The organism is Aquibacillus sediminis (assembly GCF_005870085.1).
GTDB lineage: Bacteria > Bacillota > Bacilli > Bacillales > Amphibacillaceae > Aquibacillus_E > Aquibacillus_E sediminis.
In genome coordinates this window covers 1-41779 of the sequence record NZ_SZNM01000030.1, presented here as the reverse complement: position 1 = coordinate 41779, position 41779 = coordinate 1, and the positions used below count along the sequence as shown (strand labels likewise).

Annotated in this window: 30 protein-coding genes and 3 rRNA genes; 21 read left to right on the top strand and 12 right to left on the bottom strand. The window is 38.4% G+C overall.

What is annotated here, in order from left to right; genetic code table 11:
* A 23S ribosomal RNA gene (locus FCI53_RS18810) occupies positions 1 to 123 on the top strand; the annotation flags it as partial.
* A 100-nt stretch (positions 124 to 223) separates the two neighbouring features.
* Positions 224 to 339: ribosomal RNA gene (gene rrf / locus FCI53_RS18805) — 5S ribosomal RNA — on the top strand.
* A 259-nt stretch (positions 340 to 598) separates the two neighbouring features.
* Here rrf and FCI53_RS18800 read toward each other — a convergent pair.
* On the bottom strand, positions 599 to 1354 hold the full coding sequence (locus FCI53_RS18800) for a helix-turn-helix transcriptional regulator (protein ID WP_138420541.1): 756 nt from the start codon (positions 1352 to 1354) through the stop codon (positions 599 to 601).
* Positions 1355 to 1476: 122 nt separating this feature from the next.
* Between FCI53_RS18800 and FCI53_RS18795 the strand changes: the two genes are divergently transcribed.
* Entirely contained in the window at positions 1477 to 3432 is a 1956-nt protein-coding gene (locus FCI53_RS18795) for a right-handed parallel beta-helix repeat-containing protein (RefSeq protein ID WP_138420540.1), read from the top strand.
* 371 nt (positions 3433 to 3803) lie between these two features.
* On the top strand, positions 3804 to 4055 hold the full coding sequence (locus FCI53_RS18790) for a hypothetical protein (protein ID WP_210238507.1): 252 nt from the start codon (positions 3804 to 3806) through the stop codon (positions 4053 to 4055).
* 243 nt (positions 4056 to 4298) lie between these two features.
* Here the strand turns inward: FCI53_RS18790 and FCI53_RS18785 are convergent, their stop codons facing one another.
* A complete protein-coding gene (locus FCI53_RS18785; protein ID WP_138420539.1) occupies positions 4299 to 5561 on the bottom strand; it encodes a cytosine deaminase in 1263 nt (420 codons plus the stop codon).
* Positions 5551 to 6834 carry a cytosine permease gene (gene codB / locus FCI53_RS18780; protein ID WP_138420538.1) on the bottom strand — a complete coding sequence of 428 codons (1284 nt, stop codon included), beginning with the start codon at positions 6832 to 6834 and terminating at the stop codon, positions 5551 to 5553. The genes FCI53_RS18785 and codB overlap by 11 nt, the downstream gene beginning before the upstream one ends.
* 336 nt (positions 6835 to 7170) lie before the next feature.
* Between codB and FCI53_RS18775 the strand changes: the two genes are divergently transcribed.
* A complete protein-coding gene (locus FCI53_RS18775; RefSeq protein ID WP_138420537.1) occupies positions 7171 to 7893 on the top strand; it encodes a 3-ketoacyl-ACP reductase in 723 nt (240 codons plus the stop codon).
* A gap of 144 nt (positions 7894 to 8037) precedes the next feature.
* On the opposite strand, the gene FCI53_RS21595 is transcribed toward FCI53_RS18775, so the two are convergent.
* The 7 genes from FCI53_RS21595 to FCI53_RS18745 all read right to left on the bottom strand — a co-directional run bounded on the left by FCI53_RS21595 (position 8038) and on the right by FCI53_RS18745 (position 18731).
* A complete protein-coding gene (locus FCI53_RS21595) occupies positions 8038 to 8175 on the bottom strand; it encodes a hypothetical protein (RefSeq protein WP_171038241.1) in 138 nt (45 codons plus the stop codon).
* Between the two features lie 175 nt (positions 8176 to 8350).
* Entirely contained in the window at positions 8351 to 10660 is a 2310-nt protein-coding gene (locus FCI53_RS18770) for an arylsulfatase (protein WP_171038240.1), read from the bottom strand.
* A gap of 199 nt (positions 10661 to 10859) precedes the next feature.
* Positions 10860 to 11837, bottom strand: coding sequence for a formylglycine-generating enzyme family protein (locus tag FCI53_RS18765; RefSeq protein WP_138420535.1), 978 nt, complete (start codon positions 11835 to 11837; stop codon positions 10860 to 10862).
* A 575-nt stretch (positions 11838 to 12412) separates the two neighbouring features.
* Positions 12413 to 13258, bottom strand: coding sequence for an alpha/beta fold hydrolase (locus FCI53_RS18760; protein WP_138420534.1), 846 nt, complete (start codon positions 13256 to 13258; stop codon positions 12413 to 12415).
* Between the two features lie 351 nt (positions 13259 to 13609).
* Complete coding sequence (locus FCI53_RS18755; RefSeq protein ID WP_138420533.1) at positions 13610 to 14590, bottom strand: catechol 2,3-dioxygenase; 981 nt, start codon at positions 14588 to 14590, stop codon at positions 13610 to 13612.
* Positions 14591 to 14640: 50 nt separating this feature from the next.
* A complete protein-coding gene (locus tag FCI53_RS18750) occupies positions 14641 to 15852 on the bottom strand; it encodes an acyl-CoA dehydrogenase family protein (protein WP_138420532.1) in 1212 nt (403 codons plus the stop codon).
* A gap of 1043 nt (positions 15853 to 16895) precedes the next feature.
* The gene (locus tag FCI53_RS18745) at positions 16896 to 18731 is read right to left on the bottom strand and encodes a XylR N-terminal domain-containing protein (protein ID WP_138420531.1); all 1836 of its coding nucleotides are present in this window, start codon (positions 18729 to 18731) and stop codon (positions 16896 to 16898) included.
* Positions 18732 to 19186: 455 nt separating this feature from the next.
* Between FCI53_RS18745 and FCI53_RS18740 the strand changes: the two genes are divergently transcribed.
* The 12 genes from FCI53_RS18740 (at position 19187) to FCI53_RS18685 (ending at position 34842) form a co-directional block, all read left to right on the top strand.
* Positions 19187 to 19672: a flavin reductase family protein gene (locus FCI53_RS18740; RefSeq protein ID WP_138420530.1), complete on the top strand. Its 486-nt coding sequence runs from the start codon at positions 19187 to 19189 to the stop codon at positions 19670 to 19672.
* A gap of 27 nt (positions 19673 to 19699) precedes the next feature.
* Positions 19700 to 20566, top strand: coding sequence for an FAD synthetase family protein (locus FCI53_RS18735; RefSeq protein WP_138420529.1), 867 nt, complete (start codon positions 19700 to 19702; stop codon positions 20564 to 20566).
* 3 nt (positions 20567 to 20569) lie between these two features.
* A complete protein-coding gene (locus tag FCI53_RS18730) occupies positions 20570 to 21340 on the top strand; it encodes a 2-keto-4-pentenoate hydratase (RefSeq protein ID WP_138420528.1) in 771 nt (256 codons plus the stop codon).
* Between the two features lie 15 nt (positions 21341 to 21355).
* A complete protein-coding gene (locus FCI53_RS18725) occupies positions 21356 to 22237 on the top strand; it encodes an acetaldehyde dehydrogenase (acetylating) (protein WP_138420527.1) in 882 nt (293 codons plus the stop codon).
* Position 22238: 1 nt separating this feature from the next.
* Positions 22239 to 23243, top strand: a complete 1005-nt coding sequence (gene dmpG / locus FCI53_RS18720; RefSeq protein WP_138420526.1) for a 4-hydroxy-2-oxovalerate aldolase — start codon at positions 22239 to 22241, stop codon at positions 23241 to 23243.
* Positions 23244 to 23278: 35 nt separating this feature from the next.
* The gene (locus FCI53_RS18715; protein WP_138420525.1) at positions 23279 to 24154 is read left to right on the top strand and encodes a fumarylacetoacetate hydrolase family protein; all 876 of its coding nucleotides are present in this window, start codon (positions 23279 to 23281) and stop codon (positions 24152 to 24154) included.
* A gap of 411 nt (positions 24155 to 24565) precedes the next feature.
* On the top strand, positions 24566 to 25228 hold the full coding sequence (locus FCI53_RS18710) for an alpha/beta hydrolase (RefSeq protein WP_138420524.1): 663 nt from the start codon (positions 24566 to 24568) through the stop codon (positions 25226 to 25228).
* A gap of 774 nt (positions 25229 to 26002) precedes the next feature.
* Positions 26003 to 27019 (top strand): Wadjet anti-phage system protein JetD domain-containing protein, encoded by a 1017-nt coding sequence (locus tag FCI53_RS18705; protein WP_138420543.1) that lies wholly within the window; start codon positions 26003 to 26005, stop codon positions 27017 to 27019.
* The gene (locus FCI53_RS18700) at positions 27001 to 28515 is read left to right on the top strand and encodes a replicative DNA helicase (RefSeq protein WP_138420523.1); all 1515 of its coding nucleotides are present in this window, start codon (positions 27001 to 27003) and stop codon (positions 28513 to 28515) included. Before FCI53_RS18705 ends, FCI53_RS18700 begins: the two co-directional genes overlap by 19 nt.
* Entirely contained in the window at positions 28502 to 29245 is a 744-nt protein-coding gene (locus FCI53_RS18695; RefSeq protein ID WP_138420522.1) for a DUF6063 family protein, read from the top strand. Before FCI53_RS18700 ends, FCI53_RS18695 begins: the two co-directional genes overlap by 14 nt.
* Entirely contained in the window at positions 29229 to 33647 is a 4419-nt protein-coding gene (locus FCI53_RS18690) for a coiled-coil domain-containing protein (protein ID WP_138420521.1), read from the top strand. The genes FCI53_RS18695 and FCI53_RS18690 overlap by 17 nt, the downstream gene beginning before the upstream one ends.
* A gap of 643 nt (positions 33648 to 34290) precedes the next feature.
* Positions 34291 to 34842 (top strand): CueP family metal-binding protein, encoded by a 552-nt coding sequence (locus FCI53_RS18685; RefSeq protein WP_138420520.1) that lies wholly within the window; start codon positions 34291 to 34293, stop codon positions 34840 to 34842.
* A 91-nt stretch (positions 34843 to 34933) separates the two neighbouring features.
* On the opposite strand, the gene FCI53_RS18680 is transcribed toward FCI53_RS18685, so the two are convergent.
* Positions 34934 to 35962 carry an NAD-dependent epimerase gene (locus FCI53_RS18680; RefSeq protein WP_138420519.1) on the bottom strand — a complete coding sequence of 343 codons (1029 nt, stop codon included), beginning with the start codon at positions 35960 to 35962 and terminating at the stop codon, positions 34934 to 34936.
* Positions 35963 to 36198: 236 nt separating this feature from the next.
* Between FCI53_RS18680 and FCI53_RS18675 the strand changes: the two genes are divergently transcribed.
* From FCI53_RS18675 to hemG, 3 genes are all read left to right on the top strand, one after another.
* Positions 36199 to 37266 (top strand): glycosyltransferase, encoded by a 1068-nt coding sequence (locus FCI53_RS18675; protein WP_138420518.1) that lies wholly within the window; start codon positions 36199 to 36201, stop codon positions 37264 to 37266.
* Positions 37263 to 38576, top strand: coding sequence for a hypothetical protein (locus FCI53_RS18670; RefSeq protein WP_246050155.1), 1314 nt, complete (start codon positions 37263 to 37265; stop codon positions 38574 to 38576). The genes FCI53_RS18675 and FCI53_RS18670 overlap by 4 nt, the downstream gene beginning before the upstream one ends.
* 134 nt (positions 38577 to 38710) lie before the next feature.
* Positions 38711 to 40096 carry a protoporphyrinogen oxidase gene (gene hemG, locus FCI53_RS18665; protein WP_138420517.1) on the top strand — a complete coding sequence of 462 codons (1386 nt, stop codon included), beginning with the start codon at positions 38711 to 38713 and terminating at the stop codon, positions 40094 to 40096.
* Positions 40097 to 40155: 59 nt separating this feature from the next.
* Here the strand turns inward: hemG and FCI53_RS18660 are convergent, their stop codons facing one another.
* Entirely contained in the window at positions 40156 to 40890 is a 735-nt protein-coding gene (locus FCI53_RS18660) for a phosphatase PAP2 family protein (RefSeq protein WP_138420516.1), read from the bottom strand.
* Between the two features lie 506 nt (positions 40891 to 41396).
* Between FCI53_RS18660 and FCI53_RS18655 the strand changes: the two genes are divergently transcribed.
* Positions 41397 to 41779: ribosomal RNA gene (locus FCI53_RS18655) — 16S ribosomal RNA — on the top strand; the annotation flags it as partial.

Sequence of the window (41779 nt, the reverse complement as noted above, 5' to 3'; positions counted from 1 at the left end):
ATGAGACTTCCCATCATTTTAAATGAGTAAGATCCCTCAGAGACGATGAGGTTGATAGGTCCGAGGTGGAAGCGTGGTGACACGTGCAGCTGACGGATACTAATAGATCGAGGACTTAACTATATTGTTTAGGAGTCGGACCTAGACTGTTTTTAAATGTTTGTTTGTCTTGAGACTTTCTTATCTAGTTTTGAAGGTACATATCTAACTAAATACACCATTGTTTAGTGGCAATAGCGAAGAGGTCACACCTGTTCCCATGCCGAACACAGAAGTTAAGCTCTTCAGCGCCGATGGTAGTTGGGGCTTTGCCCCTGCGAGAGTAGGACGCCGCTAAGCAAAAAAAACCTTAAAGATAATGATATCTTTAAGGTTTTTTTAATTGTGACAAATATTGTAGAACCAAAATTATTTATTTCTATAAGTTCCTAATAAAGCTATAAAATAACGGAATGAGAAACCGGCTTGCTTGTTAAAATATGACAAATTCAGTAATAATGTAAGTGAATCAGAACCTCATTCCACTAGGAGATCCAAAAGAAGTTTTCTGACGAATATTTTAAACGTAACCTCTCCAACATCTAGCCTCACCTAACCCTCAACCTCCCCCCCTATAAGCCTGAGGCGAGTACTTGGTAATCTTTTTAAAATTACGATGAAATGATCTAAGGTTATTATACCCACAGTTGATGGCGATCTCACCAATCGATTGCTGACTATTTTTCAGAAAATAACATGCCTGGGAAATGCGATAATGATTCAGATAGGCAGTGAAAGTCATGTTCGTCATTTGCACAAATAACTTTGATAAATAGGCGTAATCATATTGTAGCTGGTTCGCGATCGCTTTTAAGGTGCAGTCATACATATAATGTTTATCAACAAAAAGTAACATTTGATGCAATACCTTCGTCTTAGTGGAGTATGTAACCGGAGTGAATTTGCTATGATCCACTAACATACTACAACAATCATATAAAAAACTTTTTTGCTTAAAAATGGAATCAAGCTTACTTAAGTTGGGTACATCACTTAATGGAAAAACATTATTGTCGGGGATGTATCCTTTATAATGCATAAAAAAGTCTCCGATTAATTCAGGTGAAAAAATTATGATCGTAATCGTGGAGTGATCGATCGTCTTGAATTCATGCAATTGGTTATGAAAAATGAAAACGGCATCATTCTTATGTAAAATATACTCTTTTTGATCAATCGTTACCGATAAATTCCCTTCATTCACAAAGATAATTTCATAGGCGCGGTGAAAATGGAGCGGAAAATTAAAATTTGTAAGGGTAGAATAATGAAAGGACTCTTTTTCTTCCACGCCATGATGTTCAAAAAAGACCATAAGCTTTTCCCTCCCGCAAAGAACACGAATATTGTCTCTCATTATACTATATTTCGAATAGAAGTATAGTATTTTTTATTACTATAATAGAAGTAGATTTTGTTCTAAAAGGAGGAAGCGAGATGGCTTTTACTTATCACGTAGCGAAAACTGGTTCGGATCATGGGGCGGGAACAGAACAGCACCCATTTTTAACGATTAATCAAGCAGCAACTGTTGCAGAAGCAGGGGATACGATTATTGTCCATGAAGGAGAGTATCGTGAGTGGGTCAAACCTAAAAATCCTGGGTTGAGTCATAAAAGGCGTATTACATACCAAGCTGCACCAGGAGAGCATGTCGTCATTAAAGGTTCTGAACGGGTGCAAAATTGGGAGCAAGTTAATGGAACGGTATGGAAAACAGTCGTACCGAATGAAACATTTGGTAATTATAATCCATATCAAGAAGAAGTTTTCGGTGATTGGCTGTTTGCGACAGATCCTCCCAAACACTTAGGGGACGTTTATTTAAACGGCATGTCGTTCTATGAGGTTGGAAACTACGAGGCATTGTTTGACCCAGTTGTTCAAACGGAAGTACTAGACAACTGGACCAAAGAGGTAGTGCCTGTCCATAATCCAGACCAAACAAAGTATGTATGGTTTGCCGATGTGGATGAGGACAATACAACAATCTATGCTAATTTTCATGAATCAAATCCAAATAAAGAATTAGTTGAAATCAACGTGCGAAAGGCTTGCTTCTATCCGGAAGTAACTGGTGTAGACTATATCACGGTCAAAGGTTTTGAAATGGCGCAAGCGGCAACCCCATGGACGCCACCGACGGCCGATCAACCAGGGTTACTTGGTGCGAATTGGAGTAAAGGCTGGATCATGGAAGATAATGTGATCCATGATGCCAAATGTAGTGCGATCAGTATTGGAAAAGAAGCATCAACCGGAAATAATTATCGCTCGATCCGAAAAGATAAACCAGGCTATCAATATCAACTAGAATCCGTGTTTCTTGCTAGACAAATAGGTTGGAGTAAAGAAAAAATTGGTTCCCATATCATTCGGAACAATACGATTTATGATTGTGGCCAAAATGGTATCGTAGGGCATTTAGGTTGTGTTTTCAGTGAAATCTATGATAATCACATTTATAAAATTGCATTAAAACGTGAATTTTTTGGCCATGAGATTGCTGGAATCAAATTGCATGCAGCGATCGATGTACAAATTCATAACAACCGGATTCATGATTGTTCACTGGGAACTTGGTTAGATTGGCAGACACAAGGCACAAGAGTTAGTCAAAATTTGTATTATCACAATAACCGGGACTTGTTTGTCGAAGTGAGTCATGGTCCATATATCGTCGACAACAATATTTTAGCTTCAGATTATGCGTTCGATAACTATGCGCAAGGTGGAGCCTATCTTAACAATTTAATTTGCGGGAAAATGGTACATCGAAAAATTTTGAATCGATCGACACCCTATCATTTCCCGCATAGTACAGAGGTAGCAGGATTTGCTGTCGTGCACGGTGGAGATGATCGTTTTTATCATAATATTTTCGTTGGTACGGATACGACAGAAGGTGTTGTTTCTGGTAAAAATGATTCGACACATGCGGTTGGTACGGCTCATTTCAAAGGTTATACCACCTCACTTGAGGAATACATCGAGACTGTTCATCAAAAACCAGGCGACGTCGAACTATTTTTAGATGTCGACCAGCCTGTCTATATTCACAAGAATGCCTACTTGAATGGGGCGGTGGCCTTTGAGAGAGAAGAAGATAACGTCATTGATCAGGCTAATCCGAATGTACGGATTATAGAAGAAGGAGAGGGCGTGTATCTTTCTTGTGAGCTTCCAGAAGCTTTCGCGAACATGGCTGGAGAAATTCCTTCGACAAGCACACTACCAAGAGTGCGAATGGTTGATGCAGAATTTGAAAATCCAGATGGAAGCGACGTTATTATCGATGCGGATTATTTTGGTGAAAAAAGACAACAAACAAGCGTACTAGGTCCAATCGCAAAGTTGCAACCAGGCAAAAATCACATAAAAATTTGGGGCTAAAATGGGACAGGGGGACAGGTTTGTTGTCCCCCTGTTTGTTGTTTCGCATAAACTTTTTAGCGCAGAAGAATTATCGGCATAATAAAAATATTTAAAAAGACAACCTACTACTTCCAAAGTATTGTCCAATTATCACCGTCACTTCTTGAACATAATGTCCAGTTAATGACAAAATCAACACTCTTGTAAGATTAACCGATATACTTTGAACTTAAAAATTTATCCTCTATTTTCGATACGAAAAAACCTTAATGAAACGCTCTCCGCGGTTACTTTCACAATCGGTAAATGCAAAAAGTTAATAAGACAACTATAGCCTATACACATTCACCTGTTTTGCATAGTCTACTATAAAAAGGAGGTTAATACCTATGCCAAAATATAGAAAAAAACCGGTTGTTGTAGAAGCGGTGAAGTTAACAAGATCTATTACAATTGAAACATCCGATAGTACAATGAAGGGGGTACCTGGGGATTATCTCATCACAAATAAGGACGGAGAACAGTACGTTTGTGATAGAGATCAATTCGAGGCTGAGTACGAGCTTGTAAAAGGACAAATCGATTTAAAAGAAATGGTTCAAAAATCCTTTCGATTAATAAAAACAAAATTAAAAACATAACGATTAATAAAAGCATTATGGACGTTTTTCCGTATTGCTTTTTTTGATAGGAAACAACTACTATCATAAGAGGACTCCCCCATGAAAATTGGCACCATAGCTATCTTCCAACTTACGGCGATATATCTAATGCCATAATAAGCCAATCCTCTAGCTTCACCACAGATCCAACCCATCTTTTTCCGTAATAAAAGGGGAGGCTGTTCATACCTCCCCAATTTTACTCTGTATAACAGAAAAGCTTTATTTAGTAAATGTCACTCGTTCTTTTTCGCTACCAATCAAGACATGCGTTTCTGCTGGTTTCGTCTCGGCGATTATTTTTCCATTGCGAATCGAATAAAGGACTGGTGCTTGTTTGCGAATGGCTTCATATTCGTTTTCTGCATCTAAAATAATCAAGTTTGCGGGTTTGCCTTGTTCAACCCCATACTTTTCCTCGATGTTTAACGTTTTGGCACTGTTTTTTGTAATAAAGTCGATCGAATTGACAATTTGCTGGTAGCCCATTAATTGTGTGGCATGGATGCCCATGTGAAGCACTTGCAACATATTTCCTGTACCCAGTGGATACCATGGATCAAAAATATCATCGTGCCCGAAGCTAACATTGATGCCAGCCTCTTGCATTTCTTTGACTCTCGTAATGCCGCGACGTTTTGGATAGGAGTCAAATCGACCTTGTAAGTGAATATTAACTAGTGGATTGGCGATAAAGTTAATATCTGATAGTTTTAATAATCGAAATAGTTTTGACGTATAGGCATCATTATAAGAATGCATCGCTGTTGTATGGCTAGCAGTGACACGGCTTCCCATTTCATATCGGTGTGCCTCAGCGGCAACTACTTCAACGAAACGTGATTGTTCATCATCAATTTCGTCACAGTGGATGTCGATCAAGCGGTCATATTTTTCAGCGAGTTGAAAGGCGATCGCCATCGATTCGACACCATATTCTCGTGTGAATTCATAATGCGGAATTCCACCAACCACATCAGCCCCCATACGCAGTGCTTCTTCGAGTAGGTCCTGTCCGTTCGGATAGGACAGGATTCCTTCTTGTGGAAAAGCAACCAATTGCAAATCAACCAGGCCAGCCATTTCTTGTTTTACTTCTAATAGGGCTTTTAATGCCGTTAATTCAGGGTCTGTCACATCGACGTGGGTGCGGACATGTTGGATCCCTTGCGCAATTTGCCATGTTAATGCTTTCGTTGCTCTCGTTTTCACATCTTGAACGGTTAATGATTTTTTTCGTTCCGACCATGTTTCAATGCCTTCAAATAATGTACCACTTTCATTCCATTTTGGTTCCCCAGCAGTTAAGGTTGTGTCTAAATGGATATGTGGTTCGATGAAAGGAGGGAGGACCAAGCGCCCACCCGCATCGATCGCTTCATCCGTTGATACCCCTTGTTCACTAATCTGTTTAATTTTTCCATCTTCTATTTCAATCTGCCAAAGGCCTTCCGTACCTCGTAGTTTTGCGTTTTTAATAATCAATTTTGATAGCTCCTTTTTCAACTTCCAGAGAAGTGTTTGTATTGGTTAGCTTTTGCGTAACGATCGATACACTTAGGTAAACAATCACAGATCCAATTATTCCGTTCAATGGTGGGATCCCTGGTAAAAATTGTGCCGCAGCAAAACCTAATCCCCAAGCAATAATGGCTGGCCAGTTCACAACTTTAAATTTCATCGTTTCAAATGCTTGATAGCTTCCACGGTTCAAAATAAAGAAATCCGCCAGTAAAATCGCTCCAATTGGTGGAAGTGCCGCACCTAGTAAGGTTAACCAACCGACAAAATTGTTGTAAAGCCACATCGCAAAAATCGTTCCGACAATCCCGTTGAAGATGACAACTTTTTTCTTTTTCACTTTTGTAATATTTGAAAAGCCTAATCCTGACGCGTACAAGGCACTATCATTGGTCGTCCAGATGTTCAGACCTAAGACAATCACGGCTGCAACAATTAATCCTTGAGTGAACATGACTTCAGAAATATCTGCAAAACCTGTTGCAATCGCACCAATCGCACCGAAGGCAAACATTAACGAGTTACCGATTAAGAAAGCAATCAGTGTGGTTACAACTGCGGAACGCTTTGTTTTAGCAAATCGTGCAAAGTCTGGTGTCAGTGTTCCGGCACTTGCAAATGACCCAACACAGATCGTAAGTGCTGCTGCAAGACTAATCGATTGTGTTGGTTCATACGCCATTAATTCGCTCATACCACCAATTGTATCTACTGCTTTAAACATGGAGAAATTTCCTAAAATCGCAATCGCTGGGACTGAAATGAAACTGATCATTGCTAGTGACTTCATCCCGAAGAAAGCAGATGCAGTCATCAATACGCCGGCGATTAAAATGATCAGGGACATATCAAGTCCAATTACTTTTTGAACAGGTACGGCGAACATCGCGAGTCCAACACCGAACCATCCTACTTGTGTACCACCTAATAATAGTGACGCGAGGTAAGAACCTTTTTCACCAAAAGCGTAACGAGCAAGTAGGTGGGTGGATAATCCTGTTTTTGCAGCAATATAGGCAAGTGCCGCTGTGTAAAGTCCTAAAATTAAATTACCTGCTAACACGACCCAAATAAATTCTTGCATGGATAATCCTAACCCTAATTCACCACCAGATAACATGCTTGCTGAAAAAAATGTCAACCCAAGCATCACGACTAACATTTTCCAAAAACCATTTCGCTTTGTTACAGGTACTGCTTGTAAAGAAAAATCCTGATCTGTTTGTTGCTTGTTCATAACCAATTCCTCCTAAATAGTTTAGTAGAATTGGTACCATGTTGTAACGGATAGGGGATGGGGACTTGCTTGCTACAAAAAAAGCTTCTCGCCATTTCTGACAAGAAGCTTTTTTGCATGTAAAGAGATAAACGTATCCTAAGTGTATACGTCACCCTATTCTTTTCCGCTGTCCTTGTCAGCCTCACTGGACTGAATTAAAGGTACCAATATTTAATTAGTGTTATTATCACAGGAATAATCTGTTATGTCAAGTTGAAAAAAGCTTGCATTATGCTGGACTCTCTCTAGATCCAAACGTAAAATGGTTCCTAAGGAATTAGAAAGGATGATACGATGGGACAAGCTATAAAAGGAAAAGTTGCTTATATTACAGGTGCAAGTAGTGGGATCGGTCGAGCAACTGCATTGCAATTGGCTGAAGAAGGGGTTCACGTTGGATTGATCGCTCGTAGGGAAGAAAAACTAGTAAAAGTAGCGGAACAAGCAAGGGAATTTGGAGTGAATGCAGCAATCACTGTAGCTGATATTGCAAATATGGACCAAGTTGACCAAGCGGTTTCTATTCTGGAAAAAGAGATCGGTTCTGCGGATATTTTGATCAATAATGCGGGAATGGGGATGCATGGCACATTTTTAGAAACAGACCCGGCTGTTTGGAAACGTACGTTTGAAGTGAATGTATTTGGTACCTACCATGTGACACGTGCTGTGTTGCCGCAAATGATCGAAAACAACCAAGGAGATATTATAACTATCTCTTCAAGTAATGGTCTAAAAGGTACCGCGGGCTCAACAGCCTATAGCGGTTCAAAATTTGCGATTCAAGGGATGACCGAGGCATTGATGCAAGAAGTTCGCCGAAACAATATTCGTGTGTTCACATTAAATCCAAGCTTAGTGGCAACGGAATTAGTGTTCGGTGATAAAGTAGAGGACCAAGATAAACAGAAGTTCATGCAACCAGAGGACTTAGCTGAGTATATGGTGGCACAGTTAAAATTACATCCACGGATTTTCATTAAACAATCACTACAGTGGGCGACTAATCCGTTTTAAATATGGAGTACCTTACTAATATAGGAGTGGAGATCAATTTTAGGGGTAGACGACAAATTCATCAAAGTTGCGGATTCTCTCTCAATAAAAACCTTTGACACCTTTCGTGTCAAAGGTTTTTATCCGTGATTTATGTTCAAAAATTTAATTGTTCCTTCTTTTACCTTCATGTTTTTTTGTTTCTTTTACGTTAAAAACACGGTCAATATCTAATGAAGGCTTACCCCGAATTGCATCATTCGATCCAACCGTGACATTGTCATTATTAAATCTTTTAGACATATACATTCCTCCTAAATCCTCGTTTGTAATAAGATACCCTGTTTTGAAGGAATGTAGTACATTTTGTTAAATGAACAAACGATAATGTCATTAATCATCCAAATTTAACACATATTTGACGGATATATTGTATTAATAGAAAGAAGAGTGGTTTCGAAACCACTCCTCCTCGTACTTATTTAGTTAAAATATATTCTGATTCTTCAAAATCGTATTGAACTTTTTCAATTTCACCGGTGAAAAGGAAGTGTCCCTCACCCGCATATTCAGGGCTTACAGGATATAGTAAATCTTTTCCAATATCCAACCCTTCAAAAGAGTTTTTAAGTGGTAGTGTTTGTACTTCTGTTTCTCCAACAGGTTCCTCATTAATGAATAATGTACCTGTACCTTGGTTCTCACCAGTGTTTTCAAATGAAAATGTGATCGTATTCTCACCTTCAGCTAAATCCATTTCTGGGGTGATAGTAAACCTTTCTGTACCATTATGAAATTCATAATGGAGAGTATTTTCTTTTATATAAAAGGTATATCCACTCTCATCATTACCCAATGCTAGCAAGACACCTTCGTCCCCTTTATTGAAATCGATAGGAATGGTAATTTCATGGTTGCGAGCTAATGTCAACGGTGCAGCTGATTCACTTAAATGTGACATGCCTGGATAAAACGTAAACGAACTTCTTGCTCTTACATTATCCTCTGGCAAATTTCCTAGACCTTCTAAGAAATTTTCTGTTAATGGGAAAACATTATTCTTTTCTGCTTGTTCATTCCAAAGATCAATCAATTCTTCTAGTAATTCTGGATGTTCAGATGCCACATTATTTAACTCGGAAAAGTCTACAGTTACATTGTAAAGCTCCCATTCATCATCCTCAAAATCTGTACCTGGCTCATGATTGGAAATTGCTTTCCACCCATCATGATAGATGGTACGTTTTCCACTAAGTTCAAAGTATTGAGTATCCTTACCTGTATCTGCATCTGGGTTGTCAAAAGTCTCGGCAAAGCTCGTTCCTGTTACTTCCATTTGCTCGACATCATTTAATTGTTCAGGGACATCAATTCCAAGGACATCACATACCGTTGCTGTGATGTCGCTAACATGGGTGAATTGTGTTCGTATTTCTCCTTTTGCGTCCATACCATTTGGCCAGTGAACAATCATAGGGGTGCGTATGCCACCAGCATGTGTACTCCCTTTAAAGTCCGCAAACGGTGTATTACTAACTTGGGACCAACCGGAAGGATAATCACTATTCGTTTGTTCTCCACCAATTTGATCATATTTTTCCTTCATGGATTCAAATTCTTCAGGAATCTTATTGTAAGCAAGAGTCTGATTTGTTGCACCATTTTCTCCGCCTGAGAAGCTAGCGCCATTATCGGATATAAATACAATTAGCGTATTATCCAATTCACCAATTTCCTCCAAGTGATCCATTAATTTACCAACTTGTTCATCGGTATGCGTTAAAAATCCTGCATATGTCTCCATAAACCTAGCATAAAGTTTCTTTTGATCTTCATTTAGGCTATCCCATGCTGGAACGCCAGTCTCACGTGGGGCTAGTTCAGCATCTTCTGGAATAATTCCCATTTCCTTTTGTTTTTCAAATCGCTGCTCCCTAATGACATCCCAACCTTCATCGTATTTGCCTTCATACATGTCAATATATTCCTCAGGCACTTGATGTGGCATATGCTGTGCACCAAAACCAAGATACATAAACAAAGGATCGTCCGGTCGAATAGATACATGATCCGTGACATATTGTCTAGCATTTTCAACGATATCTTCTGAATAGTGATAGTTTTCTTCATCAGGGAGCGGTACCGTGCTATTATCCCGAAATAATTCTGGACGGAACTGATCAGAAGAATCTTCTAAATTACCATAGTAGCGATCGAATCCTCTTCCAAGTGGCCATCTGTCATAGGGCCCAGCTGGAGAAAGTTCTGCTGTCGGTGTAATATGCCATTTACCAAGACCAAAGTTCGTATAATTATTTTCCGCAAGTACTTCTGTTACGAACCCAGCTTCTTTGGTTATTTTCCCTCTGCGACTTGGATCTTCCTCTCCAAAATCAAAGTTCGCAACATTACCCATCCCAACCGCATGACTATTTCTTCCTGTTAATAAAGAGGCTCGTGTTGGCGAACAAACTGGTGTTGTATGAAAGTTATTATATTTTAAACCATTTTCTGCCAGTTCATCTATATTTGGGGTGCTTATTTCGGAACCAAAGCTCCCCAAATCAGAAAAGCCAGCATCATCTAGTACGATATATGCCACGTTCGTTTTCTCTTCTACCTTTGGTTGATTTTCGACGTTTTCTTTAGGAACTTCATCAGCATTCGTGTCTTGCATCTGGGTTTGACATCCCCCTAAGAAAGCAGCTGTCAAAGCCATTGTGCCAATCATCGAAAATTTATTAACATACTTTCTCCAAGGCTTTTCTTCTTTCCTGTTAAATACCAAGCTCATTCCTCCTCATAAAAATGGTAGTTTTTAAAGGTTGTCGTGTAAACGCAATACTACATTGCCTTTACTTACGTGGTTTGAAACATAAATCTCATTACGAAGTTTCCTTGCTTGTTAGGATTACATTTGACTAATTATTCGCAACTATAGTAAAGGGCAATAATTACGAAAAAGAGAATAATATTAATTAAGCTTTTTAAACATCTGACACGCAACGAAAACCTATGTTCCCTGATGCGCTATCAGGAGTATTTTTGGATCTTGCTGCTACTCGGTAGCGATTACAATAAGAATGATGACAAAGGTATGAGCCACCACGCATGACACGGAATCTCCCTGATTTTGGTCCTTTAGGATTTATCCTTCCACCACGATCTCGTACGCGCTTTGCAAACCAATCTGAACACCACTCCCATACATTCCCAACAACGTTGTATAAACCGTATTGATTCGGTGGAAATGACTCTGCTGGTGCAGTACCTTTGTAACCATCTTCTTTCGTGTTTGTTTTGGGAAACTCTCCTTGCCAAACATTACAATGATGTTCTCCGTTTGGTGTTAATTCATCTCCCCATGGAAATTTCTTATGTTCCAATCCACCACGTGCCGCAAGTTCCCACTCCGCCTCTGTTGGTAGTCTTTTGCCAGCCCATTCACAATAAGCCCTAGCATCATTCCATGACACATGTACAACAGGATGCTCCATTTTATTTGCTATGCTAGAGTCGGGTCCTTCTGGATGCTTCCATGATGCTCCATGTACGACAAGCCACCAAGGAGTCTGCCGAACGACTTGCTTTACTTTCCGTTTTGTTTGATTACTAACAAATTGATAGAAAACAAATGACCATCCAAATCGTTCAGATTCCGTTATATAATCAGTAGCCTTTACGAAATCTTGAAATTCTGCATTTGTAACAGTATGGGCATCCATATAAAAGGGGTCTACCGTAACTTTTCTAACTGGACCTTCTCCATCTTCCGGGTAACCTTCCTTATCCTTTGTCCCCATAAAGAAACTACCACCTGGAATGTAGATTTGCTCATTAGTTGTTTCTACTTTTTCAGATAGAACGATTTCCTCAAATTTTTGCTCTTGTGGAGCATGATCATCTATTAGTTCGACGTCATTTCTACTCATACTGCAGCAATGCGATGGTTTATTATGTTCCATTGAATCACTCCTTTTAACCTCTGGTATTTCTATGAAGTTTCCTTACCGAATAAAATGCAGAAGTAGACTTCGATCCATATAAAAGTGAATATTATTAATATTCAGAAAATTTAACGCGTATTTGTTCGAGTTCAAAAGGACGTTCAGCAGCTTCGACCAAATCACAAAACAAGTAAGTGATTAAGGGAAGAGCGATACAAGTGCCACGGAAAAAGCTAGAAACAGTCCTGTGTTTCATTGGTTAATGAATGAATTTTAAAACAACGGATGTTTGATGGAAACGGTCAAAGAAAACTTCATTGGATGACTAGGATCATGAAGCGGCCAAATCATTACCATCTAAAGAAACAGGGGAGAAGCACTTTCAAAATTGCTAATGTCTCCATTTATTTAGTCTTTGGAAGTCAGTTAGAAGTAAGTGTATTAAACACACAATAATCTTTAAGCATTTGGCAAACTTTTCACCTGAAGAAACCTCGCACCTGAAGACATGAATGTTCATACAGGGCGAGGAGAACTACATGTAATTTTTAATAGATACTTTAAGGTTTAAAACAATAAGTTGCAGATTATTATTATGAGTAACTATACGTCCCAGCATTATCCTTAACAAACGCCAACGTATGATCGATAAATGGTTCTGTTTTTTCAATTTGTGTCCAGTGACCACACTTATTAAATAAATGTAGCTCGGCGTTTGGTAGTAGTTGAACCATTTTATAACTTGTGTCTTCGAATGGAATCACTTGGTCATTTACACCATGGAATAATAAAGTTTCTGTGTTAATTTTTTCAATTTCTTCGTCAGGTAAAGCGAGTTCATCCAATCTTTCTTGTCGAGAATCAAAGAACATAGCTGCAAATGCATCTCTTGTTTCAGGTTGAATGCTAGCTTCATAACGCAAACGAACGAGTTCTTCATTTTTAGCTGCCTTTTGATCATAGGAGAACAGCTCAATTAATTCACGCATTGTTTCAAGGCTAGGTTCGTATCCCCAAACGCGGTCTAACCCATAGGATACTTGATGCTTGGTGCCAACACTGCCCATTAAAATTAATTTCTTTACTAAATCTGGTCTTCTATGTGCTACATGAAGGGACAGTGCACCGCCGAATGAATTTCCAATTAAATAAACAGGCTCATCGGATACTGCTTCAATGAAACCAATCAAATGATCCACCCACAGATCAAGTGTGTATTGGTCTTTCGGAAGTTTATCAGTTTTACCAAACCCAACGATGTCTGGTGCGAATACATGCAGTGACTCACTTAACCGTGGAATAACAAGTCTCCAGTTTGCAAATGCGGACACCCCGGGACCGGATCCGTGGATTAAGATCATTTTTTCTTTTCCTGAACCTTCTTCATGGTAATGGGTATTAATGCCATTGACTTTCATATAATTTGAACTGATTTCCAACTAAAACCCTCCCAATAACTTTTTAAATAAAATGGATAGATCAATTGAATAACTGAATCAATCCTAGTAAAATGTTAGGTGTGTGTGTGTGGCAAGAAAGAAGAAACCCACAATTTTTTCTTCTTTCTTGCTGTATAGGAAATTATAGACTTGAATATCTGTGGATAACCGTGTACACATATTGAGCCACGTCCGGCTCCAGTGCCCAACGACTAGCGCAACTTCCCTCACCTCCGTACGATAAGTCAACATCGATTCACTCCATTCATCGTGTTTCCTTTATCTCCTACGGCTCAGTCCAGTTCGTACGTCGCTAACCGGGCGCTTGCACCTTTGTCTCGGTATAAAAAATTATGAATTTTTTACAGGTTTTTTGCTTCTTACTGGGGTTCCATATTCGAAAAAGTTATCTGGTAAATTAGATCCGCCATGCCATAGAATCGATTTAGCTGTATCTTCCCCTTTCCATTCAATTGTTTTCCAATCTGGGTCAAAGATTAGATAACCAGCATCACCGAATAGCTCGACACGGTTGCCACCTGGTTCGTAGACATACATACATGTCGCTTGAGAAATACCATGTTTAATTGGGCTTACTTCGATTTCGTAATCCGCTTCAACAAGTAATTCAGCAACATCTGTTAAATGTTGAGGATAGCCATACCAGTAACAAATGTGGTGAAGACGACCTTCTTCTTCTAATGCATCGCCCATGATTGCGATGTCGTGAACTAAGTTCGTTACACTTAACCAAGCTGCAATGTCATTATTGTCATCATCTAAGATACGTTCCCGAACATTAAAGCCTAATGCATTCTCTAAGAACTCCACATTTTTATTTGTATCTTTTGCTAGTAAGTTAATATGGTCGATCCGACGTACAGGAACACCACGATTAGGACGTCTTTGCGGACGGTTTAACAATGCTGTTTTCTGATCTTCTGGCGCTTGATAATACTCCACATCCCAGAAAATTTCCATCTTATGACCATCTGGTGTCTTGAACTGATAGGCACGGCCATGACCAACATCTCCATCAATCCAACCAATGCCATAGCCCATCTTCTCAATTTCAGCTGCACGACGTTCTAGTGCTTGCGGAGAAGTCGTTCTTAACGCCATGTGACCTAAGCCAGCCTCCGTGTTTTCGGTAATGATTAATGTATTATGATAATGATCTTCATAAGCGCGCAAATAAACGGAGTTTCCTTGCCGTTCAACTTCATCCATCCCAAGCATCTCTTTGAAAAATGTTACCGATTGTTCTAATTTTGGACTATAAATTTCAATATGTGCTAAGTGAGAAATATCAAGGATTGGTTCTTGTTTCATTTTAAATTCCTCCCATAAAATATAGTTATATCATTAGTAAAATGATTGATTTACCACATTGGATGACCGTCATAACCAAGAATTGTTTTTCCATAGCCAACCATCGCGTCATCGTATAGATGGGTTGGGTGGGCGGCAACAGCGATTAGGTCACGAACAAAACGTTCGGAATGACCTTCCTTATTTAATGCATTACCACCAAGTGTTACTAAGATTCTAGTTGCCAATTCGGAAGAAGTTTTAGAAATATGTCCACGCATCGCAAAGAGCTGTTCACGCTCTTCTTCTTCTATAACTCGAATCCCATTTTCCTGATAATAGGTTAATTTATCCATGTATTCTTTCCCTACAGCTTGTAAGGTTTTCAACTGCATTTTAAATTCACCTAGTGTATGCTGAGCGCTACTACCGTCTTTTTCGTTCGCATTCTTGTTATAAATACGAACTCGATTTTTTGTCTTTTCTTCAAAATCATTAACCAGGCGTTCTAAACCACCAATACAGATCTGTGGAAAACCTGATAAGAAGTAGACTAAGTAAGGAACGTTGAAAAGTAGATAGTCCTCTTCGTAGTTACCATCAGGCGCTATAGCACCTCCAACAACTTGTTTTAATCGGAATACATATTTTTCTGGGACATAGACATTATCTACTTTAACCGGGTTACTACCAGTCCCACGTAGACCGATTGGGTTCCAATTATCGATAACTTCTACATCATTCTTATGGACAATAAACATATTTAGTTCTGGCTCGGAGGCATCTCTCATTTTATGAATTGCACCTAAAGCAATCCAATCAGACCATAATACGCCACTACAGAAATTCCATTGTCCACTAAGTCGGTACCCTTTGCCATCAGGGTCGTCGGTCACTTTTCCAACTGGTGCAAACACATCAGCAAGTAAAGCATCGGTATTGTATAATGCTTCGCGACCTTGTTCTGGTAGAAATGCTGGCCAAGTTTCGTGGATAATAGCGAAATACGTGATCCATGCTGCTGAAATATTGTAATTGGCAACGGTTCGAATAATATCTCCAAACGTATAAAAATCTAAATCCTGACCGCCATATGCTTTTGGTCGATGAAGCTTATGAAATTCAGCCTCTTTAATTTTATCAACGACAATATCGGGTAATTTCGCATCGATGTCTGCTTGTAAAGCATGTTTTTCAGCTAATTCCCCAATTTCTTGTGCTTTTTGAAGTAATTGTTCTCTGTTAGGTGACTTTTTAGGGATTACGACAGAATTGGTTGACAAATAAATTCCTCCTTTATCTTTGTAAACGTTATCAAAATAATCAGAGGGTTTGATCTGATTGGTTATTATTATATTTTTGTTTGAAGAATTAAGATAGCTATTAAAAATGTTAAAAATTAATAATTTTTAGATTATTCATGCGAAAAATGGATGGAAAGGACTCATAAAGACTGAGTGGACAGGATTTTAACAATGGAAAAAATTCATTTGTTTTTACTTTTTCAGCAATTGTAACGAAGGGAAGGGGGGAGTAAATTAAACGATTTATCCATTGACAGTTCAATTGTCGGTAAAACTGCTACTTCACTTTTAAAATAAAGGCACTTTTAGTAAAGTTTGTTGCTTTTTGTTTCGTAGTTGATCGAAACTCCGACGAACTGATTTTGTGAAATAACATTTTCCTGATTTAAATTGAGTGCTAAACAATCGCTTCGGTAGAATGCTCCGCTTTCCATGGGCACGGCTTCAGCTAACTTGGTAAAGAAAACCACTTTACCAAGTGGATCTTCAGCTCGCGCTGTTCCCATAGGACAAGGAACATTTCGGCAGCGTTACATCGCACGAAGAAAATGGCTTTGTATTTTCGAGGAGTCTACGTATTCTACCTACGCTGTTATAGGTGTTCTGATTTATAATGGTAATAATTCTTAAAATGTCATTCATGTGATTTTTCCCAAAAAAATACGAAGCACACGAACAGCGGAGGAAATACACGGAGACTCCTATGGGACTAGTGGCATCGGTGAGACCCCACAGTGCGATAGCACGAGGAGGCTCACCAGCCCCCCATGGAAAGCGTAGTGTATTTCCGCAGCGATCATTTAGCACTCATTTTCATAAGGAAAGTTGGAAGCAGTTACTTCGGATTCTATAGTTATTGTGACAAAACAACAATCTTTTAGAAAATAGCCAAAATAAAAAAACAGGAAAGCTTAAGTGGGAGTATTTTCACTTTCCTAGAAAAAGAACAACCTCAGAAGAAATAGTCCGATTAGAACTAGTTTCAACTGAGGTCGTGTAGAAAACTTGTGAATGATGGAAGGTTAGATGGTAATATGTCCTTTTGCTTTTAAAACATTTAATGCCATATATACAGAAAAAAGACTTTTGGTATCATCCAACTCGATATTTAAAATTTCACTAATCTTATATAATCGATAGCGTAATCCGCTGATCGACATCGAAATAGCTTTAGCTGTTTTATTAATGTTAATACCATTTTCAACAAAAGCATATAACGTTTTCGTCAAGTCAAAATTTTTGTCTATTTCGAGCAGTTTTCCTACTTGTTTATTAACAAACCGGTCAATTAATGTCTCATCAGGTATTTGAAACAAAACACTTTCAATCCCTAAATCCTCAAAATATTGTACTTTTTCATTCGGATCCAACGCTTTTAAAGCTGCCAATGTTTCATTATATAAAATCGATAACTGGTCAATACTTTGTACCAAGGAGCTCACACCCGCAATAAACGTATAATTGTTGAAGCGGCGTGAGCAGTGTTTTAATAACTGACTAATTAATGTTGATTGCTTTATATTTAGCTTATGGAATGAGCCATACTCAATCAACATGATAATTTTACCCGATTTTTGTGACACAATCGTATTTATCTTTCTGTCCCTAAAGAACATGTTAACGTAACGAACGATTTCTTCATTGACTTCTACCTCATGACTCATCTCGGATTGATTGATTGACCTTTCCATCGTAAGCATCCAATAGGAATCATTTGGATTAAAATTAAGGTAATGAGCAATTTGATAAAGTTTCTCTTTATCAAATTTTCCCTCTAAAACCTCACTTAAAAAATCACGTCTAATGTTTTGCTCTGTTTGAATCTTAATATTTTTATTTAGCAATATAATCGATGCGGTGAGGGAAGCTTGATCGATAATCATATATTCTAAATCGGTGGGGGTGTGATCTTTTGGGAAAAGAAACGAACAATACCCTTTAATTTGTTGTTCAAAATAAATCGGTGTTCGAAGCATTCCGACATCGGGAGATACTCGGATAAAATGAGTCGTACGTGTATTGATTTTATTCAATTCAAAATCTAAGTCAACTCCATCAGATTTCACCATAATCTGATTTTCTGCATTTTCAATAAAGGTTGGCAGGCCTGTTGACTTATATAACACGTCAACAATTCGTTGCACCCCTTGTTTTGAAAGTAATTCGTCCATTAACTTTCGGTGAAGTCCATATGCTTTATGTAAGTTATCACGTTCAATTTTTAATTTTGCTGTTATTTCATCTAACTCCTTAATCATACTAGTAGATTGATAATACTTATATTCATTCTCTAGTTCTTGTCCAAATTTTTCCATCGGCATACAAATGACTTCACAGTGATCATGCCCCATTGCTTTGCATTTGGTTTCCGTTACGAGAATAGGCCTTTTTAGGACGGTAGATAAATAGCCACTAGCATAACCACACATCGTATGACAAACTGGTTGCTCACTGTGTGTTCCGTTTTTTAAAGATTCATCTACTTCAAATGAATTATACCAAGAGACATAGATTGCCTCTAGGTCTTCTTCTTTTTCATAGTTAAGAGCATCAATTTTTACATGATCGACGTATCCGTGTAACATATGCAATTCGGGTCCAGCTTGAATTAAATCAATTTCCGTTTTCCACTCGAACGTCATCGCTTTTTGTCCATCACTAACCCCATTATGCCAACCATATCGAATAAAAATCCCCTTCGATCGATCTTTCCCAACCGTTGTTTCCAACTCTTTTTTTAAAGATGCAATTGATGTAATGGGAATGGTAATCATACGATCATAAAAAGTATTCAGGGCCTGTTCTTTAGGTAAATCAAATACATCAATCAAATTTGAACTGTTTACATTTGTTTCCATATGGATCCATCCCTCCAAATGAGTTGATAAAATATAGTATAAATTTTAAATATTCACACTTTTTGCGTTAAAAAAATAAAAATTTGCTATTTTTCATAGGATTCAATTTAACGACGGCAATGATACGATGTAGTTAGTCAACTCAAAGGCAACATGTAAATGTTAGGGAGGGGATTGTCTGCAGATAACCTTAACCATTTTAACAAACTTTTTGGGAACGGTTACATTTTTTAGGTGTGTAAATTTCTTTTCCTAACTTTCTAAACATTTAAGTTGAATTAATTATAACACATAACAGATCAAAAAGAGAAGTGAAGAAGATCGGTCTTAGGGCTTGGACAGCTTAAGAAAAAGGGTGTGTTATGTTACAGCAACTGTAATGATCTTAACAGCATGAACATCGAGCCAATCTCATTTTTTGAAAGAGACTTACCGTACTAAGGAGGAATTTAAAAATGGATGATCGTTTATTTCGAAATGCGATGGGAAGTTTTGCAACGGGGGTTACGATTATTGCAACCGAATCGAAAAATGGACAGACGCATGGCATGACAGCAAATGCCTTCATGTCACAATCACTTGACCCAAAACTGGTTATTATTTCGGTAAAAGAGGATGCGCAAATGTTACCGAAAATTCAGGAGAGTGGGCAGTTTTCCGTTAACATTTTGTCAGAAGACCAACAGGAGTTATCGATGATTTTCGCTGGTCAGGTAAAGAGTGAGGAAAAAGTAATATTTGATTACCTAGATGATAAACCAGTCATTCCTGGTGCACTTGCACAAGTTGCTTGTAATGTGAAATCAGAGTATGTAGAAGGTGATCATACCATTTTTATTGGTCAAGTAACGGACATTCATTTACAAGATGGTGAACCACTAATCTTTTCTAAAGGAAAATATCGTACATTGGAAAAAACAATCACTGCTCATTCGAACTAATGATGTAAGGAGGAGGGGGAAATCCATATGGAGACAATTCACTTAAACGCTAGTAATCTTGCGTACTGGAAAAAGCAATCTACACCAAATGTCATGGCATTGGGATTCTTTGATGGAGTGCATAGCGGTCATGAACAAGTGGTTAAAACTGCCTGTGATGTCGCGAAAGAAAAGCAGCTTTCGGTTGCAGTCATGAGCTTTTTTCCGCATCCAAAGACGATTCTAGCAAAAGACAACACAGCATTTGACTATATTATGCCACTCTCGAAGAAGGCCTCGATTTTAGAATCTCTAGGTGTCGATACGTTTTATGTGGTGAACTGTGATAAAGATTTTCTCTTCCTTCCACCAGAGCAATTTGTATCGAACTACCTGCTTGGTCTAGGTGTGAACCATGCAGTAGCAGGATTTGATTTTTCCTATGGCCATCGAGGAGCCGGCAATATTGATCGCTTGAAAGCAGATTCTTCGGATCAAATAGAGGTTACCAAAGTGGATAAAGTAGATTTTAATGGAAAAAAGATTAGTTCCACCTGGATTCGTGAACTCATCTTGAAGGGGAAAGTGGAACAACTAGCGAATGTACTTGGTAGATGTTATGAAACAGAAGTTTTCTGGGACGGCGAGTGTTTTAAACGATTACCCTATTATATGCTACCGGCCCCTGGGAATTATAGGGTAGCGATTGCTAAAAATGAGGAGCAACATGAAACAGAAGTATATGTATCTAAAAGTCAAACAGGAGTCTACTTGGCAAAAAATCAACGATTAAACATGTTTCCAGATCAAAAGGTAGAAATGGTGTGGTTACAACAACTACCGGTAGATCAAGAATTACCTATAAAACGTTCGTTCATGAGCATGCATCCATTCTATCGATTAAAGGAGAGTTGATCAATGGACATAAATAAAGCAGTTCAAGCACTAATTGAAGTAGAAAAAACAAAACAAACGATTGAACCGTTTACATCTCGAGAAGAAATAACAAAAGACAAAGCTTACCAAATCCAGTTAGGGATTATCGATGACAAGATAAAAAATGGTGCCAACGTGGTCGGTAAGAAAATTGGCTTAACGAGTAAAGCGATGCAAGACATGTTAGGCGTATCGATTCCAGATTATGGCCATCTGCTTGATACGATGATGTATAAAGAAGATACGGCGATCTCTATCGGAGAATTTATTCAACCAAAAGTAGAATTTGAAATTGGCTTTGTTTTAAAAGAAAAACTGAAAGGTCCAGGAGTAACCACTGAAGATGTTGCCAGAGCAACGGATTATGTGGTACCAGCTGTTGAAATTATTGACAGCCGGATTCGAGATTGGAAAATTAATTTTGAAGACACGGTTGCTGATAACGGCTCATCAGCTGGTGCCATTATTGGAAAGGACGCCAAAGCATTAACTGAACTAGAGCTGCCAGAAGTGAAAATGACGTTGTATAAAAACGATGAATGGTTTGATTCTGCCTATGGATCGGCTGTTATGGGAAATCCAATTGAAGCAGTTGCGTGGCTAGCAAATGAGGTTGGTTCTTACGATATTTCCCTTGACCCAGGCGAAGTGATTTTAGCAGGAGCGTTAGCAAAGGCCGTACCAATCGAAGCAGGTGACCATTTTATTGCTGAATTTGAAAAGCTTGGAACGGTGTCAGCCACATTTAAATGATAAGGAGGATTATTTATGTCAAGATGTAAAGTTGCAATTCTTGGTTCGGGAAACATTGGAACCGATTTAATGTATAAAATTGAACGATCCGATCAGCTTGAATTAACGATGATGGCGGGGATAGATCCTGATTCAGAAGGGTTACATCGGGCAAAGGAACGCGGGTACCTCACCACAACCAAGAGTGTGGATGGCCTGTTAGAACATCCAGATCAATTTGACATCGTTTTTGACGCAACATCCGCGAAAATTCATCAAAAACATAATGATTTACTGACTGCAATTGGAAAACAAGTACTTGATTTAACACCAGCTGCGATTGGACCTTTCGTTGTACCACCAGCAAATTTGGATCAATTAAAAAATGAACCAAATGTGAACTTAGTTACGTGTGGTGGGCAAGCAACGATCCCAATGATTCATGCGATCAATCGTGTTTCCTCTGTTTCCTATGCAGAGATCGTTGCCACCATTTCCAGCAGGAGTGCTGGTCCTGGAACACGAGCAAATATTGATGAATTTACCCAAACAACAGCCAATGCGATTGAACAAGTCGGTGGAGCCAACAAAGGGAAAGCAATTATTATCCTAAACCCTGCTGAGCCACCAGTGATTATGCGTGATACAATCCATGTAACAGTAGAAGAAACAGGAAAAGAAGAAGAAATCGTTCAATCTATCCATGACATGGTGAAAGAAGTACAAACCTATGTACCAGGTTACAGAATGAATACAGAACCGCAATTTTCTGGAAAAGATATTTCCATTTTTATTGAGGTAGAAGGTGCTGGTGACTTTTTCCCGACTTATTCCGGTAATCTAGATATCATGACAGCCGCGGCAACAAGGGTAGCGAATGAATTAGCAAAACAACGTGCGCAAGAAGGAGTGAAATAAGATGACAAACCGTAGTTTTGAAATCGTAGACGTTACACTTCGAGATGGAAGTCATTCGATGAGACATGCATTTACAAAAGAACAAGTAAGAGAAACAGCTAGAGGACTGGACCAGGCTGGTGTGAACTATTTTGAAGTATCACATGGAGATGGGTTAGGTGGCTCTTCTCTTCAATATGGGCTATCCAAAGTAAATGAACTGGAATTAATTGAAACGGCAGCAGCGGAATGCAGTAGGGCAAACATTTCTGTTTTGCTGCTGCCTGGAATCGGCACAAAGAAGGATTTAAATGAAGCTGTCAAAGCAGGTGCAAACATGGTACGGGTCGCAACCCATGTGACAGAAGCCGATGTAGCGAAGCAGCATATTGAGATGGGCCGTGAACTGGGATTAAAAACAGTTGGCTTCTTAATGATGGCCCATATGGTACCAATTGAAAAGCTTGTCGAACAAGCAAAATTATTTGAAAGCTATGGAGCAGAAGTGGTGTATGTAACCGACTCAGCTGGTGCGCTTCTACCACATGAAGTGACCGAAAGAATTACCGCACTAAAAAATGAACTTGATTGTGAAGTAGGATTTCATGGACATAATAACTTGTCGATGGCGATGGCGAACACGCTAGCTGCAGTTGAAGCAGGTGCAACGTATATTGATGGTAGTTTACGTGCATTAGGAGCAGGAAGTGGAAATACGCAAACAGAAGTAATGGCTGCTGTTCTTGAAAAATTGGGTTATAATACAGGCATCGACCTTTATAAAATTTTAGATGTTGCCAATGATGTGGTTGCCAAATTTATGCCACGTCCACAGGAAGTGACTGGCACAAGTTTAATCATGGGTTATTCTGGCGTATATTCCAGCTTCCTACTTCACACAGAAAAAGCAGCAAATAAATTTGGCATTGATGAAAGAGATATTTTAGTAGAACTTGGGAAAATGCAAGCTGTCGGTGGGCAGGAAGACCTAATCTATGAAGTGGCAGCCCAGTTAGAGAAAGCGTAACGAAAGCAATCGAGGAAAAGAAGGGGTAGAAATCATTGAAACTATTACAGTTTATTTTAAATGATGAGGTTCGGTTAGGGGTAAAGACGGATCGGGGTGTTCTTGACGTTAAAGAAGCATCTTCTCGGTTGAATGTAGCCGCACCAACTGCTATTCAGGATGTAATCTTAGCTGGTGACGAAGGAACGAAAGCACTTGGTAAATTAATAGAAGCTGCACAGGATTTGTCATCGCTCTTTTTACAAGAAAAAGAATTGGAGTATCAACCTGTTGTCAGCAATCCTGAGAAAATCGTTTGTGTTGGCTTAAACTATCAATCTCATGTTGAAGAATCGAAAATGGAGCTTCCTAGTTCACCTGTTTTATTTAGCAAATTTAATAATACACTAGCTAGTCACAATCAAGAAATTTCATTACCTAATGTTGCGGAGAAATTTGATTATGAAGCAGAGTTAGTCATTGTGATTGGGGAGGAAGCAAAAGATGTAACGGAAGAAGAGGCATTGTCCTATGTATTTGGTTACAGTGTTGGAAACGACCTGTCAGCCCGGGACCTTCAGTTAAAGTCTGGCCAATGGTTGATAGGAAAAACGCTCGATCATTTCGCACCGATTGGGCCTTACTTGGTAACAGCAGATGAGGTTGATCCATCTGGTTTGGCTATTGAATGTAAGGTAAATGGAGAAAAACGCCAATCAAGTAATACTAAATATATGATATTTAATTGTTCGTCATTGATTAGCTATATTTCTCAATATATGACGTTGAAACCTGGTGATGTCATTTTTACTGGTACACCAGAAGGAGTCATACTAGGCTATTCGGAAGAAGAACAAGTGTGGCTACAATCCGGTGATGAGGTTGAAGTTTTTATCGAGAATGTCGGAACATTAAAAAACACGTTAATCTAAAGGACGAAAAAGTTATCAGGATGAAAGGTTTATTCTGATAGCTTTTTTGTTTACTACATTATTTGGGGAGGAAAGGCTCTTTAAGCTGAAGCAGCAAATTATTGATTAAAGTACAGTGATTTTCAAAATACACGGAATCAAGGGAAAGAGTGTTGAATAACGTAAGAAAAAACCGTAAATGCGCAAGATCTAGAGAAAAAGCGCAGGGTGATGTAAGAAAAAGCTGTAAATAAGCAAGGTCTAGGGAAAAGTATTCAATAATGTAAAAAAGCTTTAAATACGTGCTATCGAGAAAAAAGCTCTAAATACACGTTATCATGACAAAACAATATTGCACATAAGACAGCTTATGCGTACTAAAAACTTCATGATTGCACATAGGTATAACAATAAACGAAAGGATGGTTTAGTTTGCAGACTGTTTTTTATTATCAAGTAAAGTTACCTAGTCGGATCAAAGAGGATAAAAAATATCCGCTTTTAATTGCGATGCATGGAATAGGGTATAGTGAGAAGCACATGATGGATGTGTTTGATGGCGTGACGGATGAATACATATTAGTTGCACCTAGAGGTAACCTTTCATACAATAAAGGATTTGCTTATTATTATTTGGAGGATTATGGCAAGCCGGATATGGACCAGTTTAAGGAAAGTATGAAAGATCTGCAACGTTTTATTGAAGATGTACTCGAAGAATATCCAGTTGATCAGGATCATGTTTATTTAGCGGGATTTAGTCAAGGGGCAATTCTTTCCAATTCTTTAGCATTTGTGCTAGGGGAACGCATCCGCGGCATTGTCTCGATGAATGGCTATGTACCAACATTTCTTAAAGATACCTATCAGGTTCAATCGGTCGAACATTTAAACGTTTTTCTTATAGATGGAAGGGAGGATACCATTTTTCCACCAAAAGTTGGGCGTGAGAACGAATCTATCTTTCGTCAAGCAGGAGCAACTGTTTCCTACCAAACTTATCCAACAGGACATGAAATTGGAGAAGTGAATAAACAAGATGCTATCCAATGGCTACTAGACTTGAATCGAAACATGCAGACAAAAAATGGATAAACATCTTCAAAAAATTTGTGGACTATGTGCACATAGCTGAAGAGAAAACAGAATGAAACAAAAATGTATATGCGTGATCACAAATTTGCGAGTGTATCACGCTTTTTGTTTTTACTTTATCTCCTAGCGTCAACCACATCTAACTACTCGGCTTAACGCCATTGTCTTTAAATAGTCACAAAAAAACAATAACGAACACTTGTTCTTTTGGTTGGTGATGTTATAATAATAGTAGAAAATCTACTAGGTTACAATACCCATTCTATTTGATAAGGATGTGGTCAATATGTTTGTTCATCGCTCGATCGAGAAGACTCAAGTGACTATGTCCCACATGATTAATAATGAAAGAATTTTTACGAATGCTTATTTGGATGGAAAGTTAATCCAGCCAAGATGAAATGAATCAACGTTTTTTCAAAGTAAGATATTATAAACCTTTGGGAGGAAGAGGAAATTCATTAATTGAGGAAATTGATGGCAGACTGAATTAGTTAGGAATTTATGTGAAGACTTTTACAAGTGGTGGGTTTGCCTCTTAAATCTATTCTTTTTCCTAATCAACTGCCAATGTCATAGCTATCAACAGCTAATATGGGAAGACCACCTTCTATAAAAGCCCTTCCTACGTAATTCTTCCCTATTCGAAAGCCACTTGTATTTTACACATCACCACAAATTCACATTCCTTATTTTTCTACTGTTTTCGACCTGACAAAATCTAGTATAATAGAATGAAAGTTGAAATGTTTAGGAGTGTGTCAGTTGGAAACAATGAAGAAACAGCTAGCTACATTTCGTAGAAAAACAATTGCTTTATCTGAACTAGAACAATTAATAGAACCACCTTTACATACATACGAAGATTTTGCACAACGAATAATACAATTAGAAGAAGATAAGGTTCTATCAATGGTAAAGGCTAAAGGACGAAATAATCGGACCCCATCACTAGCCTTTCAGTATCGAATTAATAAAAGTTTACTAATGGAAGATTACCATAAACAATTGCAATCCTATCGTACGACGTTACATCCTTTGATAGATTTGGATGATTACTATAGCAAGGATCCCGCCGTTTTTCAGAACGATCTCGTATTTTTATCGATGATCGATAACTATCTAAGGACAGAAGGACTTCCGATTGAGCCGGTTCCTGCACCAGAAAGAAGCTATCAACTTGCAGGCGATGAAAAGTGGATAGTAGAAAAAGGTGGCAAGGAGGTATTAGAAAGGATAAAGTTATTTGATGCGCTAAAGATTATACCAGTTTCTGAACCGTTAATGTTCGCGGTTAATCCTTACAAGATGCAGGTAGCAGACCAATACCACTTAGTAGTTGAGAATAAGACAACCTACCAAGGATTACTTCCAGCATTACCTGATACTATGTTTTCGACCTTAATTTACGGCAGTGGAAAAGCGGTTATTAAAAGTATCGAACAATTTTCGATGCAGTATCCAGTCAAGGCAAGTCATCATTTCTTTTATTTTGGTGATTTAGATAAAGAAGGAATAGCGATTTGGCATCACTTTCATCATAAGCAGTCTGCTCTCCCGGCGTTACCATTTTATCTTGCCTGTTTGCAAAAGACACCTGCCAAAGGAAAAGTCTACCAACAAGAGAACCTACAAGCGTTGCAGAACTTTCTATCCTATTTCTCCAAAGCAGAAGAGCAACAGACTATTCAAGCACTAATAGATGACGGGATGTATCATCCGCAAGAAACATTAAAAACGAAGGAACTGCAACAGATTTGGAGGGAGTCGGATTGGACAAGTTTGATCTAACAGACATAACAAATGGGTATCGAGAACGAATAAGACGACTTGCCTTGTTTGATCCATTGTTTGATTTAGACCGTAAACGTGAAGTAGATCGAAACAAATCCAAAGTGGACATGAAAGGGTTAGGACTATTAACGTTGCTGTTTTTCTTTGAACAAAAATTAATGCGTCAGTACCGGACAGGGATACAGGAATTAGCAGCCTTTTTGCAACAATTAACGGCTGAACAGTATCAATTGGACCGTTCTGATTATCAGCGACTTGCGAGGACGATTATCGAAGTATTTCGTCCGACAACAGGGAAGAAAAGAAGTTACCCGTTCTACAATTGGGAAACAAGTATGGAAGAGGTACTCGATTACTCAATTTTACGAGCAAATGATTTTGATCTCGAGACGAATACACAGTATTACACCTTGGATGAGGATGGATTGGAACTTGTTTTTGCTACCAAAGAGTTTTATAGCGAGTTTCAATTATCGATTAATCAATTGATGCTTCGTAAACAATTGGATAAAGGCGAATTCAATGGAGCATTACGACAAATTAATGAAATGCACATTGATGTGGAAAGCTTGCAGGAACGAATGAACAAATTGAAACATGAAATTCAACGAAGCATTGTGTCAGAGGAAACTTTTGAGCGTTATAAACAGTTACTCGAAGATATTTACGGACGTTTGACAAGAGAAGACGAAGAGTTTAAGGAACTCCGGCAATTCGTCAAGGAAACTAGGGAACGACTCTATTCAAAGGATATACATAAAAAAGAAGCGAGAACTTACCAACTAATCCTACAAATAACAAGTGAACTAGAGTCTGTTCATTACGAACATTCGAGATTGCTAGAGCAAACGATCGCCTTGAAGAATACTACGTTAATTACAGCACAGGAATCGCTTTATTATACAGGCATTCAATCATTTAATTTTGACCAAGATATCGTGTCACAAGTTGTTTCCAATCCATTGCCAATCGAAGCGATGAAAGGTGTACTTCACCCCTTTTTAAAAGTAGAACAAAATCAAGTATGGTCGCCATTAACCCTTTTTGCAGAACAAAATATTACCGAGGAACGTCCGCAGGCAGAACAGCAAAATTTTTATGAAGTAGATACTGAGGGACAAGAGGATCCTTATCGTAAAGCGTTAATGGAAATGTACACAGTCTACATGAAGCAATTTTTGCGTGCAGTGGAAGCAAATCAAGGGGAAACATTATCCACTTTTATGGACTATTTACAAGAATCTGGACAAGCTGACTTGTATCAACAACGGTCTTTTTATGATTTTTGGTTGATTTTGCATCAACGATCACCAATTATTCAAGGGCAAGTGGAAGAGGACGGAGCGCAAACATTGTTAGGAGAAGCACTTACATTATTAGAAGGTCAAACCTTAATTGTTACTGAAACAACTGGTGTCATCCAGCGCACAGACCGGTTTACCATTCAAGACATGACGATCCAATTGGAGGGAGAAGCAAATGAATTATCCTGAACAAACGATCATGAAAGCATTTCAAATCTATACGACACTTGCACGAGACGGGGTAGCGGATGTGGAAACGGTACAACAATATCGTGCAGATGATGCGATTCGTGGACTTTTAGAAATGTTTGCTAGTGAAGTAGATGGGGTGATTGTGACAACGAGTGAGCAAATGTTTTTAGTTCCAAAGACGAGACTCTCTCCGTTCCATGTGAGTAACGATTGGATCAAACGACATTACTTGCGCTCAAGTGCAACGAATGGGGATATCTATTTATTATATTTTGCTAGTATTATTTTATTCGGCACATTCTATGATACCTATCAGAGCCAAGAACCAACAAGACAGTTTCTGCGGTTAGATGAATGGATAACTTTTATTCAAGAACGTATCGACCAATTAAAAACACATGATTTAGAAACATTAAAGGAACTAGAAAAAGAGTTTTCCTATAATTGGCGACTTATCATAGATAAGTGGGAGGACATGAACGATGTAAAAGAAACGGCTAAAAAACAAACAGGTAATACGATTAGTCGCTTGAGTTTTATTGATACGGTCAAAAAGTTTTTACAGGATCAAGGACTCGTACAAGAGATAGGGAACAATGAGGTAACGATTACGGAAAAAGCAAAAACGATTGTCCAGCGTTTCTTTATGGAAGTGGAATACAATAAAGGGATATTTGAATTCATTTACGGATTTGATAAGGGGGATGAACATGCCATCGATCAGTAAAATTCGTTTAACAAATGTTGTGTATGAAGAAGGCAACAAAAGGTATAATGATGAACTGTTTTTATTTGAAGGGCATAATGGCGCGATTTTGCTTGAAAATGGTGGCGGGAAGACAGTGTTAATCCAAACAGCCTTGCAAGCAGTCATTCCTCATGCAGAATTAGCCGATCGCAAAATCAAGAACACGTTACAATTGGAAAATGCGCCAGCCCATATTGCGATCGAATGGATCATTCACGACAACCCGCGCCGGTATGTCGTAACGTCGGTTACCCTTTATGTGACGAAACAAGGGATTGAGTCCTTGCGTTATGTGTATGAATATGATGCAGGGGATGCAGATGGTATGGAGGGAATTCCATTTGTCCGTGAAGGAAAGGATGGCAAACGTCCAGCAGAGCGCGGAGAAATGCAAGATTACTATAGCGCGATGCGTGAGAAATCATCGATCTTTGCCCATCAATTTAATACGATTAAAGCCTATCGGGCTTTTCTTGAACAACAGTACCATATTATTGCTGGTGAATGGGATAGTATTGTCAAGATTAATAGTACAGAAGGTGGCGTGGAAGCGTTCTTTGATGACTGTAAAAGCACGAACCAATTATTTGATCGTTTATTAATTCCGACAGTAGAAGATGCGATCGTAGGTCATGATGCAACGATGTTTGTCGATATGTTTGAAAAGCAGCATACAAGTTTTAAAAACTATAAGAAATTGAAAGCAACGATCGAAGAAAATAAAAGGATACAACAACAATTAGATGCCTATGTCGCAACATATCAAGAACTTCATAACAAGGAGTTAAACTATCTAGACACCAAACAACGAGCAAAAGGTGTTTGGGAAGAAATACGTAAGCAAAAAAAACAAACGACAGATCAACTACAAGAAATCGAACAAAAGGTAGTGACATGGGAAACAGATCATGAAAACTACGCGATCCAATCCAGTGCTTATGATATTTATGTGGAAAAGACAACACTTCAGCAAATGGAGGAAGATTATAAACAAGTCTTAGCTATGTATACGGAAACGGAAGACATACTTGAGCAACAGCAAACGGATTATTATTCGTTAAAACTAGCACAATTAAAACGCGATGAACTGGAACAACAAGCGCAATTACAATGGGTTGAAAATGAATTAGCAAAGCTTGAACAAACAGAAGAACTGACAAACCTTGAAGATGATTTGCAAGAGACAAACCAAAAATTACTCGGTTATTATCATCAACAAATGGAACAAATCGAAAAAGATAAGCAAGCAGCCATCTATCAACGAAACCCGATTGTGGATCAGATGGAAAAAGTACATGCTACGAAACAACAGTTGCTCGAACGTGCACGACAATTAGGTGAACAACTTTCAGGAATCGAAGCAATGATTGGGGCAAGATCGAATGATATGCAGAGGTTAGCGCAACAAATATTAGCTAATCCAGATCAAGAGCATGTTAGAGAAGTATTAGCAAAGTGGCAAACGCGTAGTCAGTATTTAGATCAAGAAATCATTAACGTAAACCAACAGATTAAGCAGTTCGAGCAGGAAGTAGAAGCGGCAGAAACACGAATGGAAGACTTAACAACACAGCAAACGAATGTAGAAATGAAAATCGATCGCACTTCTTATCAACTAGCAGAAATCGATCAAGTCCAACATAGGTTAATAGAACAACTCGTCGATTTACGGCCACAATGGCAAACACTAGAAGGCATTTACACATCACAGCAATCGATTGAAACACGGATAATCGAACAAATTGACAAGCTCAAAAAAGAGCGGAATACGCTATTGTATCGTGAACGACTTTCCTATCGTTTTGTCGATGATTATGGAACGCAGGATTTGTTTTTCGGAGATACGTTTATCGAACAACAGGTTGCGAAATGGAAAAATCAATTGGACTATCTCGTAACAGGATCAGAATATTTACAATCGTTGGATCGGGAAACGCGTGAGGAGAAAAAACAGTTTTTGTTATGGCCTTTAACGTTAGTGACAACAACGAAGTCAAAACCTCAACTGCTATCAAAGCTTGAACATGTTTCTGATCGTTTGCAATATCCAATTACAATAGTAACAACAGAAGAAGCCTTAACACTAGACGAAAGACAGCAAGAAACTTGGATTGCGCCAGATCACTGGGCAGATAATTTACATGTCGATGTGTTTCGAGAGTGGCAGCAGTCGATTAAGGTTGACGCAGCTGAAACAACAACAAAACGGGAACAAAAGGAACAAGAAATCACACGTTGTGAGGATGGTTGGAAACAGTTTAATCAATTTATTCAGAACTATCCTTATGACAAATATACGGCATTACAGCAAGAACTATCCGATTTAAGGAATCAAAAAGAGGACCTATCCTATAAACATAGCAAAGAAAAAACATTTATCCGTGAAACCCGTACGACGGTAGGATCATTGCGAACAACGGTAAGTAACTATGAAAATGAGCTCCAAGGGTTACACGTACAAATGGATAAAGCTCAACAATATCTTTCTTACGAGAAAGAAGTTACAGCAGAGAAGGAAAAGAAACAATCCCTTTCCTCGACATTGCGACAAGTAAATCGTGATATCTCTAAAGTAGACAAAGACTTAGCTTTCTTTACAGATGAAAAAACAGCACTGGATGATCGGGTAAATACACTGGAAAATAATATTCAAGTTATTTATTTTCAGGATGATTACCAACAGGTCCAATCACTTACGCCGATTTTTTCCGATGAAAGCAAACAAGTTATCAAAGCTAAAATCCATGATCTTGAGCGAAAGATGGACCGTATTACCGTCACCCGGGGGGAGTGGCTAGCAAAACGTGATGCTGCCGATGAACAGATCGAAAATTTTAACAACCAAATGGCCGATCTACGTCAACAATTTCCTAGCTATTTAGATGAGCATCGTACGTTTCCGTCTGACGGTTTCCGGTTTATGAATCAGTTATGGGATAAGATTAAGCAAGGAAAAGAAGAGCTTGAATCGTTAGATAAACACGTACAACAACAATCGGTGCTTAAGGAACAACAACGTGGGAAATGGCAAGCAAAAGTAGACCATTTTCATGATCGTTTTCCTGGAAAAGAGATAGTGGAATTTGATGAGTCGCCAAAACAAATAGCGGATCAGTTACAAAAACAACAGGAAAAACTATCTGAACGAAAAGTTTTTCTTGATCAACAACTTTCTACTACAAAAAAAGAACTGACAAGCATTGAAGCAGCTGAACGTGAGTTGGAATTATTTATTGAAGGACATCATTTTAATGCACCAGATATTCAACAACTGACGTTAACAGAAGAACAGGTAATGGATTTTTCGTATAATCGAAAACATTTCGTTCAATCGATTACAGAGCAGATGAAAAGCAATAAACAAGCGGTTGTGCAAGAGCGCAAGCAAGTTGAACGCGCACAAAGCCTATTTCGCGACTTTTGTCGTAACGAAATATCCGATATTAAACTACAACAAATGGCTGTAAATGGTGTGGAAAGTAAACATACTTACCACGATGTGATCGAATTTAAGCAAAATATGTTTAAGCGAATTGAGCAAATCTCAAATTATGCAAATGAACATATTCGTAAAAGTGATGAGGACTTGCAGTTGTTTATTAATCAAATTCATTCTCATTTACAAACACTTGTGGAAGAATTAAAACAAATTCCAACGAAAACGAAAGTGAAAGTAGCAGATGATTGGAAGCAAATCTTTACGTTTTCTATTCCAGAATGGGAAGAGGAAGAAGGAAAGACGAGAATCAGGAATTATGTGGAATGGATTTTGCAACAATTAGAATCCGATCAATTTTTAGATGACCAAGGAGCACAAGATGATGGGAAAGTGAGAAAGAAAATCGAAATGTGGCTTCAATCCAAACAGTTGTTGCAAAATGTGATGAATAATGAAGTAATGAAGGTAAACTGTCGTAAAGTAACCAATGATAATAAAGTGACATCCCGCTCCTATTCTTGGGAACAAAGCAATGTTTGGTCTGGAGGAGAAAAATGGAGTAAGAACATGACACTGTTCTTAGGTATACTGAATTATGTAGCGGAGAAAAAGCAACATATCCATGCAACTATGAAGCGTCACCGTTCTGTTATACTGGATAACCCATTTGGAAAAGCATCAAGTGACCATGTGTTAAGTCCTGTATTTTTTGTTGCAGAACAACTAGGGTTCCAAATTATTGCCCTAACGGCACATGCAGAAGGGAAGTTCTTACAAGATTATTTTCCTATTATCTACAGTTGTCGCCTAAGATCATCTCATGATACAAGCAAAAAAGTGATGACAAAAGAAAAGTGGCTCCATCATGCTTATTTCCAAGATCATGAACCAGCAACAATTGACCGATTAGGAGAGACAGAACAGATGCAGTTGTTTGAGTAAGAGTCGTGTTCGTCGCTATCTAGCTATAAAGATAACAGGTACAGCGTAGGAGAAAAGCTTCCAAGTTGTACCTGGTTGTTTTGTTATAAGGGAGTATTTATCGGTAGGAATTAGTAAGTGTCATAGGAAGTAATTAATTTTGTTATTGTTTCGTTAGTTGTCTAATTTTAATTGAATTGGTTCCTACTTCCTCGTATAAAAAATCTGTATTTTTTTCTACTGTTTCTAAACGTTTGTCAATTTTGCTCAATCGATTCTCTATGCGATCGAACCGCTAGTCCACCTGTTCGAACCGTTTATCGATTTGTTCAAATTTGGCTTCCATATTGTCACTGAGTTCTTTAATCACCTGTAAGGTTTGATTTGTATTAAATTTCATTTTTTTACCTCCTAAAGCAATTCAATTATACCGCTAACTAGTACTTAATTATATATTGATTCTTAGACAGTTTTGTTCTAACGATTGAAAGGACTGGAGATAAGAAGTGACAGGTTCAAAATCAGTGGAAAAAATAACTGGATTGTCATATAAATATCGTCTTCTACCGAATAGTTTTATGATATGATATAAATGTTCAATAAAAAAGATTTTAAATGTAGCGATGGAATAATAGAATAAGTAGAAAAGATAGGAGCTGGCATGATGAAAGTGAAAATTATAACATTGGTAGGAATTGTTGTTGTGGCAATAGTGACCATAGTGATGATGTCTGGACCTCAGGATCAGCAAGCGAATGTAAAAGAAACCGAAGATATTAAACAACTTGTACATGATTATAGTATTGGCAATATCACTGATCAATCGGCTTCGATTACTTCGGAACAACTGGTTGTAACGAATGAGGATGAAAGTCAGGAAGCATATGATTTACCTGAAGATGAATTTTTTGTTTCGATTGCACCTTATGAGGAGACAACCCATCCATGTGCTGTCCATAGTTTAACAGGATGCCAAGGAGAATTAGCAAACGAAACGTTCCATGTCACGATCGTAGATGACGAAGGGGATACGGTGATGGATCAAGAAGTAGAATCTCTTGCAAATGGATTCATTGATTTGTGGTTAGAACGCGACAAAAACTATCAAGTTACGATCGCACATGACGATAAAGTGACAGAATCAGAAATCACTACATTCGAAAATGATAATACTTGTATTACCACCATGCAATTGGAAGACGCACAAAGCGCTTAAGAAAAGGCATCATTGGAGGGAGAAAAAGCCGAAATCATAGGTTGATTTCGGCTTTTTACATGAATCGTGATAAATACCTTCCATGAGCTTTTTAGTCATTGCTATCTTCCCTATAATAGGTTTTATACCAGTTAACGAATTTAGCTAATCCTTGTTTAAGTGGGGTGCGTGGTGAAAAGCCAAAATCGGCTTGTAGGTCGTCAATATCTGCGTAGGTCTCTTTCATATCACCTGGTTGCATGGGTAGGAATGTTAGATTTGCTTTTTTTCCAAGTAATTTCTCCAAAGTCGCAATGAAATCCATTAAATGGACCGGTTGATTATGGCCGATATTATAAATGGTGTATGGTGCATTACTGAAGCTAGAATTCGATTTCTCTCTCTTGTGGGATGGACTTTGTTTTGGCGGATAGTCCAATATTTGAATGATCCCATCGACAATATCATCAATATAGGTGAAATCTCTTTTCATATCCCCATTATTAAATACCTCGATTTCCTTGTTTTCCATTATTCGCTTGGTAAAAGCATAATAGGCCATATCTGGTCGTCCCCAAGGACCGTAAACGGTGAAAAAGCGTAACCCGGTTGTTGGGAGATGGAATAAATGACTATACGTATGCGCCATTAGCTCATTTGCTTTTTTTGTGGCGGCATATAGACTTACTGGATGATCAACGGAATCCGTAGTTGAGAACGGCAATTTGCGATTTGCGCCATAGACAGAACTGGAAGAAGCATAAATGAGATGCTCACTTTTATGTTGTCTACATACTTCTAAAATATTGGCAAACCCTACCAAATTAGAATCCACATAGGCAAAGGGGTGTTCTAGACTATAACGGACCCCCGCTTGTGCTGCAAGATGGATGACAATGGAGCTATCATGTTTTTTGAAAATGGAATTTAATTGATGATAATTGGCTATGTCTACTTTATAGAAGTTAAAACGCTCCTTATTTAGTAGTTGATTCAGGCGTGATCGTTTCAAGTTTGCGTCGTAGTAATCATTCAAATTATCGATGCCTATTACGGAATATCCAAGTGTTAATAGTCGATTTGCTAGATGATAACCTATAAATCCAGCTACACCAGTTATAAGAATGGTTGGTTGTGCCACAGTCTTCCTCCTTCCCGTCAAGAGTGTTTCTTTCTTTACTATCAATTCAATTAAACTTGAAAGTGTAAGGGTTAGGACCTATTGAAAAGAAAACTAGGCCAATAAAGAGAATTGATAGACAATGGAAAAAATAGCTATTTTAGGCAAAAGACAGTTCCTATTCGTCCACGCAGGTTAGGACTGTTTGCATAGATTACAAAGTAACGAAACGTTTTCTATGGAAAGGAGAAGGAAGCATGCCAAAAGTAATGCATTTGAATCTACGCGTGGATCCAACTCAATATGTACCCCAAATACGCCAAGTTCCTCGTTATGATTATATTCATCTAGTACGACAGCCGAAATATATGGTAGATATGTCCCTGTTGAATGATAAAGTCCACTATCTGAACGAGATATTTTCTCCAAAAGAATTTGTGAAACAGCAAGATGTGCGACTTCTGCATGCACATCATGCGCAATTAGGTATGTTGCTACTACCATTTAAACAAAAAACAAATCTACCACTATTAACCAGTATCCGGGGACGTGATGCTACAATGGCAGATCAACCTGTAGGCTATAAAGAAGGCATGAAGAAATTAGTGGACCAAGGCGATCTATTTTTGCCTGTGTGTGATTATCTTGCTGAACGGATGGTCGATTGGGGCTGTCCACCTGAAAAAATAAAAGTGTTATATGGTGGGGTTGACCTGAGGCAATTTAACTATCGGGAAGTCGATCGTAGAAGGTTTACGCAAAATATTTTAACAATGGGCCGATTAGTAGAAAAGAAGGGCCATCATGTTCTAATGAAGGCGTTTAAAAAGATAAGCGAATCGTTTCCGAACGCTAAACTCACGATTATTGGTAGTGGCATGATGGAGGAACAATTGCAACAGTTAGCGACAGAACTGCGATTAGGGGATCGGTTCCAATTGTTAAGTAGTGTTCCCAAAAAAGTTGTCCATGAAAAAATGCAACAAGCTGATTTATTTGTTGCAGCAAGTATGCAAGCTTCCAATGGAGATGTGGAAGGAATCCCAAATACGCTTAAAGAAGCGATGGCGACAGGGATTCCGGTAGTTTCCACGACGCATGCAGGAATTCCTGAGTTGATCACAGATCAAAAAGATGGTGTTCTAGTACAAGAAAACAATGTGGATGAACTAGCAGAGGCGCTGGAATTTATGCTGTTAAATCGATCATTATGGAGAGATTATACGAGAAATGCCCGCAAGAAGGTGGAACAACATTTTGATCAACGTAAGCAACTCAGGGAGCAAGCGAGAATTTATGATCAGTTGTTAGGGGGATCGTCATGAGTAAAAAGAAGAAACACAAACAAAAAAGTATGTTTCCCGATTTGCACAAGATTAGCGTAACGAAAGGGGAAAAAACGCTACAAATTGATAATCCAACTAATTATCCGCTAGTAGGTATGGGGGCGCAAGGTGCAGTGTTTCAGTTATCTGATGACAAGTGTGTCAAAATTTACCCTGATCCCTTAAAGGCGAAAATGGAACAAGAAGCATTAAAAGCAGGACAACAGTTTGATTTTTTTCCAAAGGTGTATGAGACAGGTGAACATTATATCGTTATGGAATATTTTGCTCGACCAAATCTAAAAGACTATTTGAAAAATAGTACCCACTTACCAGAAGCCATCACAAAAAAACTGCTGCATATTTTAAAGCAACTAAAACAAGCCAACTTCACGATGGTTGATGCACCACTTCGCCATATCTTTGTACTTGAAAATGGGGACTTAAAAGTGATCGACCACGTCAATTCCTTCAAAAGACAACACCCCGTTCCATTAAAATTATTACGCGATTTAAATATTATTCTATTAAAAGATGCCTTTTTAGACCAAGTGAAGCGACTAGAACCAGATATGTATGCAGAGTGGGATGCGTACTATAACAAAAATAATATCGATTATAGGAACATTGTTGTATCCTCAGGAGGGTCTGGTAGTGCTGTTAAAGTTGATAGTGCTACATCTGCTCCACTTGTTGGAAAAGGACACCAAGGTGCAGTTTATCGAATTGCGGAAGATAAATGTGTCAAACTTTATCCCAAGTCAGAGCATGCCCAAAAAGAAAAAGAGGTACTAACATCCAATCAACATTTAGCTTTTCTTCCTAAAGTGTATGAGACGTCTGAACATTATGTTGTAATGGAATATCTGTTAGGTCCTGACCTTAACGCTTATTTAAAAAAGCAATCTACGTTATCAAGGGAGGTGTCGAAGCGACTGTTAGCTATTCTTAAAGCGCAAAAAAATGCTGGGTTTACTTTAATTGATGCCCCATTGCGTCATGTATTTGTAACAGCAAATGGTTTCAAAATGGTAGACCATGTCTATGCTTATACCCGTCAGCAGGATCGGCCAATCGAGCTATTGCAAAACTTACATGAACGCCAATTTTTAGATACCTTTTTACAACATGTAAAAGAAATGGAACGAACATTATACGAGGAGTGGACCAAAGAGCCGATTCCATTAGAAGAACAGGAACAACAGGAGCAACAGGAAACAAAGAAAAAGAAAAACAAGAAAAAGAAAAAAGATAAGAAAAAAGAAAAAAAGAAAAAGGGCAAAAAGAAGAAAAAGTCTAAGAAGAAGTAGTAGTAAAACTGATATCAGGTACATGCGATGGACAAATGTTCAAAAGGGGTGTGCCTGATATCACTTACCGTTCCTCTTTTGATATGGTACACTTTTTATACAAAATAAGTAGATATAAATTGAGGTGCACATACATGAAAAATATTTTAGTTTTAGGTGGAGGGGTCACTGGATTAACGGCCGCCTATGAATTGCAAAAATGGAAAAAGCAGCAGCAAGCGGAAGTTCATTTAACACTTGCCGAGGCAAGTTCTTCACTTGGTGGTAAAATACGTACAGTCAAAAAAGATGGATTTGTGATCGAATCTGGAGCAGATTCATTAGTGGCAAGAAAAATGAATGACTTGGCCTATGTAGATGAACTCGGTTTGCGTGATGCGGTTGCTTATAATACAACAGGAACATCGTTTTTATATACGGATGGGGAATTAAAACAAATTCCTGCAGACGCTGTGTTTGGCATTCCGACTAGTGTTAAATCTTTAGAAGGTAGTGCGCTCGTATCTGATCAAGGCAAGGTTACTGCTTTAGCAGATCTTTACACGAAAAATGAGACCTTCACCGAAGAAGACTCTATTGGCGAATTCTTAGAATATTTTCTTGGCAAGGAGCTGGTTGAAAAACAAATAGCTCCAGTATTATCAGGTGTTTATGCAGGGAAATTAACTGATTTAACGATAGCGTCCACGCTCCCATATTTACTTGAATATAAAAATACATATGGAAGTATTATCCAAGGGTTAGAAGCAAATAAGGAAAAGTTTCTTAGTCGTTCCGATAAAAAGTTTTTCTCATTTGATGAAGGGTTACACACACTTGTAAATGGATTTGAACATGCTCTTCGTGATGTGGAATGTCGCTATGAACATCGAGCAATAAGTATCGAGAAAGAAAAGGGAAAGTATGTAGTCACTTTTCAGAATGGAGAAGTTATCGAAGCAGACCACGTTGTTCTAGCGATTCCTCATGCGCAGGCAGAAAAGTTATTTGCGGAATCTTATCTTTCTGATCTATACAGTCGCTTTAAAAGTAGCTCTCTAATTAGTGTTTATTTAGGATATTCAATCCCTGATACCGTGTTGCCAGGGGAAGGAACAGGCTTTATAACGGCAACGAGTAATGACGTTGTATGTAATGCCTGTACATGGACAAGCAAGAAATGGAAGCACACATCACCAGACGGAAATCTACTTGTTCGCATGTTTTATAAGAGCGGCCTTGCTAATTTCGAGTCAATGAAGAACATGTCTGATCAAGAATTAATAGGTTTGGCACAAGAGGATGTTACCAAAGCATTTGGGATTGTGACAGAGCCAATTACAGGTGAAGTAAGTAAGTGGAATGATATGATGCCAAACTATCAGCTGTCACACCCTAACGACCTAAAACAACTTGAACAGGGATTAGCGGAACATTATCCAGGTGTTTGGCTTGCAGGTTGCTCTTATTATGGTGTTGGAATTCCTGATTGTATGCAAAATGGGAAGGAAACAGCGAAAAGAGTGATTGAAAACCTATAAACTAAATAAAGCCCTATCCTCCTCATCTTTGTCGATGAGAGGGATAGGGCTTTTGTTAATTATTTGTTAGGGTGGTTGCCGAATCGGTGTGCCAACAAATGTCTGATTGTTTGGAAAGGCCGGATATGATAGTTGGTGCGCCATTCGGACCATTCCAAAGCTAATATACAAAGGGTTAACCAAACTGCGCCTGCGAGGAATCCAGCTAGTACATCACTGGGGTAATGAGCGCCAAGATAAGCTCTGCTAATTCCGATTAAAAAAGTAAGTACGGTTGCAAAAAATGCGAAACTCCATTTGATTAGGGTGGAGCGCTTGCTTCTAGCGACTAAATAAATAACGAATCCGAAGAAAATGAGGGACCCCATCGAATGTCCACTAGGAAAGCTGAAACCAACCGCATCAATTTCAGGGTTTATCGAAGGTCTACCGCGATCATAATAGTTTTTTAACACTTTTGTTAAAATCCCACCACTAGCAACGGCTATAATGAAGGTAACAATGCCCCATTTATCTTTTGCTCGAAACCAAAGCAACAGGATAACGAATAGGCTCATGGTTGTTAAAAACCAAACAGATCCTAATTCAGTAATAATGATCATGATTTGATCAAGTCGATCCGTTTCTATAGTTTTTAGATAGTTGATAATGGTATTGTCAAAGGTCACAATTTCTGTTGCTAAAAAATCTTCACCAATTTCAACGAATAAATAGGTGAAAAAACTTATGATGGCTAGTCCGATTACTAATGCTGTGAGCGGGATGCTTAACTTTTTTACTAGTTTTTTATCCATTCATATTTCTCCTTAATCATAAAGCTGTTTATTATTTTTAACGTAGTTGAATTTGATATTCCTCTATTGAAATCTTTCCTTATAATATGAAACTGATTTAGAAAGGAGAAGAAGGTTTGTTGTTGGGAAAAATTGGCTTAAAATAAATGTTGATGAGGATTATCATTCATGATATATTATAAATCTCTCATCCAGAGAGACGAACACAGCGAAACAACTTTTGAAAAAGTTGTTGACTTTAATTTTCGTAATGTGGTATATTATTAGAGTCGCTTTTGAGAACAACGCGAAACGCGCAAGAAAATCAAAAACTTATTGACATGAACATGTCGATTTGATATAATATTTTTTGTCGCTAAAAAAGGACGCAAAACATTTGATCTTTGAAAACTGAACAAAACAACCAGTATGAAACAGATTAGGTAAGACGTTTCAATTGTTTGGAACGGACTACTCTAAATCAATTTTTAAAGCTAGTTTTTGTATGAGTAAAAGATACTCTTTCTGTTATGGAGAGTTTGATCTTGGCTCAGGACGAACGCTGGCGGCGTGCCTAATACATGCAAGTCGAGCGCGGGAAGCAAGTAATCACCCTCCGGGGTGTGCGCTTGTGGAACGAGCGGCGGACGGGTGAGTAACACGTGGGCAACCTGCCTGTAAGATTGGGATAACTCGCGGAAACGTGAGCTAATACCAGATAATACTTTTATTCACATGAATGAAAGTTGAAAGATGGTAGGATGAAAGTTTCCTTTCATCCCCGCTATCACTTACAGATGGGCCCGCGGCGCATTAGCTAGTTGGTAGGGTAATGGCCTACCAAGGCAACGATGCGTAGCCGACCTGAGAGGGTGATCGGCCACACTGGGACTGAGACACGGCCCAGACT

What these genes read in the sequence shown, in the direction of transcription:
- FCI53_RS18690 (WP_138420521.1), top strand. Translation starts at nt 29,229, where the DNA reads ATGCCATCGATCAGTAAAATTCGTTTAACAAATGTTGTGTATGAAGAA.
- FCI53_RS18695 (WP_138420522.1), top strand. Translation starts at nt 28,502, where the DNA reads ATGAATTATCCTGAACAAACGATCATGAAAGCATTTCAAATCTATACG.
- FCI53_RS18705 (WP_138420543.1), top strand. Translation starts at nt 26,003, where the DNA reads ATGAAGAAACAGCTAGCTACATTTCGTAGAAAAACAATTGCTTTATCT.
- FCI53_RS18675 (WP_138420518.1), top strand. Translation starts at nt 36,199, where the DNA reads ATGCCAAAAGTAATGCATTTGAATCTACGCGTGGATCCAACTCAATAT.
- FCI53_RS18745 (WP_138420531.1), bottom strand. Translation starts at nt 18,731, where the DNA reads ATGGAAACAAATGTAAACAGTTCAAATTTGATTGATGTATTTGATTTA.
- dmpG (WP_138420526.1), top strand. Translation starts at nt 22,239, where the DNA reads ATGACAAACCGTAGTTTTGAAATCGTAGACGTTACACTTCGAGATGGA.
- FCI53_RS18795 (WP_138420540.1), top strand. Translation starts at nt 1,477, where the DNA reads ATGGCTTTTACTTATCACGTAGCGAAAACTGGTTCGGATCATGGGGCG.
- codB (WP_138420538.1), bottom strand. Translation starts at nt 6,834, where the DNA reads ATGAACAAGCAACAAACAGATCAGGATTTTTCTTTACAAGCAGTACCT.
- FCI53_RS18670 (WP_246050155.1), top strand. Translation starts at nt 37,263, where the DNA reads ATGAGTAAAAAGAAGAAACACAAACAAAAAAGTATGTTTCCCGATTTG.
- FCI53_RS18685 (WP_138420520.1), top strand. Translation starts at nt 34,291, where the DNA reads ATGAAAGTGAAAATTATAACATTGGTAGGAATTGTTGTTGTGGCAATA.
- hemG (WP_138420517.1), top strand. Translation starts at nt 38,711, where the DNA reads ATGAAAAATATTTTAGTTTTAGGTGGAGGGGTCACTGGATTAACGGCC.
- FCI53_RS18730 (WP_138420528.1), top strand. Translation starts at nt 20,570, where the DNA reads ATGGACATAAATAAAGCAGTTCAAGCACTAATTGAAGTAGAAAAAACA.
- FCI53_RS21595 (WP_171038241.1), bottom strand. Translation starts at nt 8,175, where the DNA reads ATGTCTAAAAGATTTAATAATGACAATGTCACGGTTGGATCGAATGAT.
- FCI53_RS18725 (WP_138420527.1), top strand. Translation starts at nt 21,356, where the DNA reads ATGTCAAGATGTAAAGTTGCAATTCTTGGTTCGGGAAACATTGGAACC.
- FCI53_RS18790 (WP_210238507.1), top strand. Translation starts at nt 3,804, where the DNA reads ATGCCAAAATATAGAAAAAAACCGGTTGTTGTAGAAGCGGTGAAGTTA.
- FCI53_RS18765 (WP_138420535.1), bottom strand. Translation starts at nt 11,837, where the DNA reads ATGGAACATAATAAACCATCGCATTGCTGCAGTATGAGTAGAAATGAC.
- FCI53_RS18755 (WP_138420533.1), bottom strand. Translation starts at nt 14,590, where the DNA reads ATGAAACAAGAACCAATCCTTGATATTTCTCACTTAGCACATATTGAA.
- FCI53_RS18775 (WP_138420537.1), top strand. Translation starts at nt 7,171, where the DNA reads ATGGGACAAGCTATAAAAGGAAAAGTTGCTTATATTACAGGTGCAAGT.
- FCI53_RS18660 (WP_138420516.1), bottom strand. Translation starts at nt 40,890, where the DNA reads ATGGATAAAAAACTAGTAAAAAAGTTAAGCATCCCGCTCACAGCATTA.
- FCI53_RS18740 (WP_138420530.1), top strand. Translation starts at nt 19,187, where the DNA reads ATGGATGATCGTTTATTTCGAAATGCGATGGGAAGTTTTGCAACGGGG.
- FCI53_RS18800 (WP_138420541.1), bottom strand. Translation starts at nt 1,354, where the DNA reads ATGGTCTTTTTTGAACATCATGGCGTGGAAGAAAAAGAGTCCTTTCAT.
- FCI53_RS18735 (WP_138420529.1), top strand. Translation starts at nt 19,700, where the DNA reads ATGGAGACAATTCACTTAAACGCTAGTAATCTTGCGTACTGGAAAAAG.